This is a genomic window from Halomonas sp. 5021, assembly GCF_036663435.1.
Classification (GTDB): domain Bacteria; phylum Pseudomonadota; class Gammaproteobacteria; order Pseudomonadales; family Halomonadaceae; genus Vreelandella; species Vreelandella janggokensis.
Genome location: NZ_JAXOVU010000005.1, coordinates 57,672 through 115,342, shown reverse-complemented (window position 1 = coordinate 115,342; position 57,671 = coordinate 57,672). Strand labels below are relative to the sequence as shown.

Below are 57,671 nucleotides of genomic sequence, written 5' to 3'. Positions count from 1 at the left end.
CGCCCTGGGCCTTGCTGGCACCTACCTGCATTGGGGCATCCACGGCTGGGCAGTGTATGTGGTGATGGCACTGGCACTGGGCATCTTTACCTACAACAAGGGCCTACCCTTCTCTATCCGCTCGGCGTTCTTTCCGATTCTCGGCGAGCGCGTCTGGGGCTGGTGGGGGCATGTCATCGATATTCTGGCAGTGTTTTCCACCCTCTTTGGGCTGGCGACCTCGCTCGGGCTTGGGGCTCAGCAGGCCAATGCGGGGATGAACTTCGTCTTCGGCCTGGAGGTGAGTACCTTCACCCAGGTCATCGTCATCATTCTGGTCACCGCAGTGGCGCTGGTATCGGTCTGGCGCGGGCTAGAGGGCGGCTTGAAGAAGCTCTCCGAGATCAACATGATCCTGGCCGTCCTGTTCTTCTTTTTCGTGCTGTTCGCCGGTCCCACCCTGGTCGCGCTCAGCGGGTTCTGGTCAGGGCTTGCCACCTATGTCACTGACTTTCTGCCATTATCAGCGCCTTTCGGCCGTGACGACGATGCCTATCGCCAGTCCTGGACCATCTTCTACTGGGCGTGGTGGATCAGTTGGGCACCTTTCGTCGGTATGTTCATCGCGCGGGTATCGCGGGGCCGTACGGTGCGTGAGTTCGTGCTTTGTGTGCTGCTGGTACCCAGCCTGTTCATCTTTATCTGGATGGGTGTCTTCGGCTCGACCGCGCTCGATCAGCTCTACGCCAACCCTGCCGCCAGCCTGGTCAAGGAGTATGTGATCGACAGCTACAGACCCGAGCTTTCGCTGTTCGGCATGCTCAACGAACTGCCACTGACGGGCCTGATGTCGACCCTGGGCATCGTTCTGGCGCTGATCTTCTTTGTCACCTCCTCGGACTCCGGTTCTCTGGTGATCGATACCATCACCGCTGGCGGCAAGATCGATGCGCCACGGCCGCAGCGGATGTTCTGGGCCATCGTGGAAGGGCTCATCGCGATCGTGCTGCTCATCGGCGGTGGGCTGTCAGCGCTTCAGGCGGGCGTCACCGCCACCGCGATTCCGTTCTCCATTGTACTCCTGTTGATGTGCTACTCGATCATCAAGGCGCTCAATGGCGAATTGCGGCACTTACGCAGTTGAAAGGAAAACGGTGACAAAAAAGCCCTGCTGATCTGGCAGGGCTTTTTTTGTCCGCAGGTTTGAGCGCTTACGCGAGTCGCTTCTCGGTCTCGGCGTTGAACAGAATCGCCCGGGCCATATCAACCCGCAGCGCCAGGCGTTCGCCGGGGGCAACGGCACATTTGGGCCCTACCCGCGCGGTGACCTCCTGCTCACCCAGTGGCAGGCGCAGCAGCATATCGGCGCCGGTCGGCTCAACGACGGTGACGCTGGCATGCATCAGCGTCCCTTCCGCCTGGGCGCTCAAGCGCTCATCCTCCTCGCTGAAATGCTCGGGGCGCAGGCCCAGAGTCACCTGCTTGCCCAGCTGCTCGGTCATGGCGTCGGTAACCCGTGCCGCTGGCCAGGGCAGGCACAGGTCCTCCTCATCCGGCGTGGCGATACGTACCGCATAGCCGTCACCATCACGCTCAAGCATCGCGCTGATAAAGTTCATCGATGGCGACCCCATAAAACCGGCCACGAACATATCCACCGGATTGTTATACACCTCGTCTGGGCTGCCTAGCTGCAAAATATGTCCGTCACGCATGACCGCAATGCAGTCTGCCAGCGTCATTGCCTCAACCTGATCGTGGGTCACGTAAACAATCGTTGTGCCCAGACGCTGGTGAAGCTTTTTGATCTCGGTGCGCATATCCACCCGCAGCTTGGCGTCCAGATTGGATAGCGGCTCATCAAACAGATAGACCTTGGGCTCCCGCGCCAGCGCACGCCCCATGGCCACCCGCTGGCGTTGCCCGCCTGACAGTTGCGAAGGCTTGCGCTCAAGCAACGGAGTGATCTGCAGCAGGTCGGCGACGCGCTCGACCGCAGCCTCACGCTCTGGCTTTGGCACCTTGCGCATTTCAAGCCCGAAGCTGATGTTCTGACGCACCGTCATGCTCGGGTAGAGGGCGTAGGACTGGAACACCATGGCAATATCCCGATCAGCCGGGGGGCGCCAGGTGACGTCTTCACCATCGATATAAATATTGCCGCTGGTAACCGGTTCAAGCCCGGCAATGGTGTTCATTAACGTCGACTTGCCGCAGCCAGACGGGCCCACCAATATCAGAAACTCGCCGGAATCAATCGAGATGCTGACATCTTTAAGGACCCGCTCGGCGCCAAACTCTTTGCGCACATTGTGGATTTCTAACGCTGCCATAATGAAAATCCTATTTGTTATTAGCCTTTAACCGAGCCCGCCGTCAGCCCACGCACGAAGTATTTTCCTGCCAGCACGTAGACCACCAAGGTGGGCAGCGCAGCGATCATCGCGGCTGCCATATCCACGTTGTATTCGCGCACGCCGGTGGAGGTATTGACCAGGTTATTGAGCGCCACGGTGACGGGCTGGGTGTTGTGGGCCGAGAACGCCACCCCGAACAGAAAGTCGTTCCATATCTGGGTAAACTGCCAGATCACCGATACCACGATGATCGGTGTCGAGACGGGCAGAAGGATACGCCAGAAAATACGGAAGAACCCCGCGCCATCCAGCTTTGCCGCTGATACCAGTTCATTGGGAATGCCGACATAAAAGTTGCGGAAAAACAGCGTCGTAAAGGCAATCCCGAACACCACGTGCACCAGAACCAACCCCGCACGGGAGCTTGAAATACCCAGCCACCCCAGGGTTTGCGCCATGGGCAGCAACACCACCTGAAACGGAATGAAACAGCCAAACAGCATCAGCGCAAAAACCAGTTCCGAGCCTTTGAAGCGCCATTTGGTCAGCGCGTAGCCGTTCAGCGCACCAATCGTTGTGGAGATCAGCACGGCGGGAATCACAATCGCGAAGGAATTCCAGAAGTAGCCGCCAACCCCATCACAGCGCATGCCGGTACAGGCCTCGCCCCAGGCTTTGGTCCATGGCGCCAGCGTCGGGTTTTGCGGCAGCGTCAGCAGCGTGCCGGCACTGATTTCACTGAGCGGTTTCACCGAGGTCATCAACATCACCGCCAGCGGCAGGAGATAGAACAGGGCCGCGAGGATCAGCACGCTGTATACCGCCAGTCGACTGACGCGCGCGGCTAGCGTTTGACGACGAATCACATTAGCCATGCCGACGGCTCCTCAATTCGGAATACAGATACGGAATCAGAATGGCCAGCACACCGCCCAGCATTAGAATGGCGCTCGCCGAGCCCAGGCCAATCTGCGCGCGGTTAAACGCATGGGCGTACATGAAGGTGGCGGGCAGGTCGGATGCATAACCGGGTCCACCGCCTGTCAAGGCAACCACCAGGTCGAAACTCTTGATGGCAATGTGCGCCAGGATCATCACCGCGCTGAACACCACGGGGCGCAGGCAGGGCATTACCACCCGCCAGTAAACACGCGGCAGGCTGGCACCATCCAACTGGGCGGCCTTGATGATGCTGTCGTCAATGCCCCTCAATCCGGCCAGAAACAGCGCCATGACAAACCCTGACGCCTGCCATACGGCGGCAATCACCAGGGTGTAAATCACCATGTCCGAATCGACCAGCCAGTCAAAGCGGAATGACTCGAAGCCCCAACTGCGGACCATGGCCTGAATCCCCAGACTGGGGTTCAGCAACCACTTCCAGACGACCCCGGTGACGATAAAAGATAGCGCCATGGGGTAGAGGTAAATCGTGCGCAATGCGCCTTCCTGGCGGATTTTCTGGTCGAGCAGCATCGCCAGCAGTACGCCAATCACCAGGCAAATCACCACGAACAGCGAGCCGAAAATCATCAGGTTGGTGGATGCCACCCACCAGCGATCGTTTTGCATCAAGCGCGCATACTGACCAAAGCCGACAAAGTCGTAGCTGGGCAGCATGCGTGAGCTGGTCAGCGACAGAATAAAGGTCCACAGCATGAAGCCGTAAACAAAGAACAGCGAAATGGCCACCGAGGGGGCAAGCACCAGGCGTGGTAACCACGCCTGCAACCCACTCGAGGTCGAGGCACGCGGAGCAGGATGCCCGACACGCGCCGTAGAAGTGTTTTTCATGGGGAAACGTCCTCGCCAAGAAGCGATGGCGCCGCCAGCACGGCGGTGCCGGTCAGCGCCTATACAGGTTGCGAATGAACGTTAGAACGAGGCTGCTTCAGCCGCGTTGACCAGCCGCTCCGCGGCTTCTTCGGCTTGCATGTCGTCGTCGTTGAAGTAGTTGGTCACCACGTCGAAGATAGCCCCCTGGATATCAGCACGTACGGCCATACCGTGCGCCATGCTCGGCACCAGCCCGCCCTCTTCAGCGGTGCGCTGGAAATCGCTGAGCGACTGCTGTGCACAGCTGTCAAACTCGCTCATGTCCAGATCGGGCCGTGCGGGAATCGAGCCCTTGGCCAGATTGAAGGCTTCCTGGAAGGTGGGCTCGAGTACCAGACGGGCCAGCGCCTGCTGGGCTTCCCGCTCGTCGTCATCGCTGACCCGGAACATGGCCAGGCTGTCGATATTGAAAGCAAAGACATCCTCGGTTCCCGGTGCCGGGGCGCACAGGTAGTCCTCCCCTGCTGTCAGACCTCGGGCAGTAAACTCGCCTTTGGCCCAGTCGCCCATCATCTGCATGGCGGCCTCACCGTCGATCACCATCCCGGTGGCGATATTCCAGTCGCGCCCGGACATGCCGTCATCCATCAGTGTGCGCAACCGCTTGAAGTCCTCCAGTGCATCAACCATCTGATCGCCGCCCAGGGCCTCGGGGTCAAGATCGACTAACGCGCGCTGATAAAATTCGCCCCCCTGACTGCCGATCACAACGCTTTCAAAGATGGTGGCGTCCTGCCACGCCTGACCACCATGCGCTAGCGGAATATAGCCCGCATCGCGAATGGCCTCGCCTGCGTCAAACAGCTCATCAAGGGTAGTGGGCATTTCAACGCCAGCGTCATCCAGTACCTCCGGGTTGGCCCATAGCCAGTTGACCCGGTGAACGTTGGCCGGCACTGCCACGTACTCGCCGTCGTACTGCATGATGTCGGCAACAACATCGGGCAATAACGCATCCCAATCTTCCGCCTCAGCGACATCATTCAGGCTGCCGAGCAAGCCAAGCTCGCCCCACTCTTGAATCTCGGGTCCCTTGATCTGTGCCGCCGAGGGCGGGTTGCCCGACATGGCACGCGACTTGAGCACCGTCATGGCCGTTTCACCCCCACCACCGGCAACGGCAAAATCTTTCCATCCGTAACCTTCAGCCTCCATCAGATCTTTGAGCACGTTAGCCGCCCGCGCTTCACCACCGGAGGTCCACCAGTGCAGTACTTCTACCTCATTGGCCTGAGCCTGGCCGGTCATGGAGAGGCCAGCGAGCGTCGTGGCAAGGACAAGGGAAGTTTTGTTCAACGCGGTTTTCTTCAACATGGGCATGGGTAACTCCTGCTGTTGTTGTTGTGTATCGTCAATGACATCCAACAGCGTACTGTATATACGCTCCCATGGGCGTTACCGAGTCCTGCATAGTGTTTAAGGTTTATTACAAATCCGTAATAGTTTCATGGTGCGGCACGGTCAGGGTGACGCACAGACCGCCCTCTGGATGATTCGCCAGTTGGATATCGCCGCCGTGGGCACGGGCGATGTGGCGGGCAATACCCAGGCCGAGCCCACTGCCCCCGGTGTGGCGGCTACGCGACGGCTCCAGGCGAACAAACGGCGAGAACACACGGGAAAACTGGTCGTCCGGAATACCAGGGCCGTGGTCGCGAATCTGGATCGTCACGACGCCCGCCTGGTCCGCCAGCGATACATCCGCGTGGTGACCATAGAAGACGGCATTTTCCAGCAGATTCGCCAGACAGCGCTTGAAGGCCATCGGCTTGACCATGAGTGGTGCGGCCTTGCCCTGGACCGTTACGTAGCCGCCCTGAAGTCGAAGTTCCCCGGCGATGTCGTCTATGAGTGACGCAAGGTCCACCGGCTCTGGCGTTTCGTGCAGATCCAGGCCTTTTACCGACGCCAGTGCGCCCTTGACCAGGCTATCGAGCTCGTCCAGGGCCGCACAAAAGCGCTCCCGCTGAACCTCATCCTCCAGCATTTCGGCGCGCAGACGCAGGCGCGTCAGCGGCGTTTTCAGATCATGAGAGATCGCCGAAAACAACCGTTCGCGTTCCTCGATCTGCTCCCGAATACGCTGTTGCATCCGGTTGAATGCCACCGCGGTGGCGGCGACCTCTTTGGGCCCACTCTCCTTGAGCGGCGGCATATCCAGGTCGTCGCCAAGCTGCAGTGCCGCTCTGGAGAGCCGAGCCAGAGGGCGGGTCGCACTACGAATCCCCATCAATGACAGGGCTATCACGCTGAGCAGCACCAGTAGCCCGACCAGTACGCGCTCTTCGGAAAGCCAGCGATAGCCGGTGAAAATATCCGGCACCCCCAGCAGCGTGGCCACGTAAAGCCAGGTGTCCGGAGCCAACTCCAGTTGGACCACCAGAATCGGGGGCGAAAGTGGCTCCATCAGCAGGCTATGCTGGCCCCATCGCGGCGGCAAGTCCTTGAGTAACACTTCGTTATTCAAGACGCGAAGCGTCTCGGGCCGGGAGAACTCCACCACCACATCGTCGATATTGAGCTGCTCGGTGAGAATATTGCGCACGTTATCCACCACCACTCGCTTCTCCGGGCCCGAGCCAATATCCTCGATGGTCAAGCGCCGCTCGTTGATGCTGACAAAAAATCGCGTGCCGCCCATGTTGCGCAACTGGTCGAGCACGATGTGTCGATACTCATAGGGCAATGAACGAAAATACTGCATCGTGGATGCGATACTGAACGCCATATTGGTCGACAGCTCATCCAGCTGTCGCAACTGACTTGAACGCACTTGAGAAGTCCAGATCGCATAGCTTGCCACCTGAGCGACCAACACCCCGGCCAGCATGATAATCACGAAGCGACCGCGTAACGTGGTCGGCAACCAGCGCGCGACACGCCGCTTGAGGGCTAGCCAGCGCAAAGGGGTCACGTCAGCGCGTCAACACGGGCGGTTAATATGTAACCCGCTCCCCGGACGGTGCGGATCAGTTGCGAATGCTGGGCGTCTTCTCCCAGTCGCTGGCGAAGTCGGCAGACGTGTACATCGATCGAGCGGTCCAGCGGCGGGGCGTCGCGGCCACGGGTGAGCGCATAGAGATCGTCGCGGGACAGTACCGTGGCGGGGCGCTCCAGGAAGACCTGAAGCAGTTGAAAATCGGCCCCGGACAACGCTGTACGTTCGCCCTGCTGGTCGATCAGTTCCCGGGTCATCCGATCCAGCTGCCAGCCGCCGAAGCTCACGCAGCGCGCCTGATCAGCGCTGGATGCGAGTTGAGCGGGTCGGGTTCTACGCATGACCGCCTTGATGCGCGCCAGCAGTTCGCGCGGGTTGAACGGCTTGCCAAGATAGTCATCGGCGCCCAACTCCAGGCCCAGAATGCGGTCGGTTTCATCGGCACTGGCGGTGAGCATGATAATCGGCACGTCGCTTTGGCGTCGCACTTCACGGCAGATCGAAAAGCCATCGTCCCCCGGCAGCATCAGATCGACGATCAGTAGATCTGCCGACGTCTGTTGCATAAGGGTTCTCAACGCATCGGCATCCTGGGCGGTAAGCACATGATAGCCATGACGACCCAGATAATCTGCCAGCAGTTCACATATTTCCGGGTCGTCGTCGACCACGAACAGCGTGGCGGGCTTGGTCGGGGTGGACGATGTCATGGTAGCGGTTGTCATCGAGGCAGGCTGATCCCACGCCATTATTATAAGGGAAGATGATCATGGGCGAGCCAAGCGCAGGTGACAAGGCTGCCTCGACTAAGGTGGTAGCCTGTTACAGCGCAAAGCGCTCGCGTAACCACTGGGCAACCGCCGCCTCACCATGATGACCAATACGTTTAGCGCCGGTGACGCGATCAAACAACGCCGGATGGGCGTTGGCCATCACCTGGGCTTCACCCGCCAGATCCAGCATTTCGGTATCGTTGAGGTTATCGCCAAAGGCGAGGCAGTCGGCGACCGTTAACCCCAACCGTTCCAGCAGTGATGATAGCGCGACCCCTTTGTTGACGCCGCGGGCCATGATTTCCAGCGAATCGACTGTCGAGTAGGTAATATGCAGCGCGTCACCATGAGCTTCCTGCGCCTGGGCCTCCAGCCGTTTCAACGCGGCTGGGTCGCCCAGATAAAGCACTTTGCCGACACCGTTCGTGTCCATCTGCGCGGGCGGTACGACGTCATAACGAAAGCCGGTAGACGCATGAAGTGACAGTAAGTGCGGGGCCTCAGCATCGATATGCCAGCCGCTTTCACGGTAAAGATTAAGCCGTACTTGGGGCGGGCGCGGAAGATCGATCAGTGTCTGTGCGTGTTCCGGGGCAACATGGTTGGCGGCGAGCAAGGTATCCTGCGGGTCGTGCACATAAGCGCCGTTGGTACTGATCAAGTGCGCCGGAATCGCCAGTTGATCACGGAACACCCGCATATCGTGATAATGACGGCCCGACGCCAGCGCGACGTGATGCCCCTGACCATGCAACTGGCGAAGTACGTCAACCGTCTCATCGTGCAGCCGATGATCACTCCCCAGCAGGGTTCCATCCAGATCCGAAACAATTAGCCGTGGTGTCATAGCGCGCTCCCGAGTGATGAACCAATAGCTTACCCGATTCGGCAAACTGCATGTAAGTAGTTGACTTGTCGTCTTCCAAATCGACCAACGGCAACGACAATTGGCGCGGCCCGCGGTAATCCGTATAGTGGCACCCTATCCTTCGCCAACTGATTGACCTCATGCTGCAAAACAATTCCGTGCTTGCCTCGCTCAAGCAACAGATTCGCGATACCACCCCACGTGCCGAAGGGGTGATCAAAGCTACCGAGAAAGGCTTCGGGTTTCTTGAAACCGACGACGGTGAATCCTATTTCGTGCCGCCCCCCGCCATGAAACAGGTGCTGCACGGCGACCGTGTCGAGGGCGTCATCCATGAAAACGGCGATAAAAAATCCCTTGAGCCCGAGAAGCTGATTGAAGCGGGGCTCGACCGTTTTGTTGCTCGTGTGCAAAAGCGCGAAGACCGCCTTGCCGTCGTGCCGGATCATCCCTCGATCCGTAACGTGCTTAAAGCGCGCATCAAGAACAGCCTGGATGAGTCGACCATTGCGGATGGTGATTGGGTCGTCGCCCGCCTGGTGCGTCACCCGCTGAAAGAAAATGATCGCGGTTTTTTCAGCCAGATTGACGAGCTGGTAGCCAAATCCGACGACCCCGCCGTGCCATGGCGCGTCACGCTTGCCCGTCATGCCCTTGAACAGGCATCTCCCAATGCGGGCGACGACTGGCCACTGCACGATGAAGGCCTCGCCCGTGAAGACCTGACGGCACAGCCCTTCTTTACCATCGACGGTGAAAAAACCCGCGATATGGATGACGCGCTGCACGTCACGCCGCGCGCCGAAGGCGGCTGGCAGATGAGCGTCGCCATCGCCGACCCTACCGCCTATGTGGAAGAAGGCCACGCCGCCGATCTCGAAGCGCGCACCCGCGCCTTTACGGTGTATTTGCCCGGCCAGAACGTCACCATGCTGCCAGAGAAGTTGTCGGATGAGCTGTGCTCGCTGTGGGAGGACCAAGAACGCCCGGCACTGGCCTGCACGCTGGATATCAATGCCGACGGTAGCCTGGGCAATTACCGCTTTTTTGCCGCCACTGTTAAATCCCACGCCAAACTGGCTTACGACCATGTGTCTGACTGGATCGACGGCCAGGGTGACTGGGCACCAGCGGATAACATTGCCGAACAGCTGACCGCGCTGCGCGATTTAACCGAAGCGCGTACCGCCTGGCGTAACGAGCATGCCCTGGTCTTCAAGGATCGTCCCGACTATGTCTTTGACCTGGACGATGCGGGGAATGTTCTGGGGATTCGCACCGAGGATCGGCGGATTGCCAACCGCATGATCGAAGAGTCGATGATTGCCGCCAACGCCTGTTGCGCCGATTTCCTCGCCCAGCACATCGGTCACGGTATCTTCAATGTGCACCGCGCCTTTGAGCCCGAGAAAGCCGAAGCCGCGCAGGAGTTCCTGGCGGGTCAGGAAATTGAGGTGGATCAGCAGGCGTTAACCGAGCTTGCCCACTACAAAGACCTCAAGCGCGCGCTGGAAAGCCGCGACGACGCCTGGCTGGATGCCCGCCTGCGCCGCTTCCAGGGCTTTACCAGCATGTCGGCCCAACCCGGCCCGCACTTTGGCTTGGGCCTTGCCGCCTACGCCACCTGGACCTCGCCGATTCGTAAGTACGGCGATATGGTCAACCATCGCTTGATCAAGCGCGTGCTGAAGGGTGAACAGGCTCCGGCCGAAGCCAGTCAGCAGCTCACCGAGCAGTTGACCGAGCGCCGCCGTCTGAATCGCATGGCCGAGCGCGACGTCAAAGACTGGCTCTATGTGCGCTACCTGACACCGGCCGCGCAAAACCAGGACACCTTTGACGCCGAGATCATGGCAATCAACCGTGGCGGCATGCGCGTTCGCCTGGTCGAAAACGGCGCCACCGCCTTTATCCCCGCCCCCTTGATGCACAGCGACCGCAGCAAGGTGGTCATCGACGATAAAGAGGGCCGCATCCAGATCGAAGGTGAAGAGCGCTACAAGCTCGGCGACAGTCTTCGCGTCGTGCTCACCGAAGCCCGTGAAGAAACCCGCTCGCTGGTGGCAAAACCCGCCGCTTAAGCCAGCCAGTCAACCTACGCGATACACAACAACGGCGCCCTAGGGCGCCGTTGTTGTGTCTGTCGTAACGATTGTCTATTGACCTTCTATCAAGTGGCTAAGTCTGGGCCAACTGGTGCTGAAAGAAGAAACGCAGCATTTCGCTTGTCGCATCAGGGCCTTTGGGGTCTGTGTAGCTGCCCTTCACGCTGCCGCCTGACCAGGCGTGGCCCGCTCCGTGTACCTGCCACTGCTCCATGCTTGGCTTGCCGCTGGCATCGCGATGAACCGTACGCGTGTAGGCATGCCCGTTGGCCACGCGGCCCTGTTCGACGGTAGTTTGGCCGCCAGCTCCGTGAGGCCCGCCCTTTCCACCCCAAGGATGGGAGGCGTACTGGGCGGCAACGCGGTCGGCATTGCTCGGGTGAACGGTGGTGTCGCGGTCACCATGGAAGATGATCGCCGGCACCTTTGATGCCCACGTGGCGCTTTGCGCAGCACCGCTCAGAGGCCCGGTGCCGCCCTGCATTGCACCCAACGCATCGGGTAGGCTCTTCGCCACGCCGTGGGGCAGGCCGGAGTGCACGCCCACCGCCGCAAACAGGTCCGGGTAGGTCATCGCCAGAGTCGTGGCCATGGCAGCACCGGCGGAAAGCCCGGCGACGTAGACGCGCCCGGCATCGAGCCCGTGCTGGTGGATAACCTGGCGGGTCATGCCTGCGAGGATGGCGGGCTCGCCGCCCTCGCGCTGCTGGTCTTCGGCCTTGAACCAGTTCCAGCACTTTGACGTATTAGCGGTCGTCGGCTGGGCTGGATAAAGCACGCAACATTGCTGCGCTTCGGCCAGCCGGTTCATGTCGGTTCCCGCCGCAAAGTCATCGGGATTCTGGGTGCAGCCGTGCAGCATCACCACCAGCGGAAGCGCCTGCCCGTGATAGCCGCTGGGGATAAAAAGCTTGTAATCACGTGCGCCCGCTCGGCAGCTAAAGCTGCCGGTGGTGAACGCGCCAGCATGCGCTCGCCGTGCATTGCCAGACGGTGACGTCGGCGCTGCCGGGTCATCGACGACCTCCCAGGTGCCCTCGAAGGTGTGTCCTCCACGGGATGTTGGTGTCGGCGTTTGCTCGGCTGGTGTTTCTGGCATGATGCCCTTCAGGAGGGCCATGGCGTCGTGGAGCTTGCCCGCGCGCGTGAGTCGGGTTGCTTCTTCCATTCGCTGGGTGATGCTGGCGCTGATCATGGTCATGTCCCTCATTAGTGGATTCGATCCGCCAGGGCGGCCTTGACGGCCGGACTGGCATGCAAGGCACCAAGCACCACCACCGACTGGATAGTGGCGAGGGCAAGCTCCGGGGTGACGTCATCGGCGATGCTGGCCATTCCCAGCACCTGAATCTGCAACATCTCCCCCGCAGCCTGCCGCGCTTCAAGGTCCCCGCGACTGTAATGCTCAAGCCCCAGCACGAATGCCTTGCGGGTAACGGTCTCTTTCACGACCTCGGCGTGGGTCGCCAGCTGATTGCGAATGGCCGTACGAATCAGATCGGTTCGGTTGGAATAGAAGCCTTCCTGGACCAGCAGGTCGATCTGCCCCAGGTCGACAACGCCCAGGTTGATGGTGATTTTCTCGCTGGAGTCGCCGGATCGACGGCGTAGTTCATGCACGCTCATAGGGTATGCCTCGCTGCCCTGGAAGAGATTACCCAACCGACCTAACATCCAATTGGGCTCCATATACCATCCATATAGATGGTATCTTGGACCTATCCCGGCATTAGTCAAGTGTTAGCTACGCAATAAGGCCCATAAACAGGGAGCCGGCCGCTGTCGTCGAACTGACTTATTTGTTGGTTAAGATAATTGACATCATCCAAGCGGCACGGAGGTTCCCTTGCACATCGCCGATGTCACCATGTTTCACGCCCCCGCCAGCGGCGGCGTTCGTACCTACCTTCAGGCCAAACATCGCGTCTTTTCCCGTTACCCTGAACTGCGCACCAGCCTGCTGGTCCCGGGCGCGGAACGGGACAGTCTCGGCGACCAGCACACCCTGCCGGCGTTTCGCCTGCCCCTTGGCCAGGGCTATCGCTTTCCCCTGCGGTCTGCTCCCTGGCGCAATGCATTGGTGGGCCTGCGCCCCGACATCATCGAGGCAGGCGACCCCTACGTGACCGCCTGGGCAGCGCTCGAGGCAGGCCAGCAGTTGGGCGTGCCCGTAGTCGGGTTTTATCACTCGGACCTGCCACGCTTGATGGGTGACCGCTTTGGACGGCACGTACGCCAGCGCTTGATTCGCTACGTGAGCCGCCTCTATGGCCAGTTTGACAGTGTGCTGGCGCCCTGCCAGGCCATGGCGGACCGTCTGCGGGATTGGGGCGTCGAGCAGGTGTGTGTTCAGCCGCTGGGCGTCGACCTCAACCACTTTCACCCCACTCATTACGATGCTGAGTTTCGCGCCAACATGGGCATCCCCCCGCATAAAAAGCTGCTGGTTTTCGTCGGCCGTTATTCCCGGGAAAAAAATATCGATGTACTGCTGGCCACCATGCGCAAGCTGGGCGGCGGCTATCACCTGCTGCTGATGGGCCCGGGGATGCCCCACCAGGTCCCCAGCAACGTCACCGTCGTGGACCGCTGTTGCGGCGCGCACGAGGTCGCCAAGGCACTGGCCAGCAGCGACGCCCTGGTGCACGCCGGCACGCGGGAAACCTTTGGCCTGATCGCCCAGGAAGCCATGGCCAGCGGCATTCCGGTAGTGGCCGCCAGGGCCGGGGCACTGGCCGAGAACGTTCCCCTCGGCGCGGGCATTCTGTGCCGCCCGCTGGACCCGGCCGCCATGGCCGATGCCTGCGAAGCGCTGTTCAGTAACGACATTGCCGCCAGCGGCCGTTATGCGCGCCGCCATGTGGAACGTCATTTCAACTGGGATAGCGTGATGCATGCCCTGCTGGCGCACTATGAAAGCCTTACCGACATCGCCCTGCCCCATGCGCTCCCCCAACCTCGCTAAACCCGGCAGCGGACGTCGCTGGCGGTCGCTGCCTATCGCAATGATCGTTCTGGCCCTGGGGTTACCGCTGTTGCTGACCACCTGGATCGGCGGCAGCGACGCCTGGCAGCGAGTCGGACAGTTCCCGCTCGGCATCCTGCTGCTGATGCTGACGCTCGCCGCGCTATGCTGGAACCTGAACGCCGCGCGGCTGCGTTTGATGTTGGGCGGCCGGGCAGGCGCGCTCGGCCAGCATGGTGCCCTGGGTATTGAGCTGGCCTCCAAATTCGCCCTGTGCGCCACGCCAGGCGGCAGCGGCGGTGCCGCCACGCTGCTGGTGCTATTGGCCCAGCGCGGGCTGCCGCCTTCCAAAGGCAGTGCCGTGTTTCTGATTGACCAGGGCTGCGACATGCTGTTTTTTCTCAGCATGCTCGGCGGGCTGGTGCTGTGGTCGTTGATTGGTGATGTGCACTGGCCGCACCAGGTGCTGGTCCAATCAGCTTTGGCGGGGCTGGTGATCATCGCCACGCTGGTCTGCCTGCTGATCTACCATCTGCCACGCTTATTGCGCGCGCAGCGCTTCAGGCTCACCTGGCTCAGCCGTTACCGGCGGCGACGGCTTGCGCGAGGCTTTTTGGGGTTTCGTCAGGCGCTGAAGGTAACCCTGGCGTTGCCGCGGACCACCCTGCTTGCGATGATGGCGCTGACCACCGCGCACTGGCTGATGCGCTACAGCCTGCTTTACCTGGCCGTGCTGGGCGTCGGCGGCAACATCGATTGGGTATGGACCTTTCTGACCCAAATGCTGGCCATGGCGGCCAGCCAGCTGAGCTTTTTGCCCGGCGGTGCCGGCGCCGCGGAAGTCGGCGTGGGCTCGCTGCTGCTGCCATTGATGGCCGCTGAACAGGCCGCCGCTGCGGTACTGATCTGGCGACTGGTCAGCTACCATCTTTATCTAGCCGCTGGCGCGCCGTTTTTTCTCAGCTACGGATTTCGCTTGTTCAGGCGTAACGCCTCAATCGATGGCTACCTCCCAGAGACAAAAAAAGAGCACCCGTAGGTGCTCTTTTTTCATATCAGGCGCGTATTGTAAGCGCCAGACGACGTAACCGTTTACCAGCCAGTCACTGCTTTCAGCGCGTCGCCGATTTCCGCCAGGGAGCGGACGGTTTTAACACCGGCGTCTTCAAGGGCAGAGAACTTCTCGTCAGCGGTGCCTTTACCGCCAGAGATAATCGCGCCCGCATGGCCCATACGCTTGCCGGGAGGTGCTGTCACACCGGCAATGTAGGCCACGACAGGCTTGGAAACGTTGGCTTTGATGTAAGCCGCTGCTTCTTCTTCCGCCGTGCCGCCGATTTCGCCGATCATGACGATGGCTTCGGTTTTCGGGTCTTTCTCGAACATCTCAAGGATGTCGATGAAGTTGGAGCCCGGGATCGGGTCACCACCGATGCCGACACAGCTGGACTGACCAAAGCCATGATCAGTGGTCTGCTTGACCGCTTCGTAGGTCAAGGTACCCGAGCGCGATACGATGCCAACACGGCCAGGCTGGTGAATGTGACCCGGCATGATACCGATCTTGCACTCCCCCGGCGTAATAACGCCCGGGCAGTTCGGTCCGATCAGGCGAACGCCCAGCTCGTCACACTTCACCTTGGCTTCGAGCATGTCAAGCGTGGCAATGCCTTCCGTGATGCACACAATCAGCTTGATACCGGCATTGGCCGCTTCAAGGATTGAATCTTTGCAGAACGGTGCCGGTACATAGATCACGCTGGCTTCGGCGCCGGTTTTCGCTACCGCTTCTTTCACGGTGTTGAAAACAGGCAGACCCAGGTGCTCCTGGCCGCCTTTGCCCGGCGTTACGCCGCCGACCATCTGGGTACCGTAGGCAATCGCCTGCTCGGAGTGGAACGTACCCTGGCCACCGGTAAAGCCCTGGCAGATGACCTTGGTGTTCTTGTCGATCAGGATGCTCATTACTTGCCCTCCGCCGCTTTAACGACCTGCTGAGCCGCGTCGGTCAGACTGGTAGCCGCGATAATGTTGAGACCGCTAGACGCGAGTTTCTCGGTGCCTAGCTCGGCGTTGTTACCTTCCAGACGCACCACGACCGGGACGTTGACACCCACCTGCTCAACGGCACCGATGATGCCTTCAGCGATCATGTCGCAACGGACGATGCCGCCGAAGATGTTCACCAGTACGGCCTTGACGGAGTCATCAGACAGAATCAGTTTGAAGGCTTCTGCAACGCGCTCTTTGGTGGCACCGCCGCCAACATCGAGGAAGTTGGCCGGCTTGCCGCCGTTCAGGTTGACGATATCCATGGTGCCCATGGCCAGACCAGCGCCGTTGACCATGCAGCCGATGTTGCCATCCAGCGCCACATAGTTGAGCTCCCATGCAGCCGCTTCAGCTTCACGCTCGTCTTCCTGAGACGGATCGCGCATTGCCTGCAGATCCGGGTGACGGTAAAGCGCGTTGCTGTCGAGGCCAAGCTTGGCGTCGAGGCAGTGCAAGTTGCCCTGGTCGGTGATGACCAACGGGTTAATTTCAAGCAGCGCCAGGTCTTTCTCATGGAACAGCTTGGACAGCCCCAGGAAAATCTTGGTGAACTGCTTGATCTGGTCGCCGGAAAGGCCCAGTGCAAAGGCCAGTTCACGCGCCTGGTAAGGCTGTGCGCCGACCAGCGGGTCGATCTCGGCTCTGAGAATCTTTTCGGGCGTTTCTTCGGCGACTTTCTCGATCTCTACGCCGCCTTCGGTAGAGGCCATGAAGACCACGCGGCGGGTCGTACGATCGACAACGGCACCCAGATACAGCTCGTCGGCGATATCAGTGCAGGTTTCGATCAGAATCTTGGAAACTGGCTGGCCGTGCTCGTCGGTCTGGAAGGTCACCAGGTTTTTGCCCAGCCACTGCTCGGCAAACGCCTTGGCATCAGCCGGGTCTTTAATCAGCTTTACGCCGCCCGCTTTACCACGACCACCTGCGTGCACCTGGGCTTTGACCACCCACATGTCGCCGCCGATCTTTTTACATGCGTCTTCAGCTTCTTCGGGAGTGTCCACAGCAAAGCTCTTGGACACGGGTAGACCATAATCGGCAAACAGCTGTTTGCCTTGATACTCGTGAAGGTTCATCGATTCATGCCATTGGTTGCATGTGACTCGAACGATGATCAGTTTCCTTGAAAGAACTGTCATCCCCGTGCTTTCGATCTCTGTTTTTCAAACCGCGTCGAAAAGACATGGCCGAAAGCGTTGCGCCACCCTGGGGTGGCGCTTTTTTGTTACGGCGTAATTTACTTACGCTTTTTGCGGTTGGCCATATGGATCGCGTGGCCTTCAACCGCGAGCGCCGCTTCATGCACCGCTTCCGACATGGTCGGGTGAGCGTAGCACGTCAGCGCCAGGTCTTCGGCACTGGAACCGAATTCCATGGCAATCACGCCTTGAGCAATCATCTCACCGGCGTGCTGGCCAACGATGTGCATGCCCAGAATACGGTCGGTTTCCGCATCCGCGATGATCTTGGCATTGCCTTCGGTGGCGTTGTTGGCCATCGCACGGCCACTGGCCGCGAAGGGGAAGCTACCGGTTTTGACCTCGATACCTTTCGCCTTGGCTTCTTCTTCGGTAATCCCTACCCAGGCGACTTCCGGGAAGGTGTAGATCACGTTGGGGATGGCGTCATAGTTCATCTCGGCCTTATGACCGGCGATGATATCCGCCACCATGATGCCTTCTTCAGAAGCCTTGTGCGCCAGCATCGGGCCGCGAACGCAGTCACCGATGGCGTAAACGCCCGGAACATTGGTGCGGCACTGATCGTCAACGAAGATGAAACCACGCTCGTCAAGCTCGATGCTCACCCCATCGGCAATCACGCCTTTGGTGTAAGGACGACGACCCACGCTGACAATCAGCTTGTCGAAGGTCATTTCCTGTTCGCCGTCGGCGTCGGTGTACTTGACGGTAACTTCGTCGCCATTGGTTTCCGACCCGGTCACGCGAGCACCCAGCTTGATGTCCAGGCCCTGCTTCTTGAGCAGCTTCTGGGTCTCTTTGCTGATGGCACCGTCGACCATGGGCAGGAAGGAATCCATGGCTTCCAGTACGGTGACTTCGGAGCCCAGGCGATTCCACACGCTGCCCAGCTCCAGGCCGATAATGCCGGCACCAATCACGCCCAGACGCTTCGGCGTTTCAGTGAACTCAAGCGCGCCGGTGGAATCGACAATCAGCCCTTCAGTCAGCGGCGTCGGGGGAATTTCCACCGGCACCGAGCCCGCCGCCACGACGATATTATCGGCGTCGTAGGTGGTGGCCTTGCCGTCCTTATCGGTCACTTCCACTTGTTTGCCGGAAATGACTTTACCAGTGCCGTCGATAGCGGTGACGCCGTTGGCCTTGAACAGACCCGAGATGCCGCCGGTCAAGTTCTTAACAATCTTGTCCTTGCGGGCCATCATCTTTTTGACGTCCATGCTGACGTCACCGGCCTGGATACCCAGGTCGTCGAAATCGTCTTTCGCTTCAACGAACTTGTGCGATGCTTCGAGCAGCGCCTTGGACGGGATACAGCCGACGTTCAGGCAGGTACCGCCATGTACGACGTTACCTTCCTTGCCGATCCATTTTTCGACACAGGCGGTTTTCAGCCCGAGTTGCGCCGCACGGATGGCCGCTACATAACCACCGGGGCCGGCACCAATAACGATCACATCAAACTTGTCAGCCATGTTGGCTCCTTTAGCTTGGGTGCCTCCTCCCTTTTGGGGCAGAAGGCAGGGTGCAATTGAACGTGAGTATGTGACAGGTCGTTATGACCCTTACACGTCCAGCAACAGGCGTGCGGGATCTTCCAGCAGCTCTTTCATGGTCACCAGGAATTGCACGGCATCTTTGCCGTCAATCATGCGGTGATCATAGGAAACCGCCAGGTACATCATCGGGCGAATCTCGACCTTGCCATTGACCGCCATGGGGCGTTCCTGAATCTTGTGCATCCCCAGGATGGCGGTTTGCGGCGGATTGATAATCGGGGTCGACATCAGCGAGCCGAAGATACCGCCGTTGGTGATCGTAAAGGTACCGCCCTGCATTTCATCGATGCCGAGCTTACCGTCACGGGCACGCTTACCGAAGTCGACGATTGTCTTCTCGACATCAGCGATTTTCATGCTGTCGGTATCGCGCAACACCGGAACGACCAGGCCGCGAGGAGTCGAAACGGCAACGCCGATATCCTGGTAGCCATGATAGACGATGTCGGTGCCATCGATGGAGGCGTTGACGTCCGGGAAGCGCTTGAGCGCTTCGGAAGCCGCCTTGACGAAGAAGCCCATGAAGCCAAGCTTGGTATCGTGTGCTTTGAGGAAGGTGTCCTTGTACTGAGCACGTAATTCCATCACGGCTGTCATGTCCACTTCGTTGTAAGTGGTCAGCATGGCAGCCGTTTGCTGAGCCTCAACCAGGCGCTTGGCGATGGTTTGACGCAGACGGCTCATCGGCACGCGTTTTTCTGGGCGCTCACCTTCTACCGCGGGGGCAGTGGCGGCAGCCGCAGCACCTTTAGGCGCTGCAGCGCCGCCGGACGTTTTCTTGGCCGAGCCTGATTTAACGGCTTTCTGCACATCCTCTTTCAGAATGCGTCCGCCCTTCCCGGTGCCTTCGATCTTGGCAACGTCCAGGTCGTGCTCCGCGACCATCTTGCGTGCGGCAGGTGCGAGGATCTTGTCGCCGACTTTTTCATCGGCGCCATCGTCACCGCTGCTTTCGGCCTTGGCTGGCTTGGCATCATCGCCGCCGCTGCCTTCGCCACCAGCCCCTTCGGTGAAGGTTGCCAGTACCGCTTCTGATTCAACCTGGCTGCCTTCTTCGGCCTTGATCTCGGACAGGGCACCATCGGCCGGGGCAACAACTTCAAGCACGACCTTGTCGGTTTCGATATCCGCCAGCACTTCATCGCGCTTGACCGCTTCGCCGACTTTCTTGTGCCAGGTCGCAACCGTACCTTCCTGGACCGACTCCGGGAAGCTAGGCGCTTTCACCTCATGCTGCTTGCCACCACCGCTATTGCCGTCGGCTTTCTTGGCTTCTTGCTCGTCGTCAGATTTTTCTGCCGACTTTTCAGCGCTTTCATCGCCAGACGATTTCGCTTCTTTCTGGCCACTGTCGCCAGAGGCTTCGCCTTCACCGATTTTGCCCAGCACCTGCTCGGACTCGACGGTATCGCCTTCGTCAGCCATCACGTCGGTCAGGGTACCCGCTTCCGGTGCGACGACTTCAAGCACCACTTTGTCGGTTTCAATCTCAACAATCAGCTCGTCACGCTCAACGCTGTCACCCGGTTTCTTATGCCAAGCGGCAACAGTGCCTTCGGCAACAGATTCCGGAAAGGTTGGCGCTTTGATCTCGGTAGCCATGTCGTTTCCCTTATGTGTTCTCTAAATCCGGTGGGCGCTTAAAGATTAAACGCGTCTTCCACCAGCTGGCGCTGCTGTTCAGTATGGACGGACATATAACCCGCTGCCGGAGCAGCAGAGGCCGGGCGTCCTGCGAATTTCAGATCACGTCCCAGGCCATCTTTCAGCATGTCGGCCACGGAACGCATATGGTGCTGACTGGAATACCAGGCACCCTGGTTCAACGGCTCTTCCTGGCACCAGACAATATCTTCCAACTGGGTATATGCCTGAAGGGCTTCAAGAAGCTCTTCTTTAGGGAAGGGGTAGAGCTGCTCAAGGCGCAGGATCGCCGTATCGTGACGCTCGTTCTCTGCACGCCAATTCACAAGATCATAGTAAACCTTGCCCGCACACAGGATCACACGCTTCACCTTCTCAGCCGTCAGCTCGGCCTGGTCGGCCAGTACCATATGGAACTTGCCATGGGCCAGGTCTTCGAGGCTGGAAACCGCCTGCTTGTGACGCAGAAGTGATTTTGGTGACATCACCACCAGCGGCTTGCGCAACGGGCGAATCACCTGACGACGCAGCAAGTGATAAATCTGCGCGGGGGTGGTCGGCACACACACCTGCATATTGTGCTCGGCACACATCTGCAGGAAACGCTCCAGACGTGCGGAGGAGTGCTCGGGCCCCTGACCTTCATAACCATGGGGCAGGAGCATGGTTAAACCGCATAAGCGGCCCCACTTGGTCTCACCCGAGGAAATGAACTGATCTACCACGACTTGCGCGCCGTTGAAGAAGTCACCGAACTGGGCTTCCCAAATCACCAGATCATTGGGGGCCGTGGTCGAATAACCGTACTCAAAGGCCAACACGGCTTCTTCCGACAGGATGGAGTCGTGGATGGTAAAGCGCGGCTGACCGTCTGACAGATTCTGCAACGGCACAAAGGTGGTGCCATCTTTCTGGTTGTGCACGACCGCATGACGGTGGGAGAAAGTGCCGCGACCGACATCCTGGCCGGTAATACGCACCGGGTGACCCTGGTCGATCAAGGTGGCATAGGCCAACGTTTCGCCAAACCCCCAGTTAATCCCCATGCCGCCGGCCTGCATCTTGCGGCGATCTTCGTAAATCTTGGCGACCTGACGCTGCACATCAACCCCATCCGGGATCTCGCACATTTTCGCCGCCAGTTGCTGCAGCCGCTTCATATCGAAGGTGGTATCGGCATTGCCGGTCCACTCATGGCCAAGGTAAGGCGTCCAGTCGACGAACAACGACTTGTTAGGCTCCTGAACCAGCGCATTGGCCACGTGGTTACCGGCCACCAGGTCATCGCGGTAGGTCTCGATCATCGCCTTGGCATCTTCTTCAGACAATACGCCCTGCTCGACCAGACGTTTGGCATACAAGGTGCGCGAAGAAGGATGATCCTTGATCTTCGAGTACATCATCGGCTGGGTACCCGACGGCTCGTCGGCTTCGTTGTGGCCGCGCCGACGGTAGCAGACAAGATCGATGACCACGTCTTTCTTGAACTCCTGCCGGTAGTCCAAAGCGACCTGGGTAGCGTGGAGTACCGCGTCCGCATCGTCGCCGTTAACGTGAAAAATCGGCGCCTGAACCATCTTGGCGATATCAGTACAGTATTCCGTGGAGCGCGAATCCAGCGGGTGCGACGTGGTAAAGCCCACCTGGTTGTTGATCACGATGTGAACCGTGCCGCCGGTCTTGTAGGCACGGGTCTGGGACATCTGGAATGTCTCCATGACCACGCCCTGACCCGCAAAGGCCGCATCACCATGGACATTGATGGGCAGTACTTTGCTGCCCTCTTCATCATTACGACGATCCTGGCGGGCACGTACCGAGCCTTCGACAACGGGCGCGACGATTTCCAGATGCGAGGGGTTGAACGACATGGCCAGATGGACTTCGCCGCCTGGTGACATGACGTTCGAGCTAAAGCCCTGGTGATATTTCACGTCGCCTGAACCGCGCTCGATGACTTTTTTGCCGTCGAACTCGTCGATCAAGTCAGCCGGGTTTTTACCCAGAATGTTGACCAGCAGGTTGAGGCGACCGCGGTGAGCCATCCCAATGACGACTTCTTTAGTGCCGTAACCGCCTGCCCGCTGGATAAGTTCGTCCATCATCGGTACAAAGGCTTCGCCGCCTTCCAGACCGAAGCGCTTGGTACCCGGATACTTGGACGCCAGGTAGTTTTCCAGGCCTTCGGCCGCCGTCAGGCGCTCCAGCACGTGCTTGCGCACGTCATCACTGAATTTGGGCGCACTGCGAACCGATTCGAAACGCCGCTGCAGCCAGCGTTTTTCTTCGGTATCGACAATGTGCATGATCTCGCAGCCAATCGAGCGACAGTAGGTACGATCAAGGGCATCGACAATGTCGCGCAACGGCGCCTTGTCGATACCTAGAAAGAAAGAACCAGTCTGAAACTCGGTGTCCAGATCAGCTTTTGAAAGCTGGTGGAAAGAGAGGTCGAGATCGGGAACGGGGGTGGGATTGCGCAGCCCAAGCGGGTCGATATTGGCCTTTTGATGACCTCGAAAGCGATAAGCGTTGATCAGCTGCAGGACTTTCACCTGCTTCTTGTTTTCGCCACTTTCAGCGGCAGCTACCCGGGCAGGACGATTTTCACGCCCCAACTGATAGAACTGATCACGAATAGGGCTTAGCGGGACATCGTGGGTGGCACTGCCCTCCGGGCGAGGCAACTGGTCAAAATAGTTGCGCCACTCGTCAGGGACAGATTCAGAATCGGCGAGGTACTGCTCGTAAAGCGCTTCCACGTAGTGAGCGTTGCCACCACTAACGTGAGAGGAACGCCACATCAACTCCATTATGCCTTGTTGCATTTCTCGGTCACCCTGCACTGATGGGGTGGTATCGGTATCGTCGCGTCACCGCGGCGACATCGGTATTGCCCTGCCGGCGGGGCGGGACATTTGCCGGCGGTACCGACCAGCGGCCGGAAACCCTTTTCAACTCAATTTCTTATCAGTTCATGCTCAAAAGCCGGTACTCACGGCACCGGCTTTTAAACTTGACTGGTCATATGGTGCGGCGCGTCGCCGCACCATATGACAGGCACTATGATAACAAGCGAAGCGCCACGATTTAAGTGCCATTTGTGCGCAACTTAAGTGGCATCCGCTTTTTATGCATAAAAGCCCCTTATTTTACGTGGCATCTGCCAGCAACATCTCACGAATCTTGCCAATCGCCCGTGTGGGGTTCAGCCCTTTCGGGCACACCGCCACACAGTTCATGATGCCGCGGCAGCGGAACACGGAAAACGGATCTTCCAGATCGGTCAAGCGCTCGCTGGTCGCCGTATCGCGCGAATCCGCAAGGAAGCGATACGACTGCAGCAGGCCTGCCGGGCCGACAAATTTATCCGGGTTCCACCAGAAAGATGGGCACGAGGTTGAACAGCAAGCGCACAGAATGCACTCATAAAGGCCGTCCAGCTTGTCGCGCTCTTCCGGGGACTGCAGGCGCTCAATCGCCGGTGCGGGGGTATCGTTCTGCAGGTACGGCTGAATACGCTCGTACTGCTTATAGAACAGCCCCATATCAACGACCATATCGCGGATGACCGGCAAGCCAGGCAGTGGACGCAAGGTCAGCTTGTTGCCTTTCACGACCTCGGACAACGGCGTAATGCAGGCCAGACCATTCTTGCCGTTCATGTTCATGCCGTCTGAGCCGCACACCCCTTCGCGGCAGCTACGGCGAAATGCCAGACCGCTGTCCTGTTCTTTCATCATGTGAAGAACATCCAGCACCATTACATCGCGACCCTTGGTATCGACCTGAAACTCCTGCATATAGGGTGCGGAGTCGGTTTCCGGATTATAGCGGTATATGGATACCTGAAGATTGGACATAGTGACTCCCTCTCGTTGCAGAGATTAGTAGGTACGAACCTTGGGTTCGAACGTATCAACGGTTTTCGGCTTGAAGTTGACGTCGCGCTTCTTGAGTTCTTTGGACATCGGGAAGTAGAGCGAGTGCTTCAGCCAGTTGACATCATCACGGTCAGGGTAGTCGTAGCGCGAGTGCGCACCACGGCTTTCTTTACGCTCAAGGGCCGCGATCGCCGTCGCTTCGGCCACTTCCATCAGGTTATCGAGTTCCAGGGCTTCAACACGCGCAGTGTTAAACGCATTGGATTTGTCAGGCAGATGGGCGTTCGCAATCCGACTGCGTAGCTCCTCGAGTTTCTTGACACCTTCCTGCATGTTTTTCTCTTCGCGGAAAACACCGAAAGAGGTCTGCATGATGTCTTGAAGCTCCGCCTTCAGCGCGGGGATGCTCTCGCCACCTTCTGATTCGTTCCAGCGGGTAATACGCTTCATGGCCGAGGCAATATCAGACTCAGAGGCATCCAGGTAATCAATACCTTCGTTCAGCGCACCCTCGATGAACATGCCTGCAGCACGGCCGAAGACCACCAGGTCGAGCAGTGAGTTGCCGCCCAGACGGTTGGCCCCGTGGACCGATACACACGCCGCTTCGCCGCAGGCGTATAAGCCGTTAACGATGTGGTCTTTGCCGCTTTCGTCTTGAGTGATCGCCTGGCCATGAATGTTGGTCGGGATACCGCCCATCATGTAGTGGCAGGTCGGCACGACCGGAATCGGATCTTTCGCCGGATCGACGTGGGCAAACGTTTTGGACAGCTCAACGATACCCGGCAGGCGCTTACCAAGGACCTCTTCACCCAGGTGATCAAGCTTCAGGAAGACGTGATCGCCGTTCTCGCCACAGCCACGACCTTCGAGGATTTCCATGACCATGGAACGCGCGACGACGTCGCGGCCCGCCAGGTCTTTGGCGTTTGGCGCGTAACGCTCCATGAAGCGCTCGCCGTCCTTGTTGATCAGGTAACCACCTTCACCACGACAGCCTTCGGTAACCAGCGTGCCCGCACCGTAAATACCGGTCGGGTGGAATTGCCACATTTCCATGTCCTGCATCGGGAAGCCGGCGCGCAGCGCCATACCGATACCGTCGCCGGTGTTGATCAGGGCGTTGGTGGTCGAAGCGTAGATACGCCCTGCACCGCCGGTGGCCAGTACGGTGGCTTTCGACTTCACGTGGACCACTTCGCCGGTTTCGATGCACATGGCAATACAACCGACGACGTCGCCCTCGGAATTTTTCACCAGATCCACCGCGTACCATTCGTTCAAGAACGTTGTGTTGTTCTTGAGGTTGTTCTGGTACAGCGTATGCAACAGCGCATGGCCGGTACGGTCGGCCGCGGCGCAGGTACGTGCCGCCTGGCCACCTTCGCCGAAATTTTTCGACTGACCACCGAACGGGCGCTGATAGATGCGGCCATTATCGAAGCGCGAGAACGGCAGGCCCATGTGCTCAAGCTCAAAGACCGCTTTCGGACCCTCAGAACACATGTACTCCGACGCATCCTGGTCAGCGATATAGTCGCCGCCCTTGACGGTGTCATACATGTGCCAACGCCAGTCGTCATCGGGGTCGGAAGATGCGATAGCACAGGTAATTCCACCCTGGGCAGAAACAGTGTGGGAACGCGTCGGGAATACTTTCGACAATACGGCTGTCTTCTTACCGGATTTCGCAAGCTCTAGAGCAGCGCGCAGGCCAGAGCCACCGCCACCGATGATAATGGCGTCAAAGGTCAGGCTACGTAGGTTAGACATGTATCAAGCTCCCCACAGAATTTGAATGCCCCACACCAGGTACACAAAGATGGCCAGAATGATGAGAGACTGGGCACCTACGCGAACGAAGGTGGATTTAAGATAGTCGGTCGTCACGGTCCACAGACCTATCCAGGCGTGCGCGGCTACTGAGATAAACGCCAGCAGGGAAAAAATCCGCATCCAGGTCTGATCGAACAGCGCCGTCCAGGCGTAGTAATCCAGGTCAGGGTTGAACAGCAGATAGGCCACCATGAAAACGGTGTAAATGGCCAGCACCACCGCTGAAAAACGCTGCATCAGCCAGTCGGACAGGCCGCTACGGCCAAAGCTTGTGATGTTGGTTACCATACCCAGACTCCTGCCAGAATAATCAGAATCGCGCTTACCACCACCGTGATTTGCGCTTTTTTCACACCGCCCTCGAGCGTTACGCCTATGTTTACATCCATCAGCAGGTGTTTAATGCCCGCGACGAAATGAAACGCCAGCGCCGATAACAGGCCCCAAGCCACGAACTTGGCGAAAAAGTTATTGGCCAGGGCACTACTAACGGCATCAAAGCCTGCCGGTGAAGACAGCGATTTACCGAGTGCCCAGAAAGCGAAAATGAGGCCAACAAAGAGGATGACACCGGTGATGCGGTGTGCAATCGACGTCAATGCCGGGAGTGGAAAGTGTATCGTCGTCAGGTCTAAATTTACGGGTCGTTTGCTATTCACGGCTTATACACACTCTTATTGGCCCGCTCTGCGACAGGTCGGGCATAGCCCGAGCGGGCAGTGATTACTGGAAGGGGCTCGGCCGTTGCCAAGTCTGGCACGACCACCAACCTACCGGTCGTGCGCCAGAGATTATAAGAAGCTTAGCCCCCGCTGACAAACCGAACTAAGGCTTTACTCGACCATTGTGCAAGAAAAAACTCCGTATTGTGAGTCGATTTTGCATCGCAGCATCGCTATAGTGTCGGTAAGCAAGCTCGTTAGTAAGCAGGTTAACGTATTATCCCTGAGATAACATTTTCCGCTCAAAGCGACACGTCAACCATGGACAATTATTAACCAAGACAATACACACTGTACAAGCATACCTAGCGATAGGGCTAATTGACAAAATGACGCACGCTTCTATAGTGGGCAGGCCTTTTCGCCGGCGCGGTATGCGCAGCACCGACTTTACGTCCCAACCCGAACTCGAAAGGAGGCCAGCATGGCTGACAGGAAAGCAACATTAACGGTAGACGGTCTAGATAAAACGATCGAACTACCGATGTACTCCGGCTCACTTGGCCCAGACGTTATCGACGTTCGCGCCCTGGGTGCCGAGGGCCTGTTTACCTACGACCCAGGCTTCATGGCCACCTCTTCCTGCCAGTCTGCCATTACCTACATCGATGGTGGCAAGGGCGTGTTGCTACACCGCGGCTATCCCATTGACCAACTGGCGAAAGAGTCCAATTTCGTTGAAATGTGCTACACCCTGCTGTTCGGTGACCTACCTGACGACAAGCAGTATGCAGATTTCGAGTCGCGCATCCGTAATCACACCATGGTCCACGACCAGATCAACAACTTCTTTAAAGGGTTTCGTCGCGACGCGCACCCGATGTCGATCCTGTGTGGTGTTGTCGGCGGTCTAGCGGCTTTCTACCACGACCACATGGACATCACCAAAGAAGAAGACCGCGAAATTAGCGCTATTCGCTTGATCGCCAAGATGCCGACGATCGCCGCGATGTCGTACAAGTACAACATCGGTCAGCCGTTCAACTATCCACGCAATGAGCTGAGCTATGCAGAGAACTTCCTCTACATGATGTTCAGCAACCCCTGCGAAGAGTACAAAATCAATCCGGTGTACGCTAAAGCCATGGACCGCATCTTCATGCTGCATGCGGATCACGAGCAAAACGCGTCTACCTCCACTGTTCGCCTGGCAGGCTCAACCGGCGCCAACCCCTTCGCTTGCATCAGTGCCGGCATTGCGGCTCTATGGGGACCGGCGCACGGCGGCGCCAACGAAGCGGTACTGGCGATGCTCGACGAAATCGGCGACGAGTCCGAAGAAAATATCCAGCGCTTTGTTGATAAAGCCAAGGATAAAGACGACCCGTTCAAGCTGATGGGCTTTGGTCACCGCGTTTATCGCAACTTCGACCCGCGTGCGAAGGTCATGAAAGAGACCTGCGACGAAGTACTGGCCGAGCTGGGCATGGCAGATGACCCGCAGCTCAAGATCGCCAAGCGCCTGGAGCAGATCGCCCTTGAAGATGACTACTTCATCGAGCGCAAGCTGTACCCGAACGTCGATTTCTATTCAGGCATCATCCTGAAGGCCATGGGTGTGCCGAGAAACATGTTCACGGTGATCTTTGCGGTATCACGCACCATCGGCTGGATCTCGCACTGGAACGAGATGCTCAGCGAAAGCTACAAGATCGGTCGTCCTCGCCAGCTTTACGTTGGCCACGAGCAACGCGACTACCCTAAAAAGTAAGCCGCGTTACGCAGAGTGAAATGAGCATACAAAGGCCGCCCCAGGGTGGCCTTTTGTATTTCTGCCATCATTAATTCACAACACATCAACAATCAGGTGATTTATGGCTACGATCAAGACAGTCGCATTTATCGGTCTAGGCGTTATGGGCTATCCCATGGCGGGGCACCTTGCCAAACAAGGGCTCACCACACGTGTTTACAACCGCACCAGCAGCAAAGCTGACGCCTGGGTAAGCGAATACGGAGGCAGCGCCCACGCCACGCCTCGCGAAGCCGCCGAAGGCGCAGATCTCGTCCTGGTCTGCGTCGGCAACGATGACGATGTGAGACAGGTGACAACCGGGGAAAACGGCGTGCTCCACGGCATGGCGGACGGCAGCTTTCTGGTTGATCACACCACCGCATCGGCGGACCTGGCCCTGGAGCTTGATACCGCCTGCCGCCAACAGGGTATCGCCTTTCTCGACGCCCCCGTATCAGGCGGCCAGCAGGGTGCAGAAAAGGGGGCGCTGACCATCATGTGCGGCGGCCAACAAGCCCACTTCGATATCGTAGAGCCCGTTCTTGATCACTACGCCCGCGCCCTGACACTGGTAGGCGATGCCAGCAGCGGGCAGTTGACCAAAATGGTCAACCAGATCTGCATCGCGGGGCTGGTCCAGGGCCTGGCCGAGGGCTTGCATTTTGCAGAGCAGGCCGGCCTTGATCAGCAACAGGTCATCGATGTGGTATCCAAAGGTGCCGCGGGCTCATGGCAAATGGAGAATCGCCACAAAACGATGATTGCCGACGAATACGAACATGGCTTCGCAGTGGACTGGATGCGCAAGGACCTTGCTATCTGTTTATCCCAAGCGCGCCACTTTGACGCCACCTTGCCAGTGACTGCCCTGGTGGATCAATTTTATGCCGATGTGCAACGACTCGGCGGCGGCCGCTGGGATACCTCATCGCTGCTAAAACGGCTGCGCAAAGTGCAATAGATGCTTGACTTTTCACCCCTCTGCTAACCTCGCCAGGGTTTTCCACACTATCTGTGGATAACCCTGTTCACAACCACTAGAAAACGTCCCACAATCGCCATGATTAGCGGGGACGTCTTAAATTGGTCATTTTTTAACCTTGCGCAAGTTACTGTTTTTAAACAAATAATAATAAAACAATGATTTAGCGCACTCGCATCGCGGGGTTGTGCACAACCTGTTTCACAAAAACGCAAAAGTGGACAAGTCAAGTACAAAATACCCTGAATCAGTGTATTTTCAGCACATAATGAGGGTTATAAAACAGCGAGGCATAGACATGGGTAAGCACATCAAATGGGCTTTATAGCGCTACCAGTAAGGAAGGGATAATGCAGAAACATGGTGGCGTCCCATAGGGGGTTCGAACCCCTGTTACCGCCGTGAAAGGGCGGTGTCCTGGACCACTAGACGAATGGGACGTATCAAGCGCACTTCGCGTATGACGAAGTCAATATTGGTGGAGCCTAGCGGGATCGAACCGCTGACCTCAACACTGCCAGTGTTGCGCTCTCCCAGCTGAGCTAAGGCCCCACGTGTCGCGAAGACGGGCGTATATTACTGATTACGCTCGCCTTCGTCAACCAAGAAAATACCAAAATGTTTGGGCTATTATAATGGGCGGTTCTTATAGATCGCGAAACTCTTTCTCAAGACGCTTGGCCTGCTTCTTGGAAACGCCGCCAAGCACCTCAATCGCATGGCGGAGCCTTGCCCGCGTCACGTCTGAACCTAGAATCGCCATCGCATCCATCACCGATGTACTTGTACTACTACCGGTAATGGCGATGAACACAGGTGCCAGGAAAGCCTTCATTTTCAGATCAAAGTGCCCGGCCAATGTCTTAACTTCTTCAAGCAGGGCCTCTTTATGCCACGCTGGCACCACTTCAAAACGCCAGACCAGGAATTGCAGCAGCTTGACCAAATCGTCTTTTTCCAGCTTGACGCTGTCGAAGTCCTGCTCTTTCAGATCGGGCAAGCCGGAGAAGAAGTGCCCTGCCAATGGCGTCGCCTGGGCAAGGGTTTCGATACGCGGGCGAATCTGCGGCAGGATCTGCTTTACGTAGTCTTCATTAAAGGCCCACTCACGCAGTGCCATCAGTAACCCGTCGTCATCAAGGTCTTCGCGGATGTAAACCCCGTTCAGCCAGGTCAGCTTTTCCAGATCGAACACCGGCCCGCCCAAGGAGACACGCTGAACATCGAAGGCTTCCATCATTTCCACAAGGCTGAACTTTTCGCGCTCGTCGGGCATCGACCAACCCATTCGACCCAGGTAGTTGGTCACAGCCTGGGGTAGAAACCCCATGCGGCGGTAGTAATTAATCGAGGTCGGATTCTTGCGCTTTGAAAGCTTCGACTTATCCGGGTTACGCAACAGCGGCATGTGGCAAAGCTGCGGCATCTCCCAACCGAAGTACTCGTAAAGCAGCTGGTGTTTGGGGGCAGAATTGATCCACTCCTCACCCCGCAGCACATGGGTAATGCCCATCAAATGGTCGTCCACCACATTGGCCAGATGGTAAGTGGGCATGCCATCCGATTTGAGCAGAATCTGCGCGTCTACCTGTGCCCAGTCCACTTCAATGTTGCCACGCAGCATGTCACCCACCACGCACACGCCGTCGTTTGGCACCTGCATACGCACCACAAAGGGCCAGCCTTCTGCCGCCCGACGCGCCGCTTCAGCTTCATCCAAAGCCAGATCGGCAGGCTTTAATGCTAACTGCATGCCGGCAGCCTTACGTCCCTCGCGCAGCTCATCCAGTTCTTCGCTGGTGCGATAGCACTTGAACGCGTGCCCGTCATCCAGCAGTTGCTGGGCATATTGCGCGTAAATATCGCCACGCTCGCTTTGCCGATACGGACCATGCGGCCCTCCCACATCCGGACCTTCATCCCACTCAAGACCCAACCAGCGCAGCGAATCCAGAATCATCTGTTCCGATTCTGGTGTGGAGCGCACCCGGTCGGTGTCTTCGATGCGCAGGATAAACTGGCCGCCGTGCTGACGTGCGAAACATAGGTTAAACAGCGCAATATACGCCGTACCAACATGGGGATCTCCCGTCGGCGATGGCGCAATTCGGGTACGTACGGTCATTGGAGCGTCCTTTTGGCAATAAAGCGTGGCGATATTATACGCACCCAGTGCTCAACCAACACCATCGCGTAGGGAACGACTCCCGTCAGAAAGCGTCACATGTGGGTTAAATAAACGTTGTCTGGAAAAAAATGCGCGTTATTGCACAATCGCTTAGTATGTCGTGGTGCGGACCACCTGAATTCAGGCCCTGTTTTCAGCAGAGAATCTATTTTAACGCCATCGGTTTGATGGACATTTTTAAACGAGCGACGCTGCTCATCGACGGGAAAACGAAATGGAATCGCTAGGCTCACGTATCAAGCAACTGCGGCTTAGGGCCAAGCTCAACAAAGCTGCCCTTGCACGTAAAGTTGGCGTATCGGATGTCACCATTTCTTATTGGGAGTCCGGAGCCATCAAGCAAATCGGCCATGAGCGTCTGGTGGCACTCGCCGAATCTCTGGATTGCTCGCTCGCCACATTGCTTGAGGGTGACAGCGCTCCACTCTTGTTGACGTTAAGTCACGAAGGACCGCTACCGTGGGAGCAGGTGCAGTCAACGGCCATGACCGTGCCCGATCACTTACCGCTCAAGGCCAACTGGAAAGCCCCTTGCATCATGGTGACACCAGAGCCGGGTAGCGACTTTACACCTGCCAAACCGGGCGATTTACTCCTGCTGGGCCCAACCCATGTCTTCCACAAGACCGGCCTATACCTGGTGGAGCAGGACGGCAAGCTTCACTTTAAACAGTTAAGCAAAGCGACCAGCGACGCCTCTATTCAAGCTGTACTGTTAGCGCACTGGCGCTCCGCCTGACGAGTATTTCAAGGCGTCTGGAGTAACTCTGCGTCACCCCGTGACTGTCTGGGCTGGTTGCCGACCATAAAGCGTGTGGTGTAAGTGGCAATCTGGCCTAGGCCATGGCGGGATTGAGAAATCAATTCACCCGTCAGGTACTCGCCTTTTTCACCGATGCGTTGCTGCACAGATCCGGGTTGAACGGTGGCTTCGGACAGCTCCACGCTGACGCTATAGCCACCGTCCGGCAGACCACTACCAGGGCCGAACGGCCCAGCGACAAACTGCCCTTGCTCAACATCGACCCGCTCGCGCCAGCGCACGCGGCTCAGTTCGCGCTCGACAATCACTTGCAACTGAGCGCCATCGGGCAGGTTGGTTTCACCTTCTACCTGCAAGCGACGATCTGAGCCGATCGACGCCGAGACGAGGATTCGAACGTCCAACGGCTCAACTTCCTCAGTCTTCTCGCTCTGCGCCTGGGCTTCACGACTCGCGGCTTCTTCTTGGGCAATCGTTTCTGCCGTCTCGCGCGCCTGTTCGTCCGCAGCCTGCTCATCCCCGCCACCACAGCCAACAAGCAGTGTCATGGTGGATAACATGATGCCAACCAACGTTAGCCTGAAACCTGTTTTCATCTGATGCATATCCGCTCCTCGACCACCATAACCGCCAGCTTATCACTCCCCTGCCACATACACAGAGAAATAAGCCACTGATTGAGGAAAGGATTGCCCTAACCCTGCAGGCCACCCTTTTCAACGTATGCATTCAAACCATATGGACAGCATCTGCTATTTTTGGATGCCTCCGCCCGACGGGGCGGAGCTTTCCGCATAATCAGGCTAAGTTCGCTTCTCCAGAACACCGATCACCTCCGGCACAGCCGCTGTCGTGTCGTCGATAGACGTATAAAGGGCATGAACTGCCTCGGCAACGCCACGCTCCACCCCCAGTTCGTTGGTCATGGTGTGATAGTAACCCAGGTCTTTAGTGGCATTGGCAACGGTGAACTTGAAACCCGAGGGGTCATTGCCAACGATATAAGGGCGCAGTCGCTCCAGTACAACGCCTCCTCCGCCACCCGCTCCCAGCACTTCCAACAGCGCGCTGTCGCTAATACCCGCCTTGCGAGAAGCAGCCGTGGCCTCGGCCAGCACCGCCGAAAAGCCCAACGACACAAAGTTATGCAGTAGCTTTAGCGTATGCCCGGCGCCTACGTCCCCAGCATGGGCAATGTTTTCGGCAAACCCCTGCAGTAGTGGCAGGGTTTCATCGAATAACGCCGTCGGGGCGCCGACAATCAGATTAAGCCGTCCCTCTTCCGCTTCTTTAGGGGTACGCGTCATCGCCGCATCCATAAACCTACCACCTGCCGCCACCACCCTGGCTGCCACTGTTTCTGTCGAACTGGGTAGTGCGGTAGAACAGTCGACGACGACACTGCCGCGCTTTAAGCCTTCCAGAACGCCGTTGGGCTCAAAGAGCACCGCTTCTACTTGCGGCGATCCGGTGACGCATAAAATCACCACCTCTGCATTTTGTGCTACTTCCCGGCCCGAACTCAGCGAGATGGCACCGGCTGCCATGAGATCATCCACAGGCTGATTACCTGGATGTTCAAGAAAGCTGACCTCATGGCCTGCACGCAGCAGGCTATTGGCAATACCATGGCCCATCAGGCCCACACCGACAATGCCTACCTGTCGAGATGTTGTCATTGTTATCGCTCCATTTATATTGCTGACATCCTAGTTGTGCTTGATCGCGACGGTCTTGATCCGTGTATAGCTGCGCAAGCCCTCAAAGCCTTTCTCCCGGCCATGGCCAGAGCGGCCAACGCCGCCGAAAGGAAGCTCCACGCCCCCGGCGGCCCCGTAGTTATTGACGAATACCTGGCCGCTGCGAATGCCTTTGGCCAAGCGTAGCTGGCGACCACCATCGCGGGTCCATATACCGGCGCACAGGCCAAAATCCGTGGCGTTGGCCAATGCGAGAGCTTCTGCTTCATCTTCAAACACCTGCACCACCAGCACAGGGCCAAACAACTCCTCGTGAAGCACTTCATGCCCTTTGGGGATATCCGTAAGCAGTTGAGGAAGTACGAAATGACCGCCAGTGGGTGCATTGGGTGCCAACTGCCCCATTGCCGCCATGCGGATGCCATCCGCTTTGGCGGCGGCCAGACGTTCTTCCAGCTTGGCTTTCTGACGCGCATTGATCAGCGGGCCACAGTCAGCATCCGCTTCACCTGCATCACAGCGCAGGGCAGCGAAGCGCTCACAAAGATTCGCGACGACGCTATCGGCGATCTCGCGCTGAACCAGGAGGCGGCTGCCCGCTGAACACGTCTGCCCAGCGTTTTGAATAATCCCTTTGATGACGGCGGGAAGCGCCGCATCGAGATCCGCATCCGCAAACACCAATTGAGGCGATTTGCCCCCCAACTCCAATGTCACAGGAACATGATGCTGCGCGGCCGCTTGGGCGACGTGCGTACCCGTTTCAGGCGACCCCGTAAAAGAGAGATGATCAATATCAGGGTGTGACGCCAACGCAGCCCCCGCCTCAGAGCCAAGCCCTGGCACCACGTTAAGCGCACCGGCGGGTAAACCATGATCCACGGCCAGTTCCGCCAAGCGTAGAACGCTTAAACAGGCGTCTTCCGCCGGTTTGAGCACAATCGTATTTCCAGCCGCCAACGCTGCCGCCACACAGCGTCCAAAAATCTGTGACGGGTAGTTCCAGGGAATAATCTGGGCGCAAACACCGTAAGGCTCGCGCAGCGTCATCACGGCGAAATCGGTTTCAAAAGGAATGGTTTCACCATGCAGCTTGTCAGCCGCACCACCGTAGAAGCGAAAATAGCGGGCGCAGGCAGCAATATCGCCCTTGGCCTGTGCCATGGGCTTACCGGTGTCGGCACACTCAAGCTGCGCCAGCTGTTCCTGATGCCCTTCGATAGTATCGGCGAAACGAAGTAACCATTCACTGCGTTGGCGGGCGGACCAACTGGCCCATTCACCTGACTGGCCGGAAAAAGACTGCTGCGCTGCCTTTACCGCGGCATCTACATGGTCTGGCTGACAGCGCGCAATGCGTGTCAATGGCTCCCCCGTGGCAGGTGCCTCTACCTCCAGCGTGGTGGCTGAATTCACCCAATCACCACCAATGAGGGCCTGTTGTGGCGGAAAGTCCGTCGTCTTCAACATGAAATACTCCTGTTATTGTCCTTGTTTGATTCACTTCAAAGCCACTCACCTAACCATAAAGAAAATCCACCAACCCAAGCGAAATCCACGGCATATAGGTAATCGCCATCAAACACGCCAAGATCACCAGTACAAAACGAACCAACCAGGGCAGCATCTGATCGATCGATATCTTGGCCACCGCACAAGCTGCAAAGAGATTCACGCCCAACGGCGGTGTAATCATGCCAAGGGCCAGGTTAACCACCATCACAAGGCCAAAATGAACGGGATGAATGCCGAACTGCATCGCGATCGGGGTCAAGATGGGGGCCAGCACCAGAATGGCAGCGGACGTTTCAATAAACATACCGACGACTAACAGCAACCCATTGACCACCAGCAGGAACATCATGGGGTCATTGATCGTGTTGGTCACCAGGGTGGCGATTTGCGCGGGGAGTCCCGTGCGGCTGAGAAGAAAACTAAATAGCGAGGCCGCCGCAATGATCAGCATAACGGCGGCGGTAGAGATCACGCTTTGGCGAAAAATCGGCAAAATATCGTCTATTTTTAATTCACGGTAGTAGAAGCCACCGACGATGAGGGCAAAAAATACCGCCACAGCTGATGCTTCGGTAGGCGTGAACACACCACCGTAAATCCCCCCGATGACGACCACTGGCATGAGCATTGCCACCCACGCACGCTTGACCGAGACCATAAAGCCGGTGCTGTCTTTATAATCTTCTTTACCAAAGCCCCGTACCTTACAGAAAAGATAAAGAAAGATGATCAGCGCGCTGCCAATCAATATGCCTGGCCCCACGCCTGCAAGAAATAGCTGCCCAATGGACGTATCGGTACTCACACCATACAAAATCAACGGAATCGACGGCGGAATAAGCACCCCTAGCTCCGCAGACGTGGCCTGAATGGAGGCCGCCAACGGCCTGGGATAGCCATGTTTCACCATGGCGGGAATCAAAATGGCACCGATCGCAAAGGTCGTGGCCACACTTGACCCTGAGACCGCGGCAAACATCATGCATGTCAGTACACAGGACATCGCCAGACCGCCCTGCACCCTCCCTACGATGGACTTGGCCAGATCCACCAGGCGTTGAGATATCCCGCCTGCCGCCATCAGGTTACCGGCGAGAATAAAGAAAGGAATGGCCATTAATGGGAACTTATCAATGCCGATAAACATCTGCTGAGGCACCAGCAGTAATGGCAACCGAGTGAAGAACTCAATGCCGATAATCGATGCCAGAATGATGGAAATAGCAATCGGCACACCGACCGTAAATAGAATGATCAAGGACAGACCAATCACCATGTTCATGGCTGAGATCCTCCTTTTGGCAAGTCACCCTCTTGAGGCAGCTCTGCCTCCGGTAACGTCTCGCTATTTTCCGGACCCACCTGCTCTCGATCACTTAACTGCGCCAACAACCTTGCAACGGCGGCAACGATCGCAAAACATGACCCAATGGGAATCGCCGCATACGCCCATGACATCGATATATTCATGCCCGACATGGTCTGGCTACTTACCCGCATGGTCATCTGTATCCCGTAATGAATCAGCACGCCAAGCACCAATAGGCAACACACCACAATGACGATTTCCAGTAGCTTCATAAAACGCGTTGGAACGAGTTTATAAATGACCTCTACCGCCATCATGTAACCACCCCGAAAGGTAGCCGCCGCGGCCATGAACACACACCAGATCATCGCCGTGCGCGAGGCGACTTCAGACCAGGTAGAAGGCGCATTAAAAACAAAGCGAGTGAGGACTTGGTAAAAACTTAGCGTCACTGATATGGCTAGCATCACTACTGCAATGAGCAGGGCTAAGCGTGTTAAGTGGCTTTCCAGACGAAGAAATACCGCTAGCATAAAGGGTCACCGTGCAGAAACGGCCTCCAGAAGACTGGAGGCCGAAGTGGAGGAATTGCTCAGCAATCGCTGGCTTTTTCCTGAACGCGCTCAAGCATTTCGTTGCCGTACTCAGAGGTAAATATCTCGTAAGCTGGCTTCACCGCTTCCTGGAAAGGCGCAACATCAATATCCGTTTTGACCGTCATGCCTTTCTCTTCGAGCAGTGCTACGCCTTCACGCTCCAGGCGTGAAACTTCTTCACGGGTTGCTTCAGCAGAGGCTTGTGCTGCCTGCTCAAACCAGCCACGCTCCTCCTCGCTCAAACCATCCATGAAAATCGGCGACCCCAGCACAACAGCCGGTGAATAGACATGTCCGGTTAGCGAAAGGTAGTCCTGCACTTCCCAGAAGTTGGTGGCGACAATCACAGTGATCGGGTTTTCCTGACCATCCACGGTCCCTTGTTGTAGCGCCGTGAAAAGTTCAGGGAATGCCATGGGGGTCGGCCGTGCGCCCATTTGCCGAAACGCTTCCTGGTGCACCGAATTTTCCATTGTGCGAACGCGTAAACCTTCTGCATCTTCAGGCGTGGCGATCTCACGCTGGCTGTTGGTCATGTGTCGGAAGCCATTTTCCGACCAGGCCAGGCCCACTAGATTGTGATCACTCATTTTGGCGAGAAGCTCATCACCAAGATCACTGTCCAGTACGCAGCGCGCTTCTTCGTAGTCTTCAAATAGGAATGGCAAGTCGAGCACGTAGGTTTCCGGCACGAAGTTACCCAACGGCCCCGTTGAAGTAATCACAAAGTCGACCGTGCCGATCTGCAAGCCTTCAATCATTTCCCGCTCACCGCCCAGGGAACCCGACGGATGTTCGTTCACGGTATAGGCCCCATCGGATAGCTCTTCCAGCGTCTCCTTGAAGGCATCTGCGCCCACCGAGTAATGCGACGAGGAAGACAGGGTATGGCCCAGGTTGACTTCCGTCGCCGCGTGGGCCTGAAGTGCAACGCCAGTAGTAGTGATGGCAGCGATAGCGGCCACGAGCGAGTGACGAGCAAAGTTCTTAGTCATCTTGATTCCCTCTTTTGTTATTTTGAGGGTGGGTTTTTTGGGCCCATCGCCACATGTGCGAACTTGGCCCAGGCAATTACCTACGGCGGTTAGCCGCGTAGGAACTCAAGCGCGTTCAGTCACGAACGCATCAATAATCTGTTTGAAATTTTCATCACCTACAAAGCCAAGCTGTTTGGCTTTTGCCGTGTCAAAGCGCGCCGGCCAGCTTGCCACAATGGCTTCAATGCGCGGGTCGGGTTCATGGCGTACTAATGAAAAGGCTTTCTCTCCTGCTGCGTCGCGCAGCGCTTCCAGCATTTCTGCCACCGTGATGGTAATGCCCGGCAACATGAACGCCCGAAAAGTGCCCAGCGCCTCACCCGGCACCTCTGCACCGTGGACAAGCGCATCAACGACCTTACCCGGCGACATCACGAACATGGGCAGTTCCACCGGCACCGGGCAGATCGCTTCTTCGCCATTCAGTGGTTCGCGTAAGATACTGGAAGCAAAGCTGGACGCAGCCGCATTCGGCCGCCCAGGCCGAATGACAATCGTCGGCAGGCGCAGCACAAGACCGTCGACCAATCCTCGGCGGCTATAATCATTGACCAACAACTCCGACATGGCTTTCTGAGCGCCGTAAGAGTTTTGCGGGTGAAGCGCCGTCATATCATCCAGCACCTCGGGCAAGTCTCCGCCGTAAGCCGCTACCGAGCTGGCCATGATCAAGCGGGTATCACTCAGTTCCCGCTGGCGGCAAGCTTCCAACAGCGCACGGGTCGCATCGAAATTGACCCTTAGCCCTAGGTCAAAATCCGCTTCGGCCGCCGAACTCACAACGGCTGCCAGGTGGTAGATAACATCCGGGCGTTGCTCAAAAACGCGATCCAGTGCGCCCGGCTCGGTAATATCCAGCGCCATGGGCGTCACCGCGACATTGCCGGCTTCGGGCTGCGGCGCTTCCACCTGGTCAATCAGCGTTAACCGTGTGATGGGCTGCTGGCGAAGCTCACCACGCGCGAGCAGTTGATGTACCAAACGCTGGCCGAGAAAACCTGCCGCGCCCGTAATGGCTATATGCATCTTTTTGCTCCTGATAGACGGCGATTGTTGTTCATTTACGTTAAACCCTGTTAGTGACCCGTCAGCCCCCACGGTTCGCCCCAGCCTAGACCCGCGCGGGTATCGGCGCGTGGTCGATACTCACAACCAATCCAGCCGCGATAGCCCAATGCACTCAAACGGTCAAAAATAGCGGGATAGTGGACTTCACCCACATCCGGCTCGTGGCGCTCTGGCACCCCTGCGACTTGAATATGGCCGATGGCGCTGAACTGACGTTCAAGGTGGCGGATCAAGTCGCCGTCCATGATTTGGCAGTGATAAAGATCAAACTGGAGCTTTACATTTTCCGCGCCTACCTCTTTTATGACGGCCATGGCCTGGGCCTGGCGAGATAGAAAAAAGCCCGGCATATCACGCGTATTGATCGGCTCGATGAGCACATCTCGCCCCGCTTTGGCGGCCTCACCCGCTGCAAAGCGAAGGTTGCGTACGTAGGTGGCATGATGCTCAGCCTGAGTAGCGGCATCAGCGCCTTCCGGGAGTAAACCGGCCATGGCATGGACGCGCGGGCAGTTGAGGGTTTCGGCGTAACGCAGCGCTTCAACCACCGAGTCACGAAACTCGGCTTCGCGCCCCGGCAAGCTTGCCAGACCTCTTTCACCCGCCTCCCAATCGCCAGGCGGCAGGTTGAACAGCACCTGCTCCAACTGGCATTCGTGCAATGCCTGGCGCAATTCTTCACGAGAAAACGCATAAGGAAACAGATACTCGACGCCTTTAAAGCCCGCCTTTCCAGCTGCGGAAAAGCGGTCCATAAAGCTGTATTCGTTAAACAGCATGCTGAGGTTGGCAGCCAATCGAATCATAGCGGTGCTCTTGTTCTTGATGCGTGTTAATTGATAGCGATACGTCAACAGCTTCTAATCCCGCGGGAATTTAGCTTCCAGATCCGCCACCTGCTCCGGCGTCAGCCCCCGGGGATTCTGGCCGCGTAACAGTAGGTAGAGCTTGGCTGTCTCTTCCAGCTCTTCGGTGGCATACACAGCGGCATCAAGGTTTTTCCCCGCCACCACCGGCCCATGGTTGGCCAGAAGCACCGCGCTGTGTTTACCCGCCAGGCCACGAACCGCGTCGCCGAGCTTTGGGTCACCCGGCATGTGGTAGGGCACGAGCGGCAGCTTCCCGACCCGCATCACGTAATAAGCAGTGAGCGGCGGAATACAATCGCATTGGTCTATTTCAGGCAGACACGAAACGGCGACCGAGTGTGTTGAGTGCAGATGCACAATCGCCCCTGACTGAGGCCGCTCCGCATACATCGCCATATGGAGGAACTGTTCTTTGGTGGGCTTATCGCCACCCAGCAACTGGCCCTTGTCATCCAGGTGCGAAATGCGCGCTGGATCCAGTCGACCCAAGCAGGCGTTAGTGGGGGTCATGAGCCAGCCACCATCATCCAGGCGGACGCTGATGTTGCCGCTGGACCCCATCGTCAGGCCACGATCAAACAATGACTTGCCCAGGAGGCTGATCTGATCCCGCAGGATGTTCTGGTCGTGAAGGCTCATGCCAGCACCTCGAACGCTCTTGTGAAGAAGTCGACGCCGCCAAAGTTGCCTGACTTCAGCGCCATGGAGAGCGGTGCCTCACGCCCGTATAGCGGGGCCTGGGTCCAGGGCACGCCGGGGTCGATCTGCTCGCCAATGTGCAAGGCCGTAATGCCCAACGCCGATACCACGGCACCTGACGTTTCGCCCCCGGCGACCAGCAACCGGCCAACCCCCTCCTTGACCAGCGTGACCGCCAACTGGCTGAGCGCCTCTTCTACCAGCGCACCGGCGCGCGCAACGCCCAGCGCTTGCTGCGCTGCATTAACCTTTTCAGGCACAGCCGAGGCATAGATCAGTATGGGGGCTTCTTGAGACAACCGTTGCCGAGCAAAGGCCAATGCCTTTTCCTGCTGCCCTCCTTCAGCCAACGCCAACGGGTCAAGCGCAAAGCCACCATCGGGGTGTTTGGTCAGAAAATTTTCCACCTGGGCGAGCGTGGCACGGGAACAACTGCCGGAAAGCACCAGTGCACTTCCCGCGGCGGGGGATAAACGCCCTGGTTCATTGATAGTATCCAGCCAGCCATGGGCCCGATACTGGGCAGGCAACGCCTGACCCAGACCAGAGCCGCCAGTGACCAAGGGCATCAGAACGGTCGCTTCAGCGAGGACATCCAGGTCCTTTTCGTCCAGGGAATCGCAAATCACATGACGCACATCCTCGTCGGCAAGCGCAGATAAATGCTTACGCGTTGCGTCAGCGCCCCGGGCGAGCACCGCGCGGTTGGCTAGCCCCACGGGGTGCGATGTTTGCCGCGAGAGCACCCGCACCAGGTCTGCATCCTGCATGGGGTTCAATGGGTGGTTCTGCATGCCGCTGTCGTTGAGCAATCGACCACCCACAAACAGATGCCCCTGATAGACCGTACGGCCGTTAACCGGGAAGGCGGGCACCATGACGGTTTGAGTTGCGCCCAACGCATCAAGCAGCGCATCAGCGACCGGGCCGATGTTGCCCTGGTCGGTGGAATCGAACGTGGAGCAGTACTTGAAGAACACCTGGCGGGCCCCCTGCCCGCGGAGCCAGTCCAGCGCCGCGAGGGAGTCGGCCACGGCCTCATCCACCGGGCAGGAACGGGACTTCAGCGCTACCACCACCGCATCAATATGCGTCAGGTCAATGTCCTCCTGCGGCACACCGATCACCTGCAGGCAGCGCATGCCGCCACGCACCAGGTTATTGGCAAGGTCGGTAGCCCCAGTGAAGTCATCGGCAATGGCGCCCAATACGATGCTAGATCCCATCCCCATTGTTCAGGCTCCCTGGTTGTCGTTGGCGGCTTCTGGCAATGTGATACCCGATAACCGCTGATAAACTTTAATCACCGACGAATCATCTTCGCGACCGAAACCGGCACCGCTGGCAGCAGTAAACTGCTGCAGCGCACTGGCGGCGACCGGCGTTGATAGCGATAGTTCGCGTCCGGTTTGATGCACGATATTGAGATCTTTAACGAAGATGTCCACGGCCGAAAGCGGCGTGTAGTCGCCACTCAGAATATGCGGCACCCGGTTTTCGAACATCCAGGAATTGCCTGCCGAGTGGGTAATCACCTCGTAAATAACGTCGGGGTCGAGCCCCATGCGAATCCCCAGCGCCATCGCTTCAGCCGCGGTGGCAATATGCACGCCTGCCAAGAGTTGATTGACCAGCTTCATGCTGGAACCCACCCCTGGGGCATCGCCAAGGCGGTACACCTTGGCGGCCATGGCGTCGAGCACTGACTGGCCATAGGTAAAAGCCTCCTCAGCCCCGGACGCCATCACTGATAGTTCGCCGCTTTTGGCTTTGGCGGCACCGCCGCTAATTGGCGCATCGAGGAGCATCAAGCCCGCGGCCGACAAACGTTCACCAAGCTGTTTTGCCTGGCTGGGCGCCACCGTTGCACACTGGATGATCAGGCTACCCGGCGCCAGGTGGCTTACCACACCCTGTTCACCGAACAGCACTTGTTCCGCCTGCGCCCCGTTAACGACAACCACCAACACAATATGGCAATGAGCAAGTTCAGCGGGGGTTGCCACGCTTTGCCCGCCTGCTGCCGCAAAGGCATCGCGCGCCTGAGCGGAAATATCACACCCGGTCACGTTAAAGCCCTGCTGGTGCAAGGTGGAGGCGGTTCCCATCCCCATGGCGCCCAGGCCAATAACGCCTACTTGAAGTGATTGTTTATTGTCTTGACTCACTGGCTGCCACCTCAATTTTTGTTGCGTTGGTTGCCATCAACACGGTGCTATTTATTAAATCGCCCGTCATTTCAAGGCGTATGATAGCGCTGTCATGATAGCGCTATCATTCTTTTTAGATTATTATTTTTACATTGACAAGCTAAACATCAGGTCCATACAACCAATGTCTAAAGATCCCTTACATACCGCTAAAAATCGACGCCACTCCGACCAGATCACGCTCACCCAAGTCGCCAAATCGGCAGGCGTATCGCCGATTACGGCATCGAGAGCACTCAACAACCCGGCCAAGGTTAGCGACACAACCCGACGCAACGTTTTAGAGGCCGTGGAACGCCTGGGCTACGTGCCTAACCTGGTCGCCGGGAGCCTGGCCTCTTCTCGTTCAAGGTTGATTGCCGTCATCGTGCCGTCACTGATCAATAGCGTGTTTGTTGAAGTCATCAAGGGGTTACAGGAAACGCTGGAAGCCGAGGGCTATCAGATACTGCTGGGTAATACCGACTACGACCTGGATCGCGAGTATCAGTTAGTGCGCACCTTCCTGGGCTGGTCCTGCTCGGCATTGGTCACTGCCGGACTTCGCCATAACAAGGCCTGTCATAAACTGCTGGCGAACTGGGATCACCCCATCATGGAAGTGATGGAACTGGGCAAAGGCATGGACCTTAATGTCGGTCTCGATCACGTCGCTGCAGGCCGCTGTATGGCCAGCCACCTGGTGGATAAAGGCTATCGGGATATTGTTTATGTGGGCGCACAACTCGCGCAGGATTACCGGGCCAGCATGCGTTATGAAGGGCATAAAGCGGTGTTGCAAGCCAATGGCATTGACGCGCCACTGGTCGAACTCGACACCCTGGGAAGTCTAAAGGCTGGCTCCGAGAGCCTTGACCAGGTGTTTGCTCGACACCCCAAGACTAAAGCCATTCATTTCGCCAACGATGACCTTGCGGCCGGCGCACTGCTTGCTGCCCAACGCCGGGGGCTTAATATCCCCAAGGATATCGCTATTGCCGGATTCAACGGCCTACCGCTTGGACAGCACGTCACGCCCCAACTGACCACGATCCTGTCCCCCCGGGAAGAAATGGGGCGTTTAGCCGCCAAAGAGCTGATCCGTCGGCTAAGCGGTAAAAATGTTGTCCGCCGTCAGCATGATGTCGGCTTCAAGCTGCAACTGGGTGAGAGCACTTAATCCAGCTTTTTACCCTCGCGGCTGTTACCAAAGCTCAACGATGACGTTATATTTGGGCTTAGTGAATTCATTGAACTTAACACTGACTCGGCGTTTTAACGTTGCTCTCTTGAAGGCAGCAGGGGCCGTAACTGTCCAAGAATGAACAAGAACCTGAGGCAACGCAGTGGCTTAGCCAAACGCAGACCGGAAAAACACATGATTTCAAAGGGCGATGATGGACCGGAACGTTTTTCTCCAGGCAAAAGTATCAGACGCTTATGGCGTCAAAAGGAGGAGAATTCACCGTGAATCTTTCAGCCGAATTACGTTTGAAGGCCATTATAGACGGCACACGAGCTGGCACCTGGGAATGGAATATCAGAACCGGGGACGTGGTTTTCAATGAGCGGTGGGCGACCATGCTGGGCTTCACCCTGGATGAGATTCAACCGCTTTCCATTGAAACCTGGAACCAGCTTTGCCACCCCGACGACCTGAAGCGCTCTTATGAATTGATCGGTCAGCATCTGGACAACAAAATCCCTTTTTATGAATGCCTGTGCCGAGTTCGACGCAAGGACGGTAGTTGGTGCTGGATTAAGGACCGCGGCATGCTGGTAAAACAGGCAGACGGCACCCCCACCGAATGGATGATGGGGACGCATATCGACGTTTCCAGCGAGCAGGAATCCCAACAGCACTTCACCCATCTCGCGGCCTCCGTGCCTGGAATACTCTTCTCGTTTGAAATGGACTCACCGGACGCCCTGCGTTTCACTTATGTCAGTGAACGTTCGTACGCCTATTTTGGCATCACTTGTACAGCCATTGAGGAAGATGCCTCGGCTTTCTTCGATAGCGTTCATCCACTCGACTCGTCAGAAGTCCATGCTACCGTGCAAAACTGTTACAGGTCTTTATCGGAGGCGTCCTGTCAATTTCGAATGGTAATAGATGGCGCCGAACAATGGTTCCGGGCGGTTGCGCGGCCCATCCAAGACCCCTTTGGCAAGCTCGTCTGGCATGGCATGTTGGTAAACATTGATGACCAGAAACAATTGGAAAATACACTGGCTCGCCTGTCCATTACGGATGAATTGACAGGGTTGTTTAATCGGCGCTACCTGACGCAGGCCCTCAACGACGCCATGGAGCTTTACCAGCGGTATCAGTCGCCTTTCTCGCTGATCAGCCTTGATGTCGATCATTTTAAGAAAATCAATGATCATCACGGCCATTTGGTGGGTGACAACGTATTGTCCAAAATCGCCGGATTGATGGCAGATCGATTAAGAACCACAGATATTGTAGCTCGCACCGGCGGCGAGGAATTTCTTGTCATTTTGCCTAACACCACCGAGAAGGAAGCCACCCAGATTGCGGAAACCCTTCGACAGATGGTCAATCAGGCCGAGTTTCTTGGCCATGACAATACACCTTTTATTGTCGCCATCAGTGGTGGCGTGTTGGAAATGTCCGAGGATATTGCGTCTGTCGAAGAGCTGCTAAAACGATCTGACCAACTGCTCTATGAGGCCAAGGATCGTGGCCGGAATATGGTGCTTGATGAGCAAACGGCCTCGACGAGAGCGCCTTTGCATTCCGGATCAAATGCGCGTCCCCATAACGACGTTGAAATCTAAAGACCATAGCGGAATATAGATCAATAACCACATGATCCTATTATGATTCACTTCTTCCAGCGAGCCATACGATACATGTTAGATACTGCGTCAGCCCCCATCACCATAACACCAGGCACTGACCCAGCCTGCAGATTAAAAACCAACCAGAGAACACTCCCTAATAATAAAGCGCTACGCCTGGGTAAACCGTGAAGAAAGAAAATCCCCATACTCCCTATGATGACGGCAAAGACTGGCAAAAAATCCCAACGACTCTGCCAGCTTGCCCCACCTGAAATAAGATATAGCCCGATGAAAAGGCCAGCCAACCAAGCGCCTCGGTAACGAATACCCACAAGGTTACGTACCGCGGTGATCAGGTTGAGTAGCGCGGCTGTGGGCTGAGCCAGCAGCATGAAATGCAGACTCCATACCAGGCAGGAGCCGGAGAGTAGCAAGAGCATTTTCATGTCGTATCTACACTGGAATGCCAGTATTCCCGACAGCGCTGCTACGCTACCCACCCCCTGGGCCCAAAACCATGCCTCGCTCACACATCGTCCAGTCGAGCCGACAAGGTGCCAGGTGCTAAAGGAAGGGACTGGCAGCGTGACCAGATACGCTCGTAGGCGGGACGAAGCCTTTCTGTCTGTTTTTCTGCCTCGCCAATGGCAGGTCTCAGTCGTGTCATTGCCTGCTCGATCCGCCGAGAAATGGCGCGCTGATCAAGCCGCGTCAGTTGGCCATCCGCCACAACGCGTTCACCTTCCACAAAGACCGAATCGATACTCGCACCACTCTCACCAAACACCAGCTGACGTAGAGGATCATTAAGCGGCGTAAAAGCGGGACCATCCAGACGATAGAGCACCAGATCGGCGCGCTGACCTGGTGCAATCCGTCCTAGCCGGCCTTCCATGCCAAGGGCTTTGGCGCCGCCCTGCGTGGCGGCATAAAGTGCCTCTTCGGCGCCAATCCAACGTTTGTAGTCGTTGCCGCGTAACTTATGTATCAAGGCCGTGTTAGATACAACTCGCAACATGTCGGTGGACTCCAAGGAGCCACAGCCATCTGTTCCCAGGCTCACATTGACGCCTGCATCCAGCAAGGCACGCATCGGCATGAGCCCAGAGCCCAGCTTCAAGTTGCTATTAGGGTTGTGCTGAACACTAGCACCACTTCTGGCAATACGTGCAATGTCGTCAGGCGTTAGCCACACGGCGTGAATCAAGGACGTACCGGGTGCCAGAAACCCCAGATCGTCAAGGTGCTGAAACAGGGTTTTCCCGCGTTCATGCCAGGCGGAAGCGGCCTGTAGGCGCGTCTCTTGAACGTGGATGATTACCGGTAATTGGGTAGCGTCGGCAAGTTCGCGCACCTGGCGCAGAAAACCATCGCTACAGCGCTGCGGTGCTGAAGGCGCCAGCAGGACGCCAACCCGGTTTACATCTGGATGGCGAGTCGCCGCGAGCTCTTCAACAAAACGCAGGTACTCGGAGGGAGGCGTGGCCTTGACGGTTGCCAAACTGGCCAACGTGTCGTCGCTACACTCCTCGTGGATGAAGGGCACACTCTGATGGAAAGGAACATCAAAAAGCGTCGGTCCCAGCAATGCGCGGATGCCAATGTCCTCATAGGCTGACATCGCCGCCTCGATATGTTCTGGATGCAGCACCGGCGAGGCGTTGAAGTCATCGACGATGCAGGTGGTGCCCGAGAGCAGCGCCTGACTGGCGCCCACCAAGGTCCGCAGGTAGACATCTTCAGCGGTGAGCGGCAACGGCTTAGCTGGACGCACATAATTCATCCAAAGCTCAAGCGGCAAACGATCGTAACGCCCCTTATGAAAGTTTTCATGGGAATGATGATGGCCATTGAGAAACCCCGGTACTGCGAACGTATGCCGGGCATCTACGGGCTCACCTTCAGGTGGGGCGCTGCCCGTTGGGCGAACGTCGCGTATCTCGCCGTTTTCAATAACGATATCGACAGGCGCTGGAAGCACATGAAGTCCATCTTCGGCCAGCGCCCTAAGCCCCAGCAATGTCAGTTTGGTCATAGCACCTACAGCCGATGCCCCCGTTAGGGGGCATCGGCTGTCTCCCTAGTATGATAGATCACTCGCCCAGATAGGCCTCGCGCAGGGCAGCCTGCTCGGCAGCCAGCGACTCGGCGAACGCTTCGTGTCCTTGAAACTGGATATCAGAGCCAATCTGGCTGATCAACCGCAGGAACCCTTCGTTCTGGGTCATGCGCTCGAAGCCATCGCTAAGCTCGGCCACTACCTCATCGGGCGTACCCGCCGGCGCCATCACGCCACGCCAGAACTGAAAGACAACATCATAGCCCTCTTCCTGGCACGTCGGGATATCCGGATAAGCCTCCTGGCGCTCGATATCGGTCACACACAGACCCGTTAGCGTGCCCGCTTCCAAATGTTCACCGACGACACTGGGCGCGCCAGCATAGGCCATGGTATTGCCCCCCAACAATTGGGTCACAGCTGGGCCGCCACCGCCCAATTCCACACCGCGCATCTCAACATCGGCGGCGCCTTTCAGCATCTCGAACACTGTATAGGTAAAGCCGTTGCGGTTGTCGGAGCTATAAATCACTTCATCAGGATGATCACCCGCATGCTCAACCAGTTCACCAATGGTCTGGAAGGGCTGCTCCGGAGTGGTCACAAAGATAGCGGGGCTATAGTTGATGCGCGCGACAGGCACGAAGTCATCCATTTCATAGGGCAGATCTTCTACCTGAGGCCGTAGCGAGTTGATGGTAGGATCGCCGAACAGCAGCATGGTGCCATCGGGCGTGCTACCGGCCACTTCTGCGGCGGCCACTGCCCCGCCGCCGCCACCGCGAATCACCGAGATGAGCGAGCGCCCAAGAAACTCCTCGCCTACGGCCGTGATGATGCCGGCATGAAGTGAGTGGGACCCTCCGGCAGGATACGGGGTGACAAAACGAATCGGTTCATCGGGAAGGTGGCTCTCTTGTGCCAGCACCGTACTGGCAGCAGTGAGACTGGCAGCAGTGAGACTGGCAGCAGCCAGGGATGCCGATAAAAGTGTGAGAGGAAGAGTTTTATGGTTCATGAGTCGCCTCCGTTGGCGTTATGTGGCTTCTTGCGACGGGACCATGGGAGCCTGAGAGTGGCGCCCTTGGGCTTCAGCCCTCGCCATGCCAGAAAGGCAATGACCAAGACCAGAAGACAGAGAAGAACAAGACTGATCGGGCGTGACCAAAAGATCGCCAGACTACCGTTGGAGAACACCAGGGATTGACGTAATGCACTCTCGAAACCCGGGCCCAGCAACAAACCGATGATCAATGGCGCGATGGGAAAGCCGGTACGGCGCATCAGGTACCCCGCCCCACCCCCAAACACCAGAATCAGAAGATCAAAAGTGCTCGAATTGACGGCATAAGCACCACAAACGCAGAGCAGCAAAACACAGGGATAGAGCACAGCGTGCGGGATACGCGTCACCTGCTTTAGCCAGCGAATGGCGAATAGGCCGAACACCAACAACAGGAGGTTGGTCACCAAAAGCACCATAAAAAGACCAAACAGAAAACCGGGGTTTTGCTGTATCAGCAGTGGGCCTGGCATCATTCCCTGAGCCATGAGGGCACCGATAAGCACGGCGGTAATGGTGTCGCCTGGAATACCGAAAACGGTCATGGGGATGAGCGCTGAAGGGACCACGGCATTATTACCCGCTTCGGCAGCGGCAAGGCCTTCAAGCGACCCTTCACCAAAGCGCTCGGGCTCACGGGAGCGGCCCCGCGCCAGACCATAGGCGATCCAGCAGGCAATTTCAGCGCCGAGCCCCGGCAGCGAACCGAGAAAGGTGCCTAGTGAGGTCGAACGCAGAATCGTCGGCCGCAATACCCAGAATTCAGCCCAACGTAGCCGCTCTCCACCATGCTCAACGTCGCCAGCCGTTTGTTGACCTTCTGGTGGATGCGTCAGCTGCATCAATATCTCACTGAGCGCGAACATGCCGATCATCAAGGGAATCAGTGAGACTCCCGCCAGCAGATCGATATTGCCAAAGGTAAACCGCTGATAGCCAGACATTGGATCCAGCCCGATACACGCCACCAGCAGACCCAAGCCGGCCGCCGCTAACCCCTTGGCTGCGTTCCCGCCGCTCACGGTTGCAATCATGGTGAGGGCAATGAGATAGAGCAGTGCGAATTCAGGTGAACCAAAGCGAATGGCGATCGATGCCAGCGGAATCGCCACCACAATCAAAACCAGTGTCGCCATAAGATCGGCCACGACAGAGCTGAACAGACTCAACTCCAACGCCTTGCGGGACTTACCCTGCAGCGTCAGTGCATAGCCGTCTCGCGCCGAGGCCGCCGCAGCTGCCGTCCCCGGGGTATTAACCAAAATGGCGGGGATCGACCCACCGTAGATGGCCCCTTTATAGATCCCGAGCAAGAACGGTATGCCAATGGTGGCGTCCATGAAGAACGTAAAAGGCGCCAGGACGGCGACCGCCATGGTCGCCGTAAGCCCTGGTAATGCGCCGATCAGGATGCCTCCCGCCAACCCTCCCGATAGAGCCAGGAAAGTCCATGGCAATGCCAGCATGGCCAAGCCCTGCTGGAGAATCGAAAAATCGATCACAGCCAGCCTCCTCGGGGGAAGTAGATTCCCATCACGCCCTCGAAGAGGTGGATAACAAGCACTGGCGGCACAATCGCAAGTATCAACAGGATGTACCAGCGCCGCTCGCCAAACAGCAACGCCAGCAGCGGAACTGCCAGCATGCTGGTCAGCCAGATTCCCAACCACGGCAGTCCGATGGCCACAACGACCATCAAAACGTAAGCCGACAGCGCGCGGGACGTTCTCCCGGTTTTGATGGGTGTTGGCGGTTGAGGTCGCCAAGCCATCAGCATCAGCACAACGCCAAGGGCCGCGACCAGAAGCGCCATCAGTCCAGGAAAGAAGGCAGCCGAGCCAATATAACCAGGATCACCGTAGGGAGCCGTCGGGGCATGCACAATGCGAAGGAAGACCAGCCCGGCGGCAAGTGTTCCTAACCCCATCAGCGTTTCAAGAAGCCGAGTGGAGCGACGCGAAAGCACCGTGTTCATCAGGTCGACCATGGGCTGCCACCTGCGGGTCTGGGTTTGGGGCGTGCCGGTCCCGGCAAATCACAGCGCAGGAATTGCCCACGGCCTGCCACCCCCGCATAGGCACCATCGCGCCACACCACCTCACCGCGGCACAGCGTGGTAGCTGGCCAGGCACTCACCGGAATACCTTCATAGGGGGTGTAATCCACCGCGTGATGCAGGTCATTATTACGGATCTTGCGGTCAAGCCCGGTATCCCAAATCACAAGATCCGCATCCGCGCCCACCGCAATCGAGCCTTTACGCGGATAAAGGCCGTACATGCGTGCCACGTTCGTGGCCGTCAGGGCCACGAACTGCTGAATAGACAGACGACCGGTCTCGACGCCATGGCTGAAAAGGAGCGCCATGCGGGTTTCCAACCCCGGAATGCCGTTGGGAATACGATCAAAGCTGGCATCGTTGCCTGCGGCAAACTTGCCCTCGGGGCCGGCAAAGGTGAAGGGGGCATGATCAGAGGAAAACACCTGAAAGACCCCACTCTCGAGACCGTCCCAGACCACTTGCTGGTTGGCGCGATCCCGGGGTGGGGGGCTGCAGATACACTTGGCGCCATGCGTCTCGTCATCCGTGATCCCCAGGTCATCCGCCGTCAGAAACAGGTATTGCGGACAGGTCTCGGCATAGATCCGCAGGCCATGACTATGCGCCCAGCGCACCTGCTCAACGGCCTCACGGCCGGACACATGGACGATCAAAATCGGCACATCGACCAACTCGGCATAGGCAATGGCCCGGTGCGCGGCTTCACGCTCGACCAGCATGGGACGTGCCTCGGCATGATAGCGTGGTGCCGTATGCCCCTGAGCCAGAAGCCGCTCGGTCAACCAGGCAATGCAGTCCGCATTCTCGGCATGCACCATGACCATGGCGCCGTTTTCTCGAGCGACAGCCAGCACATCAATGATCTCCCGGTCAGCCAGTTTCAGATCGTCGTAGGTCATGTAGATCTTGAAAGAGGTGTAACCCTCACGAATCAGCGCAGGCAGTTCGACCCCTAACACCTCAGGAGACGGGTCAGTCACGATCAGGTGAAAGGCATAGTCGATGCAGGCCTTTCCCTCAGCGCGTCGATGGTAGTCGTCTACCGCTGACCTCAGGCTCTGCCCCTTCTTCTGCAGCGCAAAAGGAAACACCGTCGTGGTACCACCACAGGCGGCCGAGCGAGTGCCCGTCAGAAAATCATCGGCCATGCGAGAGCCGTCCGATGTCGGCTGATCCAAATGACAATGGCCATCGATGCCACCGGGCAAGACCCACCGGCCGGCGGCATCGATCTCCTCCCGACCGGCCGCCAACCCCTTGCCCAACGCCACGATAATGCCGTCACGAATACCGATGTCGGCTTCAAAGACATCCGCCGCCGTGGCGCAGCGAGCATGACGAATCACCTTATCAAAATCATTCATTGGTCCAGTTCTCCTTGCATCAGTCGGCCCCAGCCAGACACGGGAACGCTGCCCTGCCCCGTCATTTGCAGCATTTTCCACACCACGGTGGCGGTGGTATCGAGCACCGGCACCCCAAATTCAGCCTCCCACTGAGGGACCAGATGCGCGGAATACAAATTGGTACACGCGACCACAATGGCTGGCGCGCCAGCCTCGGCCACTCGCCTGACCTGTGCCGTGAGGGTCTCCGGCGAGACCTCGGCATAAGCAAAGTTCTCACTGATGCCGAGATGGTCCTCGGCGACCACCTCGAAACCAGCATCGCGGTAATTGGAGCGAATTCGGGTCTGCACGTCGCCGGTATAGGGCGTCACCAGCCCGAAGCGCTGCAGTTCATAGGTCTCGAGAATCTCGTTGAGGGCCAGCATCGACGTGGTTGCCGGAATGCCGGTTTCTTCCTTGATGCGTCGACAGAGCGTGACGTCATGGTCAAACCCCAGCCAGCCAGCAGAGGTTCCACTCCAGCCGACCACGTTGACGCGGGCGTCGGCGAGCATGCCCGCCGCCACGAGCACGTTTTGGTTATCAAACTGACCAAGCGCCTGCTGACTCAGGGCGATTTGGGTGACGGTAAACCGGGAAAAGTGGGCACTTACGTCGGGCAGCTGGCTCAACATGGCAGAAGTAAGCGGCTCCAACGCAGTATTCGACGAAGGCGTCAGCACCCCGAAGCGGATACGGGTCATGGTGTGGTTTCCTGATGGACAGAGGATTCGAGAAGCGTCACCGTCAACGGCTGCGCCCCTTCCCAGAGGCAGCGACGACCGAGTTCCGGCAACTGTTCGATGCCCTTGATGATCGTCATGACATGGTTGCCAGCAATCGGTCCAAGCTTGCTGGCAAACGCACAGGGACCGTACGCCATTAGAATCTCGGTCTCGCTGTAGCCACCGGGGTAAAACAGCACATCGCCGACGGCCGGATAGCGGGTGGGCGTTTCCCAGGGGAGTTGAAAGTCATTATCGCCAAGCGGCACCCAAACCCCTTCCCCACTCCACCGCACATGCACCATCTGCGTTTGCCAGGGCAACAGGCGTAACAGGGCATCGACACTGCATGGCGCGTCAGGGTGCGTCTCGGCGATAAAGCTCAGTTCTCGGCTGCTCATGCGAAGTTGATAAATGGAATGGCTCATGACATCGACTCGCGCCCCACCAGCGCCGCCAAAGCGCTCGAGAGGCCCTGACAAGGCTTGGTCGGCGGTGCCGCATAGCTGCCTGCCTCTGCGGGGCGCGGATTCAGCCGCGTGAGCAGTTCGGCCTGGCGAACCGCGCAGCTCACCCCATCAACGATCGGCACAGGAATATGGCTTTCTACCTGGCGCGCCAGACCGGCCAACGGCGCGCCGGCAATGATCAGCACATCTGCGCCATCTTCATGCACGGCTGCCTGGCATAGCGCCACCAGCTGCTCACTTTTCTCCTGTTGCACGGCGCCAATGTCATGCAGGGGCTCGTCCAGGCAACGGATACCCGCCAGCCGTGACGCCATGCCGTAACGATCGACGGTTTCGCTGTACCAGGTGCGAATACGGCGGGAAATGGCCACAATCCCGATGCGGCCACCGAGCATCGCGGCACTCATGAGAGCACTCTCCGTCAGCCCGACGACCGGGATCGGCAGCATTTCCCGGGCAGCCTCCAGGCCGGGATCCCCAAAGGCCGCGACCAGGGCAGCATCGTGACCCTGATAATGCTCGGCCAGCTCGTTCATGACGGCGTAGGCACCGATCGCCGATTCCGCCCGCGTCTCGATATAAGCCACGCCGAACGTCGCGGTGCGCAATGTCAGCTCGGTCTCAGGCGATGCGCTGCGCCTGGCTTCATTACCAATCAGTTCGGTAACACTGTGAGACGTATTGGGATTGACAATCAAAAGCTTCATCAGGCTCTCCTTTACACCTGCGCCCGGGCGCGTTGCCAAAGCGCTTCAGCGGCGCCCTGGGCATCAGAAAGCAAGACTGATGTATTGGCACGGCTCAGCTCACCGCCTTCAACGACAACCTCGCCATTGCAAACCACATACTCCACATCTCGCCCCTGGGCCGTGTGAACCAGGTTGCCCATCGCATTGATTAGCGGCACAAGGTGTGGCCGACGGAAGTCAAACACCACCAGGTCGGCGCGCTTGCCAGGCGTGAGTGACCCGAGCTCAGCGTCGAGCCCGAGTGCCTTGGCACCTCCCAGGGTTGCCATCTCGACGACATGATGGGGCTGCCACGTCTCATTGACTTCGCCCTCCTGGACGCGCCCCATGATCAGCGCCCAGCGCATCACCTCCACCATATCGGCGTGCATGTTGTCAGTGGCCAGCGCCAGGTTCGCACCGGCCTGACGCAGACGCGTCGTCGGGGCAATACGACCACCGGTCGCATTGCCTCGCGGTACATGGGCAATATTGGTCGCCGTGGCGCCAATTCTTGCGATATCGCTATCGCTGACATACATGCAGTGCGCCGCGGTGAACCGAGAGCCCAGCAAACCGACGTCATCGAGCAGCTCGGTCGGGCTCATGCCGTCGCGCTCCTGAACACGACGATTCTCTTTGAGACTTTGGGAGAGGTGGCCATTGACCTGGACGCCCAATGCCTCGCTTGTCTTTGCCACTTTCGTCAGCAGTTCTTTGGAGCAGGTATCCGGCGCATGCGCAGCCAGCTCAACCCCCAGCCGACCGTCCATGCCGCCCTGCCAGCGATCATGCAACGCGACGGCGTCGGCCAATGTCGTCTCGCCGATCTCGGCTCGGTGCTCCCAGATACCTTCATGCACCCGGCTGAAGTCCACATCGTGTATCCGACCGCATGTAATCACCCGCATACCGAGCTCGCCCATTGCAGGCAGGGTATGGTTGGCGTGGACATAGCTATCGTTGATCAGTGTAGAGCCGAACAACAGGGCTTCTGCCGCGCCCAATCGGGCCAGAGCCACCGCTTCTTCTTCACTGACCTCATGGCCATGGGGTACCCCCGGGGTATACGCCGGGGCAAATCCCATATCCTCGGCGACGCCGCGCACCATGCTGAGAATGGTATGGGTGTGCACATTGACGAACCCCGGGGTAACAACCCGACCTTGCATGTCAAGCGTTCGACGGGCGGGAGGTAGCGGCTTGGCAGGATCGTCGGGGCCGATTTCGACCAACCGACCCGCATGGATGACGATACGACCACGCTCGATTTCCCCGAGGACCGGATCGACCGTGATGACTCGGGCACCATGGATCACCAGGTCGGCGGGATAGGTCGCATTAAATAAAGGCGGTGTTTCCATTTATTACTCCTGGAGCCATCAGTAGCCAAGTAAACGAGGAAGACCGGTAACGATCGGGGGAAAGGCGATGCACAGACCAAGGATCGCAAACTGAAACGCTACGAAAGGCAGCGACTCCTTGACGAGTGTCATCATCGGCACTTTGGTAATGCCGCTCATCACGAAATACAGCACTCCAACAGGCGGCGTCATCATGCCGACCACCAGGTTGTACATGAACAAAAAGCCGAAATAGAGAGGATCGATACCGTAGACAAGCGCCACGGGCGCAAACAGGGGCACCAGCATGATGTAGGCCGCGTTGGATTCGACCAGCATGCCGATCCCCACCAGCAACACCATGGTCAGCAGAATGAACGTCAAGGGATCGCTAGTTAATGACTGGATGAATGACGACAGCATCACCGGCACCATCTCGATGGTGAAAACGAAGGTGAGTACGGAGGCGAACGCTATCAACGCCCCCACCATGGCTGACGTCACCGCGGCCCGGTAAAGACACCCGGGAAGATCGGCAAAATGAAGACGGCGAGTCACGACAAAGCCGATGAATGCCGAATAAACAACCGCAATGGCCGCCCCTTCAGTCGCCGTGAAGACACCGCCGACAATGCCACCTACCACGATGACCGGCATCATGATAATGACTAGGGCACGCCGGGCTTGATGGGCCACATTACACAGATTGAAAGACTCACCCGTGAGTTCGTAGCCACGTCTCCAGGAAATCCAGCTCGCGATGGCCATGAAGCCCACGGCCAGCATGAGGCCAGGGACGATGCCGGCCATGAAGAGACCACCCACTGACACGGATGAGCCGGCCATCAGGGCATAAACAATCATGGCATTACTGGGTGGGATGACAGGCCCCAGGTTAGCCGCCGACGCGATAACCGCACCCGAATACGCATCAGGATAATATTTGCGCAGTGACGGGACCAATGTGCTGCCCATCGCACTGGCGCTGGCAACGGCTGCCCCGCTTACCGAAGCAAAAATGGTGCCTGATGTGATGGTCACGTGGGCGAGCCCTCCATGCATGCGGCCCACCAGGCTATTGGCAAAAGCAATAAGACGATCCATGATGCCCGCTTTTACCATCAGCTCACCGGCCAGCATGAACAGGGGTATCGCCATCAAGGGAAAACTGTTGACGGCATGCATCATGCGCTGTGGCATCACGACCAATTCAAAATCAAGCAGGAAAAGTGATGCCAAAGCCCCCACCCCAATGGCAAAGGCCAGCGGCATACCCAATACCGCCAATCCGAGAAACAGGCTGATAGCTAACCAAGTCATGGTCTATTGACCTCCCAGGTGGCCGAACCGCCCCAAGCGAGCAATGTCAGATGGAGGAAAGCGTGGGCGCCGCAAACCATAACGGCGATAAAGTAAACAGAAGAAGTGACGGGCAACGTCGGCATCAACTGATTCCAGCCATCAACAGTTGCCGTGTAACTGCCTACCATCACCATCAACATCAGCAATGCTGACAGGCCTGCGGTAAGTCGAAACAACTGCTCTCGCCGTCTTTCCGGCATCATCATGACAAACAGATCAATGCCGACATGAACGCCGTGTTTCACCCCGTGGGGAATGGCCAAAAAAATTGCCCAAACAAAGAA

The 57,671-nt window shown here is 57.7% G+C and carries 51 protein-coding genes and 2 tRNA genes (2 of these 53 cut by a window edge); 9 read left to right on the top strand and 44 right to left on the bottom strand.

What is annotated here, in order from left to right; genetic code table 11:
* Positions 1-1,123: the 3' portion of a BCCT family transporter gene (locus tag R3F64_RS10435; RefSeq protein WP_332611322.1), read on the top strand. It extends 518 nt beyond the left edge of the window; 1,123 of the gene's 1,641 nt are visible here — the last part of the coding sequence; its start codon lies beyond the left edge, outside the window; the stop codon is at positions 1,121-1,123.
* A 67-nt stretch (positions 1,124-1,190) separates the two neighbouring features.
* On the opposite strand, the gene R3F64_RS10430 is transcribed toward R3F64_RS10435, so the two are convergent.
* The 7 genes from R3F64_RS10430 to R3F64_RS10400 all read right to left on the bottom strand — a co-directional run bounded on the left by R3F64_RS10430 (position 1,191) and on the right by R3F64_RS10400 (position 8,730).
* Entirely contained in the window at positions 1,191-2,312 is a 1,122-nt protein-coding gene (locus tag R3F64_RS10430) for an ABC transporter ATP-binding protein (protein WP_332611320.1), read from the bottom strand.
* Between the two features lie 20 nt (positions 2,313-2,332).
* Positions 2,333-3,211 (bottom strand): carbohydrate ABC transporter permease, encoded by an 879-nt coding sequence (locus tag R3F64_RS10425; protein WP_066322350.1) that lies wholly within the window; start codon positions 3,209-3,211, stop codon positions 2,333-2,335.
* Positions 3,204-4,130, bottom strand: a complete 927-nt coding sequence (locus tag R3F64_RS10420) for a carbohydrate ABC transporter permease (protein ID WP_332611315.1) — start codon at positions 4,128-4,130, stop codon at positions 3,204-3,206. Before R3F64_RS10420 ends, R3F64_RS10425 begins: the two co-directional genes overlap by 8 nt.
* An 81-nt stretch (positions 4,131-4,211) precedes the next feature.
* Positions 4,212-5,492 carry an ABC transporter substrate-binding protein gene (locus tag R3F64_RS10415; RefSeq protein ID WP_199285029.1) on the bottom strand — a complete coding sequence of 427 codons (1,281 nt, stop codon included), beginning with the start codon at positions 5,490-5,492 and terminating at the stop codon, positions 4,212-4,214.
* A 106-nt stretch (positions 5,493-5,598) separates the two neighbouring features.
* The gene (locus R3F64_RS10410; RefSeq protein ID WP_085917518.1) at positions 5,599-7,002 is read right to left on the bottom strand and encodes an ATP-binding protein; all 1,404 of its coding nucleotides are present in this window, start codon (positions 7,000-7,002) and stop codon (positions 5,599-5,601) included.
* 80 nt (positions 7,003-7,082) lie between these two features.
* Positions 7,083-7,820, bottom strand: coding sequence for a response regulator (locus R3F64_RS10405; protein ID WP_085917517.1), 738 nt, complete (start codon positions 7,818-7,820; stop codon positions 7,083-7,085).
* Positions 7,821-7,932: 112 nt separating this feature from the next.
* On the bottom strand, positions 7,933-8,730 hold the full coding sequence (locus tag R3F64_RS10400; protein WP_309782689.1) for a Cof-type HAD-IIB family hydrolase: 798 nt from the start codon (positions 8,728-8,730) through the stop codon (positions 7,933-7,935).
* Between the two features lie 161 nt (positions 8,731-8,891).
* On the opposite strand from R3F64_RS10400, the gene R3F64_RS10395 reads away from it, so the two are divergent.
* The gene (locus tag R3F64_RS10395) at positions 8,892-10,832 is read left to right on the top strand and encodes an exoribonuclease II (protein ID WP_085917375.1); all 1,941 of its coding nucleotides are present in this window, start codon (positions 8,892-8,894) and stop codon (positions 10,830-10,832) included.
* 97 nt (positions 10,833-10,929) lie between these two features.
* On the opposite strand, the gene R3F64_RS10390 is transcribed toward R3F64_RS10395, so the two are convergent.
* Both R3F64_RS10390 and R3F64_RS10385 read right to left on the bottom strand, forming a co-directional pair.
* Positions 10,930-12,051: an extracellular catalytic domain type 1 short-chain-length polyhydroxyalkanoate depolymerase gene (locus R3F64_RS10390; protein WP_442908826.1), complete on the bottom strand. Its 1,122-nt coding sequence runs from the start codon at positions 12,049-12,051 to the stop codon at positions 10,930-10,932.
* Positions 12,052-12,065: 14 nt separating this feature from the next.
* Positions 12,066-12,482 carry a CopG family transcriptional regulator gene (locus R3F64_RS10385; protein ID WP_199285027.1) on the bottom strand — a complete coding sequence of 139 codons (417 nt, stop codon included), beginning with the start codon at positions 12,480-12,482 and terminating at the stop codon, positions 12,066-12,068.
* 220 nt (positions 12,483-12,702) lie between these two features.
* Here R3F64_RS10385 and R3F64_RS10380 point away from each other — a divergent pair, with 220 nt between their 5' ends.
* Together R3F64_RS10380 and R3F64_RS10375 are read left to right on the top strand one after the other, a co-directional pair.
* Complete coding sequence (locus tag R3F64_RS10380) at positions 12,703-13,821, top strand: glycosyltransferase family 4 protein (RefSeq protein WP_264827651.1); 1,119 nt, start codon at positions 12,703-12,705, stop codon at positions 13,819-13,821.
* Positions 13,769-14,860, top strand: coding sequence for a lysylphosphatidylglycerol synthase transmembrane domain-containing protein (locus R3F64_RS10375; protein WP_332611304.1), 1,092 nt, complete (start codon positions 13,769-13,771; stop codon positions 14,858-14,860). The genes R3F64_RS10380 and R3F64_RS10375 overlap by 53 nt, the downstream gene beginning before the upstream one ends.
* 53 nt (positions 14,861-14,913) lie before the next feature.
* Here R3F64_RS10375 and sucD read toward each other — a convergent pair whose 3' ends face one another.
* The 9 genes from sucD to sdhC form a co-directional block, all read right to left on the bottom strand.
* Positions 14,914-15,786, bottom strand: a complete 873-nt coding sequence (gene sucD, locus R3F64_RS10370) for a succinate--CoA ligase subunit alpha (RefSeq protein ID WP_066317215.1) — start codon at positions 15,784-15,786, stop codon at positions 14,914-14,916.
* Positions 15,786-16,952, bottom strand: a complete 1,167-nt coding sequence (sucC, locus tag R3F64_RS10365) for an ADP-forming succinate--CoA ligase subunit beta (RefSeq protein ID WP_066317210.1) — start codon at positions 16,950-16,952, stop codon at positions 15,786-15,788. Before sucC ends, sucD begins: the two co-directional genes overlap by 1 nt.
* Positions 16,953-17,113: 161 nt before the next feature.
* Entirely contained in the window at positions 17,114-18,553 is a 1,440-nt protein-coding gene (gene lpdA / locus R3F64_RS10360; RefSeq protein ID WP_309782677.1) for a dihydrolipoyl dehydrogenase, read from the bottom strand.
* Positions 18,554-18,643: 90 nt separating this feature from the next.
* Entirely contained in the window at positions 18,644-20,239 is a 1,596-nt protein-coding gene (gene odhB, locus R3F64_RS10355; RefSeq protein ID WP_085917371.1) for a 2-oxoglutarate dehydrogenase complex dihydrolipoyllysine-residue succinyltransferase, read from the bottom strand.
* A gap of 38 nt (positions 20,240-20,277) precedes the next feature.
* Complete coding sequence (locus R3F64_RS10350) at positions 20,278-23,109, bottom strand: 2-oxoglutarate dehydrogenase E1 component (protein WP_085917370.1); 2,832 nt, start codon at positions 23,107-23,109, stop codon at positions 20,278-20,280.
* A 324-nt stretch (positions 23,110-23,433) separates the two neighbouring features.
* On the bottom strand, positions 23,434-24,144 hold the full coding sequence (locus R3F64_RS10345) for a succinate dehydrogenase iron-sulfur subunit (protein ID WP_066317198.1): 711 nt from the start codon (positions 24,142-24,144) through the stop codon (positions 23,434-23,436).
* Between the two features lie 24 nt (positions 24,145-24,168).
* Positions 24,169-25,941, bottom strand: a complete 1,773-nt coding sequence (gene sdhA, locus R3F64_RS10340) for a succinate dehydrogenase flavoprotein subunit (protein WP_085917369.1) — start codon at positions 25,939-25,941, stop codon at positions 24,169-24,171.
* Between the two features lie 3 nt (positions 25,942-25,944).
* Positions 25,945-26,292, bottom strand: a complete 348-nt coding sequence (sdhD, locus tag R3F64_RS10335; RefSeq protein ID WP_085917368.1) for a succinate dehydrogenase, hydrophobic membrane anchor protein — start codon at positions 26,290-26,292, stop codon at positions 25,945-25,947.
* Positions 26,286-26,663, bottom strand: a complete 378-nt coding sequence (sdhC, locus tag R3F64_RS10330; RefSeq protein ID WP_085917367.1) for a succinate dehydrogenase, cytochrome b556 subunit — start codon at positions 26,661-26,663, stop codon at positions 26,286-26,288. Before sdhC ends, sdhD begins: the two co-directional genes overlap by 7 nt.
* Positions 26,664-27,150: 487 nt before the next feature.
* Between sdhC and gltA the strand changes: the two genes are divergently transcribed.
* On the top strand, positions 27,151-28,437 hold the full coding sequence (gltA, locus tag R3F64_RS10325) for a citrate synthase (RefSeq protein ID WP_085917366.1): 1,287 nt from the start codon (positions 27,151-27,153) through the stop codon (positions 28,435-28,437).
* A gap of 103 nt (positions 28,438-28,540) precedes the next feature.
* Positions 28,541-29,422, top strand: coding sequence for an NAD(P)-dependent oxidoreductase (locus R3F64_RS10320; RefSeq protein ID WP_332611294.1), 882 nt, complete (start codon positions 28,541-28,543; stop codon positions 29,420-29,422).
* 385 nt (positions 29,423-29,807) lie between these two features.
* Here R3F64_RS10320 and R3F64_RS10315 read toward each other — a convergent pair.
* The 3 genes from R3F64_RS10315 to gltX form a co-directional block, all read right to left on the bottom strand.
* A tRNA-Glu gene (locus R3F64_RS10315) sits at positions 29,808-29,883 on the bottom strand.
* A gap of 36 nt (positions 29,884-29,919) precedes the next feature.
* A tRNA-Ala gene (locus R3F64_RS10310) sits at positions 29,920-29,995 on the bottom strand.
* Positions 29,996-30,089: 94 nt separating this feature from the next.
* The gene (gltX, locus tag R3F64_RS10305) at positions 30,090-31,568 is read right to left on the bottom strand and encodes a glutamate--tRNA ligase (RefSeq protein ID WP_085917364.1); all 1,479 of its coding nucleotides are present in this window, start codon (positions 31,566-31,568) and stop codon (positions 30,090-30,092) included.
* A 277-nt stretch (positions 31,569-31,845) separates the two neighbouring features.
* Here gltX and R3F64_RS10300 point away from each other — a divergent pair, with 277 nt between their 5' ends.
* The gene (locus tag R3F64_RS10300) at positions 31,846-32,370 is read left to right on the top strand and encodes a helix-turn-helix domain-containing protein (RefSeq protein WP_085917363.1); all 525 of its coding nucleotides are present in this window, start codon (positions 31,846-31,848) and stop codon (positions 32,368-32,370) included.
* A gap of 8 nt (positions 32,371-32,378) precedes the next feature.
* On the opposite strand, the gene R3F64_RS10295 is transcribed toward R3F64_RS10300, so the two are convergent.
* The 11 genes from R3F64_RS10295 to ltnD all read right to left on the bottom strand — a co-directional run bounded on the left by R3F64_RS10295 (position 32,379) and on the right by ltnD (position 43,370).
* A complete protein-coding gene (locus R3F64_RS10295; protein WP_332611291.1) occupies positions 32,379-32,999 on the bottom strand; it encodes a hypothetical protein in 621 nt (206 codons plus the stop codon).
* Between the two features lie 198 nt (positions 33,000-33,197).
* Positions 33,198-34,073, bottom strand: a complete 876-nt coding sequence (locus R3F64_RS10290; protein WP_332611289.1) for an NAD(P)-dependent oxidoreductase — start codon at positions 34,071-34,073, stop codon at positions 33,198-33,200.
* 30 nt (positions 34,074-34,103) lie between these two features.
* Complete coding sequence (locus tag R3F64_RS10285) at positions 34,104-35,564, bottom strand: aldehyde dehydrogenase family protein (protein ID WP_332611288.1); 1,461 nt, start codon at positions 35,562-35,564, stop codon at positions 34,104-34,106.
* Between the two features lie 49 nt (positions 35,565-35,613).
* Positions 35,614-36,891 (bottom strand): TRAP transporter large permease, encoded by a 1,278-nt coding sequence (locus R3F64_RS10280; protein ID WP_085917359.1) that lies wholly within the window; start codon positions 36,889-36,891, stop codon positions 35,614-35,616.
* Positions 36,888-37,451 (bottom strand): TRAP transporter small permease, encoded by a 564-nt coding sequence (locus R3F64_RS10275; RefSeq protein ID WP_332611285.1) that lies wholly within the window; start codon positions 37,449-37,451, stop codon positions 36,888-36,890. The genes R3F64_RS10280 and R3F64_RS10275 overlap by 4 nt, the downstream gene beginning before the upstream one ends.
* A 59-nt stretch (positions 37,452-37,510) precedes the next feature.
* Complete coding sequence (locus R3F64_RS10270; RefSeq protein ID WP_085917357.1) at positions 37,511-38,509, bottom strand: TRAP transporter substrate-binding protein; 999 nt, start codon at positions 38,507-38,509, stop codon at positions 37,511-37,513.
* Positions 38,510-38,614: 105 nt separating this feature from the next.
* Positions 38,615-39,577, bottom strand: coding sequence for a D-erythronate dehydrogenase (denD, locus tag R3F64_RS10265; RefSeq protein ID WP_199285021.1), 963 nt, complete (start codon positions 39,575-39,577; stop codon positions 38,615-38,617).
* Between the two features lie 50 nt (positions 39,578-39,627).
* Positions 39,628-40,425, bottom strand: a complete 798-nt coding sequence (gene otnI, locus R3F64_RS10260) for a 2-oxo-tetronate isomerase (protein ID WP_332611282.1) — start codon at positions 40,423-40,425, stop codon at positions 39,628-39,630.
* 54 nt (positions 40,426-40,479) lie between these two features.
* Entirely contained in the window at positions 40,480-41,127 is a 648-nt protein-coding gene (gene otnC, locus R3F64_RS10255; RefSeq protein ID WP_085917354.1) for a 3-oxo-tetronate 4-phosphate decarboxylase, read from the bottom strand.
* The gene (otnK, locus tag R3F64_RS10250; protein ID WP_332611279.1) at positions 41,124-42,419 is read right to left on the bottom strand and encodes a 3-oxo-tetronate kinase; all 1,296 of its coding nucleotides are present in this window, start codon (positions 42,417-42,419) and stop codon (positions 41,124-41,126) included. The genes otnC and otnK overlap by 4 nt, the downstream gene beginning before the upstream one ends.
* Before the next feature lie 3 nt (positions 42,420-42,422).
* Positions 42,423-43,370, bottom strand: coding sequence for an L-threonate dehydrogenase (gene ltnD / locus R3F64_RS10245; RefSeq protein ID WP_176243615.1), 948 nt, complete (start codon positions 43,368-43,370; stop codon positions 42,423-42,425).
* Positions 43,371-43,521: 151 nt separating this feature from the next.
* Here ltnD and R3F64_RS10240 point away from each other — a divergent pair, with 151 nt between their 5' ends.
* Together R3F64_RS10240 and R3F64_RS10235 are read left to right on the top strand one after the other, a co-directional pair.
* Positions 43,522-44,556 carry a LacI family DNA-binding transcriptional regulator gene (locus R3F64_RS10240; RefSeq protein WP_233337381.1) on the top strand — a complete coding sequence of 345 codons (1,035 nt, stop codon included), beginning with the start codon at positions 43,522-43,524 and terminating at the stop codon, positions 44,554-44,556.
* A gap of 287 nt (positions 44,557-44,843) precedes the next feature.
* On the top strand, positions 44,844-46,181 hold the full coding sequence (locus R3F64_RS10235) for a sensor domain-containing diguanylate cyclase (RefSeq protein WP_332611274.1): 1,338 nt from the start codon (positions 44,844-44,846) through the stop codon (positions 46,179-46,181).
* 47 nt (positions 46,182-46,228) lie between these two features.
* Here the strand turns inward: R3F64_RS10235 and R3F64_RS10230 are convergent, their stop codons facing one another.
* The 12 genes in view from R3F64_RS10230 to R3F64_RS10175 are tightly spaced (at most 58 nt apart) and all read right to left on the bottom strand, a layout consistent with a single transcriptional unit that may run on beyond the window.
* Complete coding sequence (locus R3F64_RS10230; RefSeq protein ID WP_332611436.1) at positions 46,229-46,687, bottom strand: YgjV family protein; 459 nt, start codon at positions 46,685-46,687, stop codon at positions 46,229-46,231.
* 26 nt (positions 46,688-46,713) lie between these two features.
* On the bottom strand, positions 46,714-48,222 hold the full coding sequence (locus R3F64_RS10225) for an amidohydrolase family protein (protein ID WP_309782649.1): 1,509 nt from the start codon (positions 48,220-48,222) through the stop codon (positions 46,714-46,716).
* Between the two features lie 58 nt (positions 48,223-48,280).
* A complete protein-coding gene (locus R3F64_RS10220; RefSeq protein ID WP_332611270.1) occupies positions 48,281-49,264 on the bottom strand; it encodes a tripartite tricarboxylate transporter substrate binding protein in 984 nt (327 codons plus the stop codon).
* The gene (locus R3F64_RS10215; protein ID WP_332611268.1) at positions 49,261-50,811 is read right to left on the bottom strand and encodes a tripartite tricarboxylate transporter permease; all 1,551 of its coding nucleotides are present in this window, start codon (positions 50,809-50,811) and stop codon (positions 49,261-49,263) included. The genes R3F64_RS10220 and R3F64_RS10215 overlap by 4 nt, the downstream gene beginning before the upstream one ends.
* The gene (locus R3F64_RS10210; RefSeq protein ID WP_085917344.1) at positions 50,808-51,296 is read right to left on the bottom strand and encodes a tripartite tricarboxylate transporter TctB family protein; all 489 of its coding nucleotides are present in this window, start codon (positions 51,294-51,296) and stop codon (positions 50,808-50,810) included. The genes R3F64_RS10215 and R3F64_RS10210 overlap by 4 nt, the downstream gene beginning before the upstream one ends.
* Entirely contained in the window at positions 51,284-52,735 is a 1,452-nt protein-coding gene (gene hydA, locus R3F64_RS10205) for a dihydropyrimidinase (RefSeq protein ID WP_085917343.1), read from the bottom strand. Before hydA ends, R3F64_RS10210 begins: the two co-directional genes overlap by 13 nt.
* On the bottom strand, positions 52,732-53,463 hold the full coding sequence (locus tag R3F64_RS10200; RefSeq protein ID WP_268900856.1) for a maleate cis-trans isomerase family protein: 732 nt from the start codon (positions 53,461-53,463) through the stop codon (positions 52,732-52,734). Before R3F64_RS10200 ends, hydA begins: the two co-directional genes overlap by 4 nt.
* Positions 53,460-53,912, bottom strand: a complete 453-nt coding sequence (locus tag R3F64_RS10195) for a DUF3830 family protein (protein ID WP_199285011.1) — start codon at positions 53,910-53,912, stop codon at positions 53,460-53,462. The genes R3F64_RS10200 and R3F64_RS10195 overlap by 4 nt, the downstream gene beginning before the upstream one ends.
* On the bottom strand, positions 53,909-54,661 hold the full coding sequence (locus R3F64_RS10190) for an aspartate/glutamate racemase family protein (protein ID WP_199285010.1): 753 nt from the start codon (positions 54,659-54,661) through the stop codon (positions 53,909-53,911). Before R3F64_RS10190 ends, R3F64_RS10195 begins: the two co-directional genes overlap by 4 nt.
* Positions 54,662-54,672: 11 nt before the next feature.
* A complete protein-coding gene (locus tag R3F64_RS10185; RefSeq protein WP_332611264.1) occupies positions 54,673-56,046 on the bottom strand; it encodes an amidohydrolase family protein in 1,374 nt (457 codons plus the stop codon).
* Between the two features lie 18 nt (positions 56,047-56,064).
* Positions 56,065-57,345 carry a TRAP transporter large permease gene (locus tag R3F64_RS10180; RefSeq protein WP_085917339.1) on the bottom strand — a complete coding sequence of 427 codons (1,281 nt, stop codon included), beginning with the start codon at positions 57,343-57,345 and terminating at the stop codon, positions 56,065-56,067.
* Positions 57,342-57,671, bottom strand: the 3' portion of a protein-coding gene (locus R3F64_RS10175) for a TRAP transporter small permease (RefSeq protein ID WP_085917338.1). The gene runs 237 nt beyond the window's last position; 330 of the gene's 567 nt are visible here — the last part of the coding sequence; its start codon lies off the right edge, out of view — the gene reads right to left on this strand; its stop codon occupies positions 57,342-57,344. The genes R3F64_RS10180 and R3F64_RS10175 overlap by 4 nt, the downstream gene beginning before the upstream one ends.

Bases quoted from the DNA above. Each gene is read 5' to 3' on its own strand.
- R3F64_RS10345 (WP_066317198.1), bottom strand. From the start codon at position 24,144: ATGTCCAATCTTCAGGTATCCATATACCGCTATAATCCGGAAACCGAC.
- sdhA (WP_085917369.1), bottom strand. From the start codon at position 25,941: ATGTCTAACCTACGTAGCCTGACCTTTGACGCCATTATCATCGGTGGC.
- R3F64_RS10280 (WP_085917359.1), bottom strand. From the start codon at position 36,891: ATGAACATGGTGATTGGTCTGTCCTTGATCATTCTATTTACGGTCGGT.
- R3F64_RS10210 (WP_085917344.1), bottom strand. From the start codon at position 51,296: ATGGTCGACCTGATGAACACGGTGCTTTCGCGTCGCTCCACTCGGCTT.
- R3F64_RS10410 (WP_085917518.1), bottom strand. From the start codon at position 7,002: ATGCTGGCCGGGGTGTTGGTCGCTCAGGTGGCAAGCTATGCGATCTGG.
- R3F64_RS10350 (WP_085917370.1), bottom strand. From the start codon at position 23,109: ATGCAACAAGGCATAATGGAGTTGATGTGGCGTTCCTCTCACGTTAGT.
- otnC (WP_085917354.1), bottom strand. From the start codon at position 41,127: ATGAGCCTTCACGACCAGAACATCCTGCGGGATCAGATCAGCCTCCTG.
- R3F64_RS10375 (WP_332611304.1), top strand. From the start codon at position 13,769: ATGAAAGCCTTACCGACATCGCCCTGCCCCATGCGCTCCCCCAACCTC.
- R3F64_RS10385 (WP_199285027.1), bottom strand. From the start codon at position 12,482: ATGAGCGTGCATGAACTACGCCGTCGATCCGGCGACTCCAGCGAGAAA.
- R3F64_RS10300 (WP_085917363.1), top strand. From the start codon at position 31,846: ATGGAATCGCTAGGCTCACGTATCAAGCAACTGCGGCTTAGGGCCAAG.
- denD (WP_199285021.1), bottom strand. From the start codon at position 39,577: ATGCATATAGCCATTACGGGCGCGGCAGGTTTTCTCGGCCAGCGTTTG.
- odhB (WP_085917371.1), bottom strand. From the start codon at position 20,239: ATGGCTACCGAGATCAAAGCGCCAACCTTTCCGGAATCTGTTGCCGAA.
- R3F64_RS10320 (WP_332611294.1), top strand. From the start codon at position 28,541: ATGGCTACGATCAAGACAGTCGCATTTATCGGTCTAGGCGTTATGGGC.
- R3F64_RS10290 (WP_332611289.1), bottom strand. From the start codon at position 34,073: ATGACAACATCTCGACAGGTAGGCATTGTCGGTGTGGGCCTGATGGGC.
- lpdA (WP_309782677.1), bottom strand. From the start codon at position 18,553: ATGGCTGACAAGTTTGATGTGATCGTTATTGGTGCCGGCCCCGGTGGT.
- R3F64_RS10240 (WP_233337381.1), top strand. From the start codon at position 43,522: ATGTCTAAAGATCCCTTACATACCGCTAAAAATCGACGCCACTCCGAC.
- sucC (WP_066317210.1), bottom strand. From the start codon at position 16,952: ATGAACCTTCACGAGTATCAAGGCAAACAGCTGTTTGCCGATTATGGT.
- R3F64_RS10200 (WP_268900856.1), bottom strand. From the start codon at position 53,463: ATGACCCGTATCCGCTTCGGGGTGCTGACGCCTTCGTCGAATACTGCG.
- otnI (WP_332611282.1), bottom strand. From the start codon at position 40,425: ATGATTCGATTGGCTGCCAACCTCAGCATGCTGTTTAACGAATACAGC.
- gltA (WP_085917366.1), top strand. From the start codon at position 27,151: ATGGCTGACAGGAAAGCAACATTAACGGTAGACGGTCTAGATAAAACG.
- R3F64_RS10185 (WP_332611264.1), bottom strand. From the start codon at position 56,046: ATGGAAACACCGCCTTTATTTAATGCGACCTATCCCGCCGACCTGGTG.
- gltX (WP_085917364.1), bottom strand. From the start codon at position 31,568: ATGACCGTACGTACCCGAATTGCGCCATCGCCGACGGGAGATCCCCAT.
- hydA (WP_085917343.1), bottom strand. From the start codon at position 52,735: ATGAATGATTTTGATAAGGTGATTCGTCATGCTCGCTGCGCCACGGCG.
- R3F64_RS10180 (WP_085917339.1), bottom strand. From the start codon at position 57,345: ATGACTTGGTTAGCTATCAGCCTGTTTCTCGGATTGGCGGTATTGGGT.
- sucD (WP_066317215.1), bottom strand. From the start codon at position 15,786: ATGAGCATCCTGATCGACAAGAACACCAAGGTCATCTGCCAGGGCTTT.
- R3F64_RS10285 (WP_332611288.1), bottom strand. From the start codon at position 35,564: ATGTTGAAGACGACGGACTTTCCGCCACAACAGGCCCTCATTGGTGGT.
- sdhD (WP_085917368.1), bottom strand. From the start codon at position 26,292: ATGGTAACCAACATCACAAGCTTTGGCCGTAGCGGCCTGTCCGACTGG.
- R3F64_RS10195 (WP_199285011.1), bottom strand. From the start codon at position 53,912: ATGAGCCATTCCATTTATCAACTTCGCATGAGCAGCCGAGAACTGAGC.
- R3F64_RS10220 (WP_332611270.1), bottom strand. From the start codon at position 49,264: ATGAACCATAAAACTCTTCCTCTCACACTTTTATCGGCATCCCTGGCT.
- R3F64_RS10390 (WP_442908826.1), bottom strand. From the start codon at position 12,051: ATGATCAGCGCCAGCATCACCCAGCGAATGGAAGAAGCAACCCGACTC.
- R3F64_RS10225 (WP_309782649.1), bottom strand. From the start codon at position 48,222: ATGACCAAACTGACATTGCTGGGGCTTAGGGCGCTGGCCGAAGATGGA.
- R3F64_RS10190 (WP_199285010.1), bottom strand. From the start codon at position 54,661: ATGAAGCTTTTGATTGTCAATCCCAATACGTCTCACAGTGTTACCGAA.
- R3F64_RS10400 (WP_309782689.1), bottom strand. From the start codon at position 8,730: ATGACACCACGGCTAATTGTTTCGGATCTGGATGGAACCCTGCTGGGG.
- R3F64_RS10430 (WP_332611320.1), bottom strand. From the start codon at position 2,312: ATGGCAGCGTTAGAAATCCACAATGTGCGCAAAGAGTTTGGCGCCGAG.
- R3F64_RS10405 (WP_085917517.1), bottom strand. From the start codon at position 7,820: ATGACATCGTCCACCCCGACCAAGCCCGCCACGCTGTTCGTGGTCGAC.
- R3F64_RS10270 (WP_085917357.1), bottom strand. From the start codon at position 38,509: ATGACTAAGAACTTTGCTCGTCACTCGCTCGTGGCCGCTATCGCTGCC.
- R3F64_RS10425 (WP_066322350.1), bottom strand. From the start codon at position 3,211: ATGGCTAATGTGATTCGTCGTCAAACGCTAGCCGCGCGCGTCAGTCGA.
- R3F64_RS10295 (WP_332611291.1), bottom strand. From the start codon at position 32,999: ATGCATCAGATGAAAACAGGTTTCAGGCTAACGTTGGTTGGCATCATG.
- R3F64_RS10275 (WP_332611285.1), bottom strand. From the start codon at position 37,451: ATGCTAGCGGTATTTCTTCGTCTGGAAAGCCACTTAACACGCTTAGCC.
- otnK (WP_332611279.1), bottom strand. From the start codon at position 42,419: ATGGGGATGGGATCTAGCATCGTATTGGGCGCCATTGCCGATGACTTC.
- R3F64_RS10415 (WP_199285029.1), bottom strand. From the start codon at position 5,492: ATGCCCATGTTGAAGAAAACCGCGTTGAACAAAACTTCCCTTGTCCTT.
- R3F64_RS10420 (WP_332611315.1), bottom strand. From the start codon at position 4,130: ATGAAAAACACTTCTACGGCGCGTGTCGGGCATCCTGCTCCGCGTGCC.
- R3F64_RS10395 (WP_085917375.1), top strand. From the start codon at position 8,892: ATGCTGCAAAACAATTCCGTGCTTGCCTCGCTCAAGCAACAGATTCGC.